The following is a 55967-nucleotide window of genomic DNA, read 5'->3' on the forward strand; positions in this document are numbered from 1 at the left end:
TCGAGGCCTGTCGCCTGGATGTGGCCGTTGGGCGAGGGACAGATCCACACTGACTCGTAGGCCGGCGGGATGCCGATCGACTTCATCCGCCGGATGACCGCGGCATCGGTGATGCGCTTGCCGTCCTTATCGTAGTAGCTGAACGTCGTTCCCGTCCGCTTGCGTGTGTAGCCGGGCGAGGAGTCGCTGACGTATCGCAGGCCCTCCTCTGCGATGGTGGCCGCCACCTCTGCGGTACGGGCGAGAACCTCTTCTTCTTTGATGGTCTGTCGAAGCATCTCCTCGTTTTCCCCGGACGCATTCTAGGATCAAGGTCGTCAGTTCATCGGCTCACTACTTCTTTTTTTTTGGGTACTTTTTTGCCTTTTTTGCGGGCCTTAGAAAGGCCGATCGCAATAGCCTGCTTCTGGCTTTTCACCTTGCCACCCTTTCCGCCGCGGCCGCTTTTGGCGGTCCCCTTCTTATAATGCCGTATCTCGCTCTTGACGTCTGAGCCCGAGCTCTTTGCAGATCGACGCTTCTTCGTAGCCTTTTTTGCCATATTTCTTCTCGTTTCCAAGGTCGGAGGACGATCGGATTGCCAGCTCGAATTGCTCGAGAGGTGTCTGGCTAAGCATTCGATGCATCGAACAATCTTGAAGCAGGCAAGTTCCAAATGCATGGGCGAGCTTCGGATAACTAACCGGATGAACGTAGCCGCCTATAGGAACGCTGCCGGATGTTTCACGATTAATAGCGCGGAGAACCGCCATCAATGCGTCGCGCCACCATCCGGCTACACACCAGGCTTACGACAGTTTTCGCCGAATTCGGCGGCCTAGCACGGAGGCAGGATGAAGGCATAGAGGACTGGATGGTCGCAGGGAGCGATTGGCCCGCAGCGGGGCCAATGAAGCCGCGAGTTCAGACGCAGCATTGCGCCCTGACTTTTATTTAGCCGATCGGTCGAAGCTGAACTCTGGACGCAAATGCAAATGTACATGCCTGTTCGTGAAGGGATATGATTGATGTCGATCGAGGATTTCAAGCATACGGTCCCGGCTTTCCTTCCCGAGGAATTCTTTGTCGGGCGGCTGGAGGGATGGGCGGTATTTGAGAGCTTGGTTGGCGGACTGCAGAAGCGCGCAAGCATCAGCGCTCACGGCACGCTCGACGTCGACACTGGCGCAGTGTTGTTCGTGGAGACGTACGAGCTCGACGATGGCCACTCCGACACCCTCCACTGGACCATTCGAAAACTGGGACCGGGCAGTTACAGCGGCCTGGAAAATCGGTTGGAGGGCGAAGCCCAGGGCGAGCAGGCCGGATGCGCCTTCCATTGGCGGTACACCCGCGACACACCGCAGGCCGATGGCTCGGCGACAAAATTGAACTACGACGATTGGTTCTATGCCATCGACGAACGAGCCTGCATGGTACGCGGAAGCGCCGGTCGCGCTGGGCTTCCGTTCGCCACGGCGCACGTCACCTACCGAAAGATCTGACAGCCAGCGCTATTGCGGCGGCTGACCGTTCGAGGCGGAGACGCCGCCGTCGATCGCAACGTCGGAGCCGGTTATGAAACTTGCGTCTTCGCTTGCGACGAACGCGATTACCGAGGCTATTTCGTCCGGCTCGCAAACCCGGCCCAAAGGTATCTGCTCGGCCAACTTGGCGAGAAGCTTCCCGTCGTTCATCACGTCCGCGGTCATTCCTGTCCGTGTCAGCGTCGGACAGACGGCGTTGACCCGGACGCCTTTCTTGCCAAGATCCATTGCGAGTGCTCGCGTCAGATTGACGACCGCGCCCTTCGCCGCGTTGTAGGGGCTCATGGACCAATCCCCGCCGGTGCCCGATACGGATGTGGTGTTCACGATCGAGCCCTTTGTCTTTGCAAGATGGGGCAGAGCTGCACGGCAGCCAAAGAACACCCCGTCGACGTCGGTGGCCATGACCTGGCGCCACTGCTCGTTCGTGATGCTTTGCGGCTCGCCACCCTCATGAACGCCCGCGTTGTTCACCAGGACATCGAGGCGTCCGAAGCGCTTCACGGTCGTCGCCACCATCGCATCCACGGCATCGGAATCTGAGACGTCCGCGACATGTGCCAAGACGCGGTCCGACGGCAGTTCTCTTGCGATATCGGCCAACGCCATCTCGTTGCGATCGACGAGGACTACGCTGCCGCCCTCGGAAGCGAACCGCCGCGCGGTCGATGCGCCGATCCCGGACGCTGCGCTCGTGACGATAACCACCTTGCTCTCGAATCTGTTCATGTCGGCCTCCCATTCACGGGTGTGTTAGCTGCCCCCCGCGCCGATTCGCGCGGAATGTAGCGGCGGAGGTTGCGGGCGCCACCCCGGCACAGCGGCTGCAGCCTTTCGTTGGACGGTGGCCTCAGAGGTGCAGCCCCATGATGAAACGAATAGCGAAGAAGGCTCCGCCGACCACGAAGGCCGTGGCACTAATCGCAAACACTACCCTCCAACCCTCGTCCATACTGCCTCGCACATAGGACGGCCCCCGCTTTGGGGAGATGCGCTACGCTTCTCCGCGCAGCAGGCCGACGTGGCGAGCCATTTGGACGATTGGGCAAGGTCCCCGGGGCTTCAGCCATCAAAATGATTCCGGCCAAGCCTCGGGGTTGGCTGCTGACGGAAGGATGGCGGGGATTGCCGTGGCGGCGCGCAAGAGCAGCATCACTGAGACCCCGATCTCTTCGCAAAGAGACCCCGTATGACACGCCGCCACCGGACGAACGTAGTTGCCCAAACTGACGTCGACCTTACGACAGAGGCGCTCTCACGTTCGGACCTAGGGTTTCAGCTCCAGTAGAGGGTAATCTGCTTCAGGAACCTGGTGACCAAGGCTCTAAAGCAATAGCGACCTCAGCTCTGGAACGGTATGAGCTGAGGTCGCTTACGCTTCGGAACGGAGGCGAGTCCAACCGACGCCCGTCAAGGATACACAAGCATCTGCTTTGTCGTGTGCGTACTTTTGAACATTGGCGTGCGTTGGTCGAGTACGTGCTTTACAGCGGGTGAATCTTGGCAGCCTTTCCGACGACGGCGGTCATACACTGCTGATTTTCGATAGTCGGGCGAACGGTAAGCAAAGATCAATGCTTCTTCGATTTGACCATCTTAGAACTGCCGTGCGAGTTGGCATCAGTACCTGGACCGCCTTGGCCGGAACCAGTGCCTCCACTGCCGGAGGCGCCGGCGCCAGCGCCGCTACTGCCAGCACCTGCGCCGCTACCGCCGGCGCCACCGGCACCGCCAGCGCCTCCCGCGCCTTGAGCGGAAGCTGCGGCGATGGAGCCGAGCAACAATGCTGCGGCCAAGACAATTTTTGTAGTTTTCATTGCGGTGTCTCCCTTAGTTTCGCCGTACGCTAACAGGTCGCGTTGAATAGGCGTTCCTATTCGCGCAACGCGAAATAAAGGAAGGAAGTCACTTGGAAAGAGGTCAAAGCGTCACCCGTTGATCTGCTTGTTTCTGCGATGCGCGACGCTTCTCCGATCAGCAGATAACAGTGGGAACAGCAGCGCCGCCCACACGCGCGGTTCCTCGCAGTCCTAGTTCCGTGACTTAACATTTGGTGAGGAAACCGGATCCTCTCCCTGCTAGTTGTCATTCATCACAGAGTGGACCGTGGCTTTTATCTGTGATGAGAACGCTGATAGCGCTCCCGCCCTCCAATGGAAAGGAGCGCACCATGTTCAAACGGCGACGTTTCAAACAACAGCTTACGCTTCAAGAGCGTCTCGCAGCTTGGTCTAAGCAGGTCCAAGACGAGGCCGCGAAGCTTCCACCTGGTCCCGACCGCGACGCGCTGATCAAGAAGGCGCGGCAGGCTGATGTGGCCAACCATCTGGACGATTGGGCGAGGTCCCCAGGACTTCAGCCGCCAAAATGATCCCGGCTGTTCCTCAGAAAGAGTGTTCGCTGATCTCCCTTGATCTAGCCAACAACCAAGCTGCGATCGATCTTGCAGAGAAGATTGCCGTAGAGACCGGTCGCACTGTTACGGTTCGGAATGAGGATGGTGTCGTCATTACCACTGTCACGGCACCGACGAAGAACTGACCCGTAAATTTCTCAATAGACAGTGAGACTGCCTCAGTTTGCGACCAATCGGTAGGAACGACTCTCTCTTGGCTAGGTTGGCAATTCGGTCTGTGGCGCGACACCTGCCGCCTTCAGTGCGCGCCATCCACCCGGAACGGCCCGCCGTCTAACGCGCGTATGGCGGCGGCCGGTTCTCGTTACGAAGCTTTGCAAAGCGAGCATTGAAGTCGCCAAGGTAACGCTGCCTGCCGCCCGAGGTGCAGCATGTATGCCGGCCTGATTTTTAAAGTTGCCATTGTCGGCATGTATGTCTGGGCGACGGTTTTGGCCTCCATGATGCTTTTGAATCTCTGATTGCATCAGACTGAACAGACTGAGCCTGCCGAACTCGATAGTCGCCCGTCTGCATCGCCGTCTGCCATTCTGCGGCGGCATGCCGCTACTTTGGCGCTGCGCGGAGAACCGCGAGGTTTGAGCCGAATACCCGGCCCGATCTGGCAAGGCCTTCCTCGTGCAGGCGCCAATGAGGTAAACTGCCCGCCGTCGGAGCGAACCCGAGGGCGGGTACTTTTGTGAGTTGTGTAGAGTGGCGAAGCGTATCAGACCGGCGATGCCGGGCTTCATCAAGCCCCAGCTCGCGACACTCAAGATGAAGGCTCCCGCAGGGGAGGACTGGATCCACGAGATCAAGTACGACGGTTATCGTATCCAGCTTCACATCGACGGCGACACACGAACGGCCTTCACCCGCAACGGTCACGACTGGATCAAGCGCTTCTCAACCATAGCAGGCGCCTTTGACCTTCCATGCCAGGCCATCATTGACGGGGAGGTGGTCGTCGTCCATGAGGGCCGTACTAACTTCTCCGAACTGCAGGCCGAGCTCGCGGGGGGCCGTCAGGATCGTTTGCAGTACTACGCCTTCGATCTGCTATGGCTCGACGGACAAGACCTTCGGAAAACCTCACAGCTCGCGCGCAAGGAGTTGCTGAAGGAGTTGTTCGATACCCACAGCGTTGGACCACCGGCGCTTTACAGCGAGCATGCGGAAGGCGATGGGCATGAACTGTTCGAGGCTGCCGCGCGTCTGAACTTCGAGGGTATCGTCTCGAAGCGTGTCGACGCTCCGTACCGATCGGAGCGAACCGAAGCCTGGTGGAAGGTAAAGACGGTCCAGCGCGAGGAATTTCCCGTGGTCGGCTTCGTCAAAGATCCTACCGGCGTTGCCGCGCTCTACCTCGGCAGGCAGGATGGTAAAGACCTGCGTTACATTGGGAAGGTCGGGACGGGCTGGACGAGGACGAAGTTGGCGGAGATCCGGAAGGCTCTCGACACAGTCGTTAGTCCGAAGACGAAGCTCACAAAGCCCATCAAGAAGCCAAAGGCGACCTGGGTCGAGCCTACGTTTTTCGCCGAAGTCGAATATCGAGACATCACGTCGGAGGGCCTGCTGCGCGCGAGCTCCTTTAAAGGCCTCACCCGCAAATAGGAACGAGGACCGCGGCAAGTGGTTTCCATGTCATGTTCATGGGTAGCGTCATTGAGGACTCTTTCAATATCGCCTGGGGCTTCCTTGAGAGGTCAGGCCAGCTCCGCGGCGCCGAACCGTCCACCGAATTCCTTATTCGATTTATTGAAGAACAGATCCGCTCCGGCGAACGCCGACCCATGATGATCGCCAATCGCGCGATCGACGCCTACCAATCGAAAGCTTCCCACCCGACCTCGGTTGAGCGTGGGCAGGTTGTCTGGATTGCTTGATACGGCTGCCGCCATGCGTATCTGTAAGCGGCACAGCCGGAGGCGCGCGGTATGCTTGCGATCTCTGGAGCAAGGCCCGCGCGCACTTATTCCGCGGGGGAAAGATGAATAACGACGATCGCGTGTCGCTGCTTTGTCTGGTCGACCTCGGAATAGCGCTGTCGCTCGCCGGTCTCATCGTTCGGATATTGATGTTCGTGGCAAGATCAATATGAGCCAAGTCAAGCGCCCTCTGTCGCGATCTAGGTCGGGCCTACAGCCGTAAGTCACTGGCGACGAGCTTCTAGTATGCTCGACTTCCGATTTGCGATCATTTCCCAGGACCCGAAAGCACTTCAGTTGTTCGGCAGCGCTTGCGAGTGCGGAACGGTAGCCGTGACGTCATCCACGTCTCTGCCGGCCGACTGGCGCCATGCTGCCACGCCGAAGCACACGGTTAATGTCAACGCAGTCGCTAGCAGTAGTACGGATAAAAACTGGCTCACGTCCGCACCTGTCAATTGAGAGGACGAGCCGCCACAACTAGCCGATTCGAGAGATGGAACGAAGGCATCGGAATGGCATCCGCCGGGCGACTGAAGCGCTAAACGACAAAGGCCGCAGCGAGTGAGTTCGCTGCGGCCGCGCCGTGTCAAAAATTCCGGGTGAAAAGATCTAAGTGAAATATGGGCCAGCCCCGGTGAACCGAGGCTACGACAGGCGCACGGTTCCCGCCAACACCTAGGTTAATTAACGATTAATCAGTTAGTTGAGGGAGAGCGCCGCCCAGGGGCTGGCGCGGGCGGGCTCTCGCCCCAAGCACAAGGCCGCCATGCCCCTCGCGGCCCCGTCCCAACACTAACCTTCGCAGATTCGTCGAATTAGCTGCGTTCAGAAGTACACGATCATTCGAGCTACTCCTGAATTGAGCGATGAGGTGTGTCCGCCGCCGCTAGCAAACGCAGTAAGGCCGCTCAGTTAGCAGGCCTGCTCCGCCGTCCGAGTGCGAAGCAGGCTTCAATCTAGTCTAGCGGTCGGGTTCTCCCTCCGAACCAGAGAGAGTGTGATATGCGCGCTCTGCTTGTTCCTTCGTCAAATTGGCTGCGAAATGGGTTCCGATTAGCGCCGGACCGCGGCGATGGCGGTCGTAGACCATCCAACCATCGCCTCCCATGCGAACAAGAAACCTGTTAGGGGGCTGCGCGCTTTCAATCATACTCCCCTCCTGGTTCCTAGGCAGAGCAAATTCGTCGTCTGCATTTGCATATGTGAAGCCAGTCGGGAAAAATAGGCAATCGAATTCCTGCCTAGTGCATGAAGTGACGGCCTTCGACCTTGGGAGATTTACGGTGAGTGCAAGCCATGCTTGCGGTCTGTTCCCCCCGGGGCCGCCGGGCTGCTTCCGACCCAGTGGCCTGTTCGATTTGCTTAGTGCCTGTTCTGCATTTAGGCGCATACAATAGCGTGCCAGAATCTCATCATCGTTCCTGTCGGTGCGGCGCTGTTTACAGCCGCACCGAGTCGATGGCGCCTAGTCGGCAGATCGCTAGCTTCGAGTGCTCTGTTTGCGATGCGACCATGGAGTCTTGGAATACCGCATGGGTTCCAACTTATCGGCTGATAGCCGGTCCGGTTAGACTTCCTCCGAGCGCAACTAACATTCGTTGATGACTTGCCGTTTGGGCCCGCTAATATCCGGCCTATGACGCGGTACTATTTCGACCTCTTAGATCAAGACGGCCGCGCGGTTGACGAGGAAGGCCTAGAGTTCTCCAGCATTGAAGCTGTGGAACGAGAGGCTGCGAAGGCCATGGCAGATGCCGCCGCGGATCGCTTCGAGCGCCTAGTCCAGCCGAGTGAATCCTCAATTGAGGTTCGTGACGATCAAGGCCTCGTCATGCGCGTTCGGTTCACCATCCAGATCGAGCGGCTTCGACAGCAGTAAGGCCGCCTCAGTTGGCGGCCTTCGGTCGGAAATCTACGGTCCTGCAGCCGGATATCCGACTCATTCGAGAACATCGTATTCAAACGCCACCCCCTCGGGGTCGTTTTCCTGAAACCATGTCTCGGCCGCGTCGACGCTCGCAAATACCTTGATGTGGTCCTTGTCGCCGATCTGCTTAGCGGTGTTCACGTATATGAAGACGGTCATAGATAGATACCTCTCAGCTTGCGCGGAACAACCCAACAGTTCTTGCATTTCGACACAGCCGATCGCTGTCGAGGAAGCCGCCGTGGAAGAACAAGCATCGCCGCCCGAAAAGGATAAGCGTCCACCCGATTGTCCGACCTGCGCCAACCCGGCGCGCCCGATGACCTCAGTATTGGATCTAAAGTACCAGCGGGTGATCCCAGTATTCTTCTGCGACACTTGCCGCAAGGAAGTCTGCGACTAGGCCGCTTTAGTTTGCCTCATTGCTGGTGCACTTTTCTGCATTGAGTCCGAGCCGCAATAGCTCCCTGACGGCTGCCGCTCGGCTCGGCAGGCGCTGCGCAAACCAAAAATCGTCGACGGCTTGATTTTCCTCCATCGATAGCTCGACCTGAAGGCGGACTGTGAGGCGGCGTTGTCTCATGTGCACGCAATGCGGAATAGGATTTCAAAGTTCCGGCAGAGCAAGGCCGCCTCAGTTGGCGGCCTTTCATTGTATCTCTTGAGCTGGGGCCCATCCCAATAACCTTTTAATTCGGGACTCGGGACTGACGCCCACCGGCTCTGAAGCACGAAAGCCGCAGGGAGGGCAAATATCTCAACGCCGATGGCACGCATCATGCTTGTTGCTGTTCGCCGCGCCGATTGTGCGGAACGTCGCGGCAGAGGGCCGCAGGCGCCTCCCTGGCTGGCACAGCGCCTGCGGCCATTTCGTTGGACGGTAGCGCCTCACAGATGCAGCCCCATGATGAAACGAATGGTGAAGAATGCTCCTCCGACCACGACGGCCGTGGCACTAATCGCAAATACTACTCTCCAACCCTCGTTCATGCAGCCTCGCACGTAACGGCCCCCGCTATGGGGCACAGCGAGGGCCGCGTTGGGATGCCTAAGGGCGGGGGGGGCCGGCCCTAAAGCAAGATAGCAACGTTAGGACGGTTGAGAGGTTCCTGCTTGCGCAGTCGGCTCCGATCCATCACCAAGCTCGACGACTTTACGCGCACTCGTGGTTCTTTGCGTGCAGCCTGGTCGCTTGTGAAGAAGCGAAGGGCCGCCGGTTCACGCTAGCGGGTCTATCGACCATCACAGAGTAGCGTCGAGTGGGATGACGCAAATGGCGGCGCCGCCATCATCGATTACAAAGACGGAGTACCCTTTGCCGACTAATTCGGGTCGGGTCTCGCGTAACGAACGAGCGAGTTTAATAGCCTCTATCTGTGCCTCGGTTTCGCTAGGCAAATCATGCGCGCCGAAGTCCGAAACGAAATGCGTATCAATGAGCTTGTAGGTAAAAAGAGGCATCGGGATTGCCCGCGACAATGCGAAAGGCAAAGCCCCCACTGGCATAGCCAAGCAGGGGCTCGCGGATGGATGGCGCGAGGCTCGCGGACGAGGTGTCGCTCCAAGGACCCGTATCACTGAAACAAACAACCGCTTTGGTGGGTCGACTAAATATTGTGCAAGCCGCGCAAATAAAAGGCCCGGCGCTCTTCGCGAGATCACCGGTCCCCGTTCGATCCGCCTAGGCTCGGCTCCACAATGGAATGACTTATCCAGAGTAAACGCCCTTCGCTCGCTGACGAGAGAGCCCTGATCTAAAACGAAAAGGGCCCCGGCTTAGTTGGGGTCACGGCGATCTGGGGCTCGAGTGCCCTTCGCACCGTTCACGCTGGCGGGCCTCGCATCACGATTATCGATAGGACGATGATCAAGCCGGCAACGGTGAGCGCCCAAGCCACGGCGTGCAAAATCCACGGCGGCATAAATCCCTCCGCGCCCAAATTTCTCCCCCGATAAAATTGCCCCGCCCCATACAGGGTGTCTTCGACGCCCACGGAATGGTTCAATCTCAGCAGAACAGGGCGTCGCCCGCCCGGTCTTCATCCCGCATGCTTCACGCTGTCCGCGATCGCACGCTCCACCTCGGCGGCGAGCACGGTTAGGTGATCCGCCAACCGGGTGAACAGTTCTCGCTTTTTGGGGTCGCTCGCCAGATCTCGGATCAGCGCGCATTCGGCCGCGTCTGTTCGGAGCTTTTCCAACTGAGCCTGCATGTCCTTCATCGCAGATACTCCGTTCCGAAACTGGAACTGTATAGCCGATGTTCAAAAGTGCACAGAGTGGATTGCCGAAATTTCCTATGCTGACGCTGCTTGGCGACCCCATTACCGCCAAGTGTCCTCAAACGGTCCCAGCACCAATGCCGGGGCTGTTTTTTTAGCTGATGCACATCATGGTGGGATTGCTATCGGCCCCCAGGGTGGCGCGCGGCTCACGGCCTCCGCACACAGCGCTCGTCGAAGCGCGGGACTGGCTCATCCGATGCTCGCAGATCCGGTGTGCAGCTTTGTCCGGTCGTCTGTCAGCTCCTCGACGTAGTCGTCGATTGCGCTCCGCAGCTTTTCAGCGTCGGCGCCGTGGACTCGGCGATTAGAGATCAGATACCGCCGTAGGCGGTCGAGACGGCAATATCCGCGGCGCGCGACGCTTCTGCGCGCAGCCGCTCGCGTTCCTGATGGTAGGCCTTCGCGGCCGCCCGGTTCTCCGCCTTTGTCACGGCTCCATCGAACCGCGGCGCCCGCGAGAGTCAAATCATCGATCACTGGTGGCTCAGGACGCATGGCGGTCAGCTGAAGCCTTCGCTGATTTCGGTCTCGCTCAGGTCGTTAACCGCCAGGCAAAAGGCAATACTGCTTCATCGCTCGCGCCGCGATTCTGAGACAAAAGAGAGGCGCGAGTAGAGCAGGGCGGCCACTTGCTTGGGCGCCGGCGGCCGGCGGTTTATCCCGGAACGGTGCGGCGCTCCCTCAAGGCCTCAATTCGAACCTGGGAAGGTCGGGTGCAAAGATTTGACGACCTCCGCGCTGCGTTCACCATCATGCAACTTTCGGAGCAAGGCCTCTTTTTCAGGCCCTGGCGGTAAACCGTCGGCTTGCTCCCGCAATTCTCGAATTCGCGCAGCCAACCTGTCTTCAAGTGACGTGGTTTGCTTGAAACGGCGTCGCGTCTTCATACTGATCCTCCACTCAGTATCAAAAAACGGACGGAAAACGCGGAGAACGCGTCTCGGTTCCCGGCGGTCCCTGATGACCGACAAGCGGAACCAAGTACAGGGAGCTCGTCGACCGGATCTCCGGTGGGCCGCGCCCCTATGGCCGTAGCGCGGCCACCTTGGTCAATACCGCTCGCACAACGTCATCCATTGACGGGCATCGAAAGACAGCGAACCGCGAGCGCGTCGTCTTTGTGAGACTGATTACCTGCGAGGCCATTTCCGCCAAGGGTAAGAGGAAATAGTCCGTAACCTCTCTGTTCGTCTTTTCGTCTAGTCTCAGTGCCAGAATAAATGCGGCTGGCTCGACGCGCCGTCGATGAACCAACCAAGCGGGCGCGCGGCACGGTGAAGGATAGTAGCGTGCCATGCGCAGCGAAATCGCGAACCTGGCGTCAATCAACATCACTTTGGTGTCGGCGTCGAAAACGGCGGCAGCGCCAAGCGCGCGGATACGGGTGGCAAGGTTGGCCGCCTGCCGCAACAATTCCGCATCTGACTCCTGGCGCGCGTCCAGATAATCGAAATCGCGCTCGGAATTGACATAGCCGACGTGGCGGAAAGCTTCCCGCAGGCTGCCAAACCTGTAGGCATACAAGGCGGGGCTTGGCATGTTGCCCACTGTCGCCATAATCGAGACGCTCAGCTTCCCGTTGACCGCGAGAGTTTCGCGCAGTTTCTTGAGCAATTGCTCGTCCGACAGTCGAACAAACTGCTCTTTGAGCTGCTGTTGGGCCTTCAGGAAGATGCTCTTATCGACGATCGGATCGTACAGCCCCGTTGTCCTGATCCAAAGCTCAGGCGGATTCTTCTTTATCACCTGTTTGAGTTTGAATGACTTGCGATTGTAGACGCTGTTGCCGATGTAGGCCTCGTTGTTGAGAATATTGCGGATCATGGCGTTCGACCATAGTGTTCCCCGGTGGTTGGGCACCTGTTCCCTGTTGAGCAGCCGCGCGATGGATGACTGGGATCGTCGATGGACCACGTACTCACGAAAGATTTGGGCAACTATTCGTTGCTCTTGCTCCGGTCCTGGCCGGACGAGCACCCGGTCCGTCTGAAGATGCTTGCGCTGGCCCTTGCCCAGAATGATGCCCCTCGATCGGCGATCCTCGTCAACGAGTTCACGCTGCAGCGCGTAGCCGACAGCGCCTCCCTGCTTGAAACCGAGACTCGCGACGCGACAGGCGCCCGCATGAACCTTGACCGAAAGCTCTCTTGAATACTCGGCAGCCATGACACGCTTGAGATTCTTCACGATGCTCGCGATGACGCTGCCGTCGTTGTCGAACTCTTCGGCGCAATAGCAGACCTTGATACCTGCCTGCCGGCAGGTGAATTCATAATAGGCACTCTCGTCAGGGTTCTGGAAGCGTCCCCAGCGGCTCACGTCATAGACCAGGATGTGATCAAAATCCGCGCGGGCGCTGCGCACATCCTCGATCAGCGCAATTAGCCCTTCGCGGTGTTCGATGTGAAGGCCGCTTCGGCCCTCGTCTCTGTAGGTGCGAACGATCACGAGGTCATGCTGCGCAGCATAAACCGCAATGGCGGCCGCCTGGTTCTCGGTCGAGTAGCGCTGATGTTCCGTCGACATCCGCACGTACTGGGCCGCGCGGCCGGCGCTTGTCGGTGTCAGCAAATCGGTCCGGGGGCGAATGATCAATGCGTTGGCCATCCGGTGCCTCCGCCATTACGCTGAGTAATCGCGCGCTTACCACGGCAACGCAAAGCCATGCCTGCTCAGCCATCCTAGCACGGCCGAGCAGGCGAGGGAAAACAAGCCGCCCCACAGCCAAGACCGACCGCGCGCGGCACTGATTGATCTCAGATACAGGAATGCCCCGAGCAGCGTCCCATAGTTCCTTTGGAACTCTCCGTTGAGCTTGGCGATCTTCGAGAGTTCTGATGCGGCTTCGGCTTGATCGGCCATGGGGCTGGCTCCATCGTGGTTGTTGCCAGCAGCCTATGAACCACTGTTTTGCCCGACGGAGCAAGTGAAATTTCGGCGTATCAGAAGTTTCTATGTCAAGCGCACAGTTGCCTGAACGCTATGAAAAGGACTGCTGTGCTGACACTCAAAGTTCACGCACGTTGGGAAACGTCGCGGATGTAACGCGTTGAAGATCGGGGCATCCACTGGAGGAATGCCTATGCGAACACCAGTTTTTGCAATTGCCTTGCTGGTCGGAAGCACGATTGCGATGCAAGCAACGGCGCAACAACAGGCCGCACCTAGTGAGCAAACCGGGAGCCAGATGCACAGTGACGTTGATGCGACGGTCAAAGGAAGCGAACCGAATGAGCAGATGCAACGGGATGCAGACAAAGGCATCAAGACCCGCAACTCCGGAGCCTCTGGCTACGTAGCAAATGAAGAGAAGCCTGGCGCGGCAACGCACCCGCCCGGCCAGCCCAACGCAGGCGGGGCCGCAAGCGCAACCAGCGGGCAGAATTCGGGCGCCGGTATCAGCGGTGCGCCGGGTGGCAAGAGCGGACCGTCCCGCGGACAAGGCACAGTCGGGTCAGCAGGTGACTCAACTGCGCAGCATCAGGATCCCGCCAACGTAAAAGGGCTGCCCGGAAACAAGAGCGGTCCACCTGCCAAACGTTGAGACGCAGCGGGTTCAACTCGCCCGAGAGCTTGGGCGGGGCTCCAGCGTGATTGTTGGAGCCCAGGCTCCGCGATTTAATCCCGTGAGCTTGGCACCGTAATATTGCGGGGGTGGCGTTCAAGCCACATTCATCACGGTCCGCCTAAGTCGCGCTTCGGGAGCGGCGCGTGCTTTATGGTGGAACCTCATGTCGAATTCACGGGACGGCTTCGATTCGCTGGCCGCTGTCGTAGACTGGCTCGATGCCTGTCGACGGGGCGATCTCAACTCGCTGCTCGATTTCTACGACGAACGCGCGGTCATGGAGTGCAACTGTGAGGGCGTGAGCATAACGGGCCGACATGCGATATCGGCCTACTGGGCGCCCAAGCTAGCAAGCAAGCACATCCGCGGCTTCAATCTTGATCACTTGGCCCTGACCGGTCACGGGGTGCAGATCGATTATCAGAACTATGAAGGCAAGCCGGTCCGGCTCTATTTCCGCTTCGGGGTTTCTGGCCAGATCATTTACGCGAGCTGCGGCCCGCTAGAGCCTCGCTTGCCGAAGTACTTTTCCCACTAACACGAACCTAGAGACACGAATGCCGCACCGACTATGATCGCTGCGGCGAGCGCCAACGTCGCGACGTCCTTCGAGGTACCCACAATGGACATGCCGTCACGAAGGGTTGGAGTGCTAAGAGCTCTTGAGACGGGCATTTCGCGCTGGCCACGGCGTCCCACATGACGCGATGGCTTGATAACGTTGAGCTGCGCGAGCTGATATATGCGCTTCCTAGTCCTAGGCCCTATCCGAAATTGCCAGTCTCCTGATTGCCGAAAATTGAACGCAGGACGGTTTTGATTGTTGTCCTGGCATCGCCGCTTTGAACCTAGCGTGGGCGCTGAGAGACATAACTGCGCTCTCGTCAATCAGAGGAGCGGACCCGATGTGCGAGAAGTGTTCAGAGATAGACGCCACCATCGCTCACTACCGTGGCCTCGCGCGGCAAATCACCGACCGGCAAGCTCTCGACGCTACCGCTCGGGTGACAAGAAACCTTGAAGCGCAGAAAGTTGCACTTCATCCCAAAAAGTGAAGTCGTTTCGTGGCGGCTCTTTGGGAGCTCGGTTCTTCACAAGCCTGCGCGATCACCGCTCTGGAGTCCGTCAAGGGCTGTTATCGGACTCCAGAAAGTGGACGGTCGGAAGGTCGGCTAAGGGCCACAAGCGGAAATCTCACTCGATGATCTTATCGGCTCGGGCCAGAACACTCTCGGGAATTGCTAGGCCGAGCGATCCGGCTGTCTTGACATTCAAGGCCAGTTCAAAAGCGACCGGCTGCTCGACAGGAAATTCCGCCGGGTTTGCACCGTTGAATATTTTGTCGGTATATTGCGCTGCCTTACGCCACATCTCCTTCAGGCTAGCGCCGTAGCTCGCCAGGCCGCCCATTTCGACATAGCTGGAAAATTGAAAGACCGCTGGTATATTTCTTTTCGCTGCCAGCGCTACGATGCTTGGCCTGATTGGGTCGGCGAGCACAAAAAGCGCGTCGCACATTTCCTGTTCCATCCTGTCAAAGGTCTTTTCAAGATCGGCGGGTGTGGGAGCAAGGACTGGAACGGTTGCCAGACCTAGGCGCTTGATGGCCACCTCCGTCAATTCGTACTGGTGCGGATGAGTAGGATTTGAAGACATCAGCACCGCAATACGCTTTGCATTTGGAAGAAGGGCATGAAGGAGTTCGACCGATTTCCCAATCGCATCGCCATACATATTCGCGATGCCGGTAATATTTCCTCCTGGATGGGCTAGGCTTTTGACAAAGCCAGAACCGATTGGATCGGTGGACGGACACATTACAATGGGAATGTTCGATGTAGCATGCTGGGCCGCAGCAATCGCGGGTGTCGCTACGGCAACAAATGCGTCTGGATGGAGTTCAACCAGATCATGCGCTAGCTGCGGTAATCGTTCTGATTTTCCTTCCGCTCCTCTGGTGTCGATCACCAGATTGTCGCCGTCGGTGTAGCCGAGCCGCTGCATCTCCGCGCGGAAGGCGTCGAATAGTTCGCGATCCGCGGGGTTGTCCAAGAAGCCCGGATGCAGGTAGGCAATGCGCCACACCTTGCTGGATGTTTGCCGCGCCCGCACTGCAAGTGGCCACGCCGTTACGCTCGCAATCAGGCACATGAACTCGCGCCGTCTCATTCTGTCCTCACGACTATCGCCCTCCTTAAAGTAGCATATGTTTGAAAGGCTATTAGGCATCGGCGATGACTGCTGTGGGTCAGAAGCGGACGTCGGCGGAGCAGGGGAGTGAAGCCTTGGAGTCCGCTAAGGGCTGTTATCGGACGCTAGGCTTCGGGCGGTCAGGAAGTCGGCTAAGGGTCAGAAGGCGAACTCCTGGTGACCATTGAACATTTCCTACGACACGGTCAGTGTCGCTGTCGTTTCGCGCAGGCATGCGCTTGGAGGTAGTGCGTGTTTGTTGTCGCCCGTGATCCAGCGTAGGAATGTGCCAGACAGGATTTGTCGGCCATGGCGCAAGAGCGGTCAGTTCGGATCGAGCGGAGGTTATCGGCGATACTCGCGGCCGACGTGTCCGGATATTCACGACTTATGCACGAAGATGAAGAGGCTACGCACGCCAAGCTGATGGCGCTTCTCGCCAGCGGCGTCGAGCCCGCAATCGAGGAACACGGCGGTCGCATCGTGAAAAACACCGGCGACGGGTTCTTGGCAGAGTTTCCAAGTGCCGTCGAAGCAGTTCGGGCTGCGATGCAATTCCAAGCTCGCGTTCGCGAACTTACCAATGCCGACCGGGAGGACAGCCGTATCGCTTTTCGGGTGGGCGTCAATATTGGTGATGTAATCGTCGAGCCCCACGACATCTTTGGGGATGGCGTCAATATCGCGGCACGGCTCGAGAGCGTCGCAACTCCCGGCGGCATCTGCATCTCCTCGGCTGTTTACGATCAAGTCCAAGGCAAGATCGGCGATAGGTTTGCCGATCTCGGCGAACAGGAATTTAAGAACATCGGCCGTCCGGTTCGAGTTTACGCCGTAATGGATCAATTCAGCCCAGCGACACCGTCTCAGCGCGTGGGTTCGCCACCTCGCCTTTCCATCGTTGTGCTGCCCTTCGTCAACCTCAGCGGCGATCCGGAGCAGGACTACTTTGTAGATGGTGTGACCGGGAGCCTCACCACAGATTTGTCGCGCATCAGTGGCTCATTTGTTATCGGCCAGCACACCGCGTTTAGCTACAAAGGCAAATTGGTCGATGCCCGGCAGATTGGTCGGGAATTGAATGTTCGCTACGCGCTTGAAGGTTCGGTGCAGCGTTGCGACAATCGTCTCCGGGTGAATGTTCAATTAATCGATGCCAAGACGGGCAATCACCTGTGGGCCGATCGCTTCGACAAGCCCATCGCCGATCTGCTCAACATGCAGGACGAAATTGTAGCTAGGATTGCTCGGACATTAGATAGCCAACTCATTGTTGCCGAGGCGCGTCGCGCGGCAAGAACGTTGAATCCCGATGCCATGGATCTCTATTTCCAGGGGCGCCACTCCTTCAACAAGGGGCTGACACTAGAATATCTGACAGAATCTCGCAATTCTCTTGAACTTGCTCTGGCAATCGATCCTAATAATGTCGATGCCCTGAGCTGGACGGCGACGGTCGAGGCAGCGCTTGGAGTGTTGTTCTTAACCGACCACCCCCAAGAGCACCTGAAAGCGGGAGAGACAATCGTGCTGAAGGCGCTGTGCCTTGCACCTGACCATGCCTGGGCTCATTTCACCCTTGCCCTTCTACTAGTCCATACGAATAGAGTGTCCCAAGGCGTGGCTGAGTGCGAGCGAGCCTTGAGCCTGGATCGTAATTTGGCGGACGCGCACGAATTAATGGGCATCGCCAAACACTATCTGGGCTGCGCCGCTGATACTGAATCCCACGTCAACGAAGCACTGCGGCTGTCCCCTCGCGATATCTCCGCCTTCCGATGGATGAACACGGCGGGCTTTGCCAAACTGCAGATCGAAGCAGACGCTGAAGCAGCCGCTTGGTTTGCTCGCGGAATCGAGGTCAACCGAAACTATCCGCTTCTGCATTTTGGGTACGCTGCAGCGCTTGCACTTCTTGGGAGGCCAGACGAGGCGCAAGTGGCCGCGAAAACGGGCCTTGTTCTTGATCCAAGGTTTACTATCCGTCGCTTCAGAAACATTCCATTGCGCGGGGACGCGAAGTTCGTCGCAGGGGCCAAGCGCATGGTCAAGGGATTGTACATCGCCGGAGTACCGGAGGGGTGATTTCCGATCAGGGTCATTCGCGGACTTGAACTGCGGACGACGGACGTGGTGCTGGGGTCCGTTAATGGATCTTATCGGACTTCGGTGCTTTTAAGTGAGAGGTTACTGCGCGCCGTCCTAGCGGGCCAATCCGCGCGACGGCCCCAAGCGCCTCCGGGCTGGAGAGGAGGAGAACGCCGGGGCCGCGAGCGCGCCACTCAGAATACGCTTAGCGCGCCGTCGACATCCTGAACTTCATTACCGATCCCGCGCCAACAAATGTGAGAGTTCCAGATTAAACTTTTGCAGTTGTGTTCTTGCGTGGCCCCCGAGCCGACCTTGTTCAAATGCCAAGCCAGGTCGATTTACGCGTCCTTCCGCAACTTTGACCGCAATTCGGCAATGGAAAGCATCACCCGTTCGAACGTCTCGGTTGCGCGCTGCCTGTCGCTCCCCCGCGACACAAGAAGGCTAATGTTCTTCAGCAGAATGCTTGCTTTCTCGATACGTGCAAGCTGCTGGGCATACCCGTCCTCCCCACTTAAAAGTACTGCTTTCAATTCCTCACTGAGCTCCGTTAGACGGAAAGCGCACTCCTCTGATGACAGGTCGTGAACGGGATATGGAAACAGCAGGATTTTGTCGCGTTCCATGTGGGCCTCCGCCACAGATACGATAGCGGAGCGGCTTTGGATCAGTGTGCCCTGCAGCATTATTCGTGAAAAATTGTAATGTGTCGCAACGACGGAGCTCGGTCTTCAGGAACATTCCCTGCGGTCCGACGTTTCGCTACCCCGCCATTGCGAGTTTCAATATATGAAAACAGGTGTCGCTGCGGGCTCTCCGAGCCTCGACCTGATGCTCAATGCCATCGTCGACTACGCCATCTTCATGCTTGACGCCGACGGCGTGGTGAGAAGCTGGAACAAGGGTGCTGAGCGCCTCAAAGGCTATGTCGCCGATGAGATCATAGGAAAGTCTTTCTCGACCTTTTACACGCCGGAAGATCGAGAAAAGGACTTACCGAAAAAGGCTTTGGCAACGGCTGCAGCGACTGGGCGCTTTGCTTCCGAGGGTTGGCGGGTCAGAAAAGATGGCAGCCGATTCTGGGCCCTCGTCGTGCTTGACGCGATACGTGCCGAAGACGGCGGGCTGATCGGGTTCGCGAAGGTCACGCGCGATATCACTGAACGGCAGCAGGCCCACAACGACCTCCTGGAAAGCGAACGACGCTATCGCCGGCTCGTCGAAGCCGTTGTCGATTACGCTATTTTCCAGCTGGACGCCTCAGGGCACGTGGCGACCTGGAACCCTGGTGCGGAGCGCATCAAAGGATATCGACCGGAAGAGATCATAGGCCGGCATTTCAGCACCTTCTACACGCCCGAGGATCTTGAAAAGCAAGTGCCGAAAACAGCGTTGGCGGAGGCCGCCGAAAGAGGCCGCTTCGAAGCAGAGGGCTGGCGCATGCGAAAGGACGGCACGCGCTTCTGGGCTTCAGTGATTATCGACCGCATTACCGACGAGAGCGGTGAGACCATCGGCTTTGCAAAGGTGACACGCGATCTCACCGAGCGAAAGCAGGCTCAGGACGAGCTTCAACGAGTCCAGGAACAACTAGCCGCGTCGCAAAAGCTTGAAGCGATCGGACAGCTGAGCGGCGGCATCGCTCATGACTTCAACAATCTGCTCATGATCGTTCTTGGCAATCTCGAGAACGCGGAGCGAAACAGCCGCAATATCGGCGGGCCGAATCTCCATCGTGCGCTGGCCAACGCAAAGCGTGGCGCTCAAAGGGCTACGGCGCTGACCAGCCGGTTGCTGGCCTTCTCCCGCCGCCAAGCGCTGGACCCGAAACCGATCAACCTCAACAGCTTCCTTGGTGGCATGCAGGAATTTCTGCAGCGCACGTTGGGCGAACGTATCGAAGTGCAAACCGTAGGCGGTGCCGGCCTGTGGCAGATCGAAGCGGACCTGAATCATCTGGAATCAACGATTGTCAATCTGGCGATCAATGCCCGCGATGCGATGCCTAATGGTGGAAAGCTCACAATAGAGGCAACGAACGTCTCTGCCGATGAAGACTATTCACGTGCTAACCCGGAGCTCATCGTCGGTCAGTATGTCGTCATCTGCGTGAGTGACACGGGATCTGGCATGACCCCGGAGATTCTAAATCATGTCTTCGAGCCATTCTTCACGACCAAGGAGCCGGGCCAGGGGACCGGCCTGGGACTGAGCCAAGTGTATGGCTTCGTGAAACAGTCAGGCGGTCATGTGAAGATCTACAGCGAGGTGGGGGAAGGTACGAGCATCAAGATGTATTTTCCCCGTTACACCGGCAGCGCGCAGCCTGATGCGGATGATACGGAAGAGTTCATATCGGAAGGCGCTTCCATCGAGACTATTCTCGTCGTTGAAGATGATGCCGATCTTAGGGGCTATCTTTCAGATGTGCTGCGCGATCTCAATTATCGGGTCCTATCTGCCGGCAGCGCGCAGGCGGCTTTGACAATTCTATTGCAGGAGAACCAGCAAGTTGATCTCCTTCTGACCGACGTGGTCATGCCGGGCATCAACGGACGCGAGTTGGGAAAACGCGCGCGGGCGATCAGACCACATCTCAGGATCCTTTACATGACGGGTTATTCGCGCAACGCAGTCGTTCACCATGGGAGACTCGATGAGGGCGTTGACCTTCTGGAAAAGCCGGTTACTCAAGCAAGATTAGCACTGAAGGTCCGTGAAATTTTGGATCGAAACCAGGATTAGCGGGGCAAAACTTGGATCAGTTGCCTAGAATCCGCTAGTCACGGAGTGGCGTCTACGCAGCGGCCCTTTGCAGGCCGCCGCGTTCCGGCAGTCCGTAAGCTCATCTTATGGCGCCAACGGCCCCGGATCGATTAGCCGGGCTCCGCTTGCGAGCAATAGAAACATCGCTTGATAGCCTCGGTATCTCGCGGCCATTCGGGTTCGTTCACGGCCCTTGTCCAGGACAGTGCCGGACTGGTCGCAAACTCGCCAGTCCCAACCACGGCGCCCCCGATCGATCAACATCAGTTCCAGCATTGAAGTTGAGCCACCCCGGATGATGCCCCATCGAGGGCAGGACGGTCGACAGGCAAGGAGAATGGGAAAGTCGTGGCCGATAACGCGTCAATCGCAATTTGCTCCTCCGAGAGTCGCTTCATCAAGAATTCGCGCTCGAGATCTGAGAGACGAGTGCTCAGCAGGCGGCGGTAACGGTGGACATTGTTGCGATGGGCGCGAAGCCGCGCCAGTTTTTCGTCCATTGTCATCTGAGGCTCCAACCTTTAGGCCGCGGCCGCACGATCGGTCGAACGAAGGCGGCAGGGCTTTCCACCAGGTGGGGTCCGAGGCCCTTCGTCCAGGGTGCACAGCGCGTCCAATATGTCGTCGATCGACACGGGCTTCTTGAGCCCGTCAGGTGCACGCATGGAAGGGCAAGATGCGATCCCAGATGCATCGGACGCCCATGAAGCCAGAATTGCGCGCTTCTCGGCCAACGTCAGGACCGGGTTATCCACGACGTCTTTAGGTGTCTCAAAGACCGTGCCGGGATGAAGCAGCGCGTCGAAGTCAAAAACGTTGTCGTCAGCGGTCGTCGGCCGCATGGTCCTCTCTCCCTTTCATTGACGAATGGATGGAGCCGCACGACCGGCCGCGCGGCTCCTCGGCACGCCTATTAGGCGGCGGCTTTGGTTTCCAGCCTCCGCACGCTCCCGCTTGGAGAATGGCCGATCGCAATCCGGCGCGGCTTCATCGCTTCCGGGATCTCGCGAACGAGCTCGATGGTCAGCAATCCGTTGTCGAAGGCAGCGCTTTTGACCTCGACATATTCGGCCAGGCTGAATTGGCGCTTGAAGCCGCGAGCCGGGATACCGCGGTAGAAGAAATCACGCTCGGTCTTGTCGGAATTTCTGCCTTCCACCGTCACCACGTTCTGTTCGGCGGTGATGACGATGTCTTCCGGTGAAAAGCCCGCAACCGCCAGCGAGATTTGATAACGGTCGTCGGCGAGACGCTCGATGTTGTAGGGCGGGTAATTGACGTCGCTGGCCCGCTGAGCGGTTTCCGCGAGGTCAAAAAGGCGGTCGAAACCAATGCTCGAGCGCCAGAGGGGGGCGAAATCGTAGGTGCGCATAGCCAAATCCTCCTAAGAGCAAGATGTCTACGAGCGGCACCGGACACAACCGGTGCCCGTCTCTTGGCCCAGGCCCGTGAGGCGCCCGGACGCCATCGTTGGATGGCGACACAAAAATTAGCAAAGCCGGTTTTTGTTTCAAGAGGGGCCGAAAAAATTTTGGATAGGTATCTGACGCGGGCTAAAGGCGAAGGTCTGGCGGCTAGCTCCACGAGCTGGGGCGCGGCGGTTTCAGGGTCAGCGTAGGGCCGGGCTCGGACATGTTTCATGCTGCAGCCTGGCTGTGCGAGGCGAGGACTTGTGATTCAACGGTATGGGATGGTGACGGCCTTGCCGCAGAAGCATCGTGCAAGCCCGTCCGGCCTCTGTGGATGGCAAGGCGAATGCCCACGGCAAAAGGCCAGATGGAAGCACGCTTGCAGCTGCACTGATCGTCGGACGACGGACATGGCGGGCGGCCACGATCTGCCCGCCGTGCTTCCGATGTGCTTCCGGCCCGCTTTTGCGGTGGAGCACGCTTCTCGCTAAGTATTTGATTTGAATGGTGCTGCCAGACAGGATTGAACTGTCGACCTCTCCATTACCAATGGAGTGCTCGATGCCTCGTCATATCGATGCAGATTTCTGACCACCGCTTGATCACCGAAACCCCGAACGCAGAGATCGCAGGTCTTGGGCAAACTATAATTCGCCTGTAACCAAATCGATTTGGATTGATCGGCAGGAGTGGGCCCGACCTTGCGCCGTGTTCGCGTACAATCTGCACTGGGGCGAAGCGCTTCCCTGTTTGGAAATGCTAGCTAAGCAATTGATATTGCTAGGGGCGAATTCGAACGTTTTTTCCAAATGCGCCCTGAAATCACTCACTAATCAAGCAGGTTTTGATTCCGCCATTCGGAGGTTCGATCCCTCCCGCCCCAGCCAGATTTTCCGCTTCGCCTGAAATATCGCGCGAAACCGGCTTGGTTGGGGAGCTCCTGCGAGCGTGCTCGGCCGGCCCGCCTCATTCCGAGGTGATCCATCTCCGCAAACCGCCCGCTGAGCGAAATCCGTCGGCAGAATAGCAGCGGATCGAGGGATAAGAGCCTTGCATCATCTCGGCCAGCGCGTGTCCCGGACCGAGGTCCAGCACGCGGTCGACGCCTTGCTCTGCAAGAGCCTCCAGCGTCGCCGCCCAGTCGATCGGGCATGCGACCTGGTCGGCGAGCTTTGCCGTCGCATCGGATGCGGAGAAGATGCGTTCGCCGCCATCACCGGCGAGGAGGAGCAGCTGATATGCGACGGGCGCGCGCGTGCTTGCCATGAGCGCCTGAAGCAGGGGGACGCAGGCCGGTTCGAGTCGCGAGGTGTGCGAGGCGATCCTGACGGCGAGAAGGCCGGCGCGCGCGGCGCCTTGTGTCGACGCCTCCTGGCAGAGATTGATGACATCCTGCTCCATGCCGCCGATTACATGGAGACGATCGGGGTTCCTGATAGCGATCTCGCAGCCGTGCTTGTCGAGCAACGGTTGCAGCATGGCCCGATCGAGGCCGCGGACATAGCCGAGGCGGCCGTCCTGACCTGCCACGCGATCCATCAACCGCGCGCGAATATCGGTCAGTCGCAGGGCTTCGGCGGCGGGCCATATTCCCGCAACACTCCAGGCTGCCATCTCGCCGACGCTGTAGCCCGTGACGGCGGTCTCTTCGGTCAGGAGGTCGGCAATGCAGGCGTGGATCGCGAGCGCCGATGTGACGGTCAGGATCTGGCTGATTTGGTTGACGGACAACTCGTCCGCGCCGCGCGTCCTGACGAATTCCCGCGGATCCTGGCCGAGACAAGCGGTTGCCGCGACGAAAACCGGCTCCGCGGCAGGCTGGTCCGCGACAAGATCGAAGATCTTGTCCGAGAGCGTACCTTGTCCGCCGCAGAGCAATGCAAGCATCAGTGTTCTATCCGGTCGATGAAGAGCGTCATGGCGAGCAGATCCGCCGAACCGCCGGGACTGAGATTGCGTGCGACGAAAGCCTGGTGGATTTGAGCTGCGCGGTCGCGCCAGTCCGGGCAACCAATTCCGCCCGAGGCCAGAAATCCGGACGCACTGGTTTGCGCAAAGCGCAATCCGTCGGTTCCGCCTCGGTGCAACAAATTGGTGTCGGCAACATCTGCGATCAGCGCCATGCAGGTCTGAACGCGAACCGCCTCTTCGTCGAGAGGTGCGAGCTTGCGCGCCGCGTACAGAGCGGGAAGAGCGATGTCATAGACGGAGGGGAAGCCGCAAGCGGCTTCCGCCCTCGCGCCGCCGGCGCCATAGCGGCGCGATGCCATCGCGCCATGACTGCGCAGTGAGATCGGGCCGTCGAGGATGGCCTCGCCCCAGCGTTGCGACACCAATTCGCCGACCGGCTTGCGGATGCCGAGCGCGCTGCGATAGCCGGCTGCAGCGCAGAGCAGACCCAGCCCGAAGATCGCTCCGCGATGCGTATTCGCACCGGAGGTCGCTGCCAGCATCGCGCGCTCGGCCGCAACCCCGATCGCGCGCAGCCGGTCCATGCCGGCACCCTCGGCGCCCGCGGCGGCGAGCTCGCCGAAAAACGGCGCCAGCGTGTCCGCGCTCAGGCACAGCAGGGCGGCGTCCATATCGCGATGCGCGCCGTTGTCGACATGACTGACCAGGCCCGGCTTCGGATAGGTCTCGACCTCGAGCTTCAGGCAGAGCGAGGCGAGATGACCGAGCTGCTCCGCTCGGAATGCGCGTTGCGGCAGCGCCTGCCATCTGAGCGCAAGGTTCATGACACTGCCCCCGCCAGAAACGCTGCGCGTGCCATGCTTGCGACGCCGGCTGGACTTTTCACAAGGACTTCGTCCTCGTCAGTGCCGGTCAGTTCGCGCCATTGCACGCCGCCGGCGGGGCCCGTGATCTCGCCGTCCAGCCGCATCGGCGCCTGCTTGGCAATTCCAGCGATCGCGGACGGCAGGGTTTTCGCTTGCGCCATTGATGACAGCGGCCAGAGCAGGTCGAGGTCCGAACTCTCAGTCAGATAGGGAAGGCCGGTGAGGTGTTGCCAGGCCAGACTGCCGAACGTGCGCGTCTCCGGCAGAAGTTGAAGCAGCAGGTCGATGGTCGTGCGCCAGTGCGCAGGCGCCGCCGCGGCGGCATCGGCCAACAAGGGAGGGGGAGCGGATGCAACGATATCGGCGGCGGCGAGCGAGACTGCGATGCGCCGTTTGCCGTGGCTTGGCGGCAGTGGCAGGCCGAGCGGAATCATGCCCGCAACGTCGCTGCAAGCCGGCCGGCGAACGATGAGGGGACGACCGGCGTGTGCCCAGCCTGCGACGATGGGCTCGCTGGCGAGCTCGGGATAACGGTTCATCACAGCGGTCCAGGCGGATGCGGCAGCCTTCACCATGCTGTGGCGCGCAAGAGCTTCAGCCATGTCGCGCCTCCTGACGTCGGGGCGCCGCAAGCGCGACAACGCGATCGGCGATCTCGGCCGCCTTGCGCCGGCCGCCACGCTCGGCGCCGAGCCGGCTGCGATCATCCTGTCCCTGCGGCTGTTGCAGCACGGCGGCAAGCTGCGGCGCCAGCGGTGCAGCTTCGTCCCAGACGGCATGAATGCCGCCTGTCAGCACGATGTTGTCGAGCCCGGGCGCGAACACCGGCGTTGCCTCGGCCTTGGCTTTCAACACATCGATCGGCAGCTTGGTGACCCGTGCCATCGAGGGCAGGTCCATCACCGCGGGATGAGCGCCGGGCAGCGCGACCAGCGTGCCGGTGGCGAGCGCCGTTGCGATGAACGCGCCGGCCGCGCTGCCGCCATAGAGCAGGCCGATGGTGCGGTGTCCTTCGGTCTCTGCCAACAACAGCGCCTTTGCGAGATGCGCGAGATACTCACTGAGGCCGAGCAACTCGTCGCGCTTGCTCATGCGCTGACTGGCGGAATCGACCAGGACCAGGATCGGCGCGCGATCGCCTGACTTGACGATCTCGATGACGCGCCGCGCGAGCACGATGGCTTCGTCCACGCCCAGCGGTTTGCCCTCGACGATGCCGAGCACGTGGACCAGTCCGCCGTCAGGCAGCACCGCTTGTCCCGAGATCATCGCGCCGTTGACTTCGATCTTGCGGCCGTTCGGGAACAGGCCGGCCAGGATGTCATCGAGCGTCATCGGCGTTCTCCCTGTTAGTAGCGGCGCGAAGGAACGCGCCGGTTGGAAGTGCGGGAACCTCGGTCGGATCGCCGATGCCGAGTGCCTGCCAGATCTCGACCGCGTCCTCGCTCTCGCCAAAGCGCTGCAACCGTCGCTCAAGACGCGCCTGTTCGGCTTCGAGAACAGTGACGTCGCATCGCGTGCCGAGGTCGAGTGCATCGATCGCGGCTTGCCGAAAAGCCAGTGCGTCGTCGTCGACGAATGTATCGGCGCCGCCGATGAGGTAGCGGTGCTTGCCGCCCATGGTGCGCCAGACCAGCGCGCGATCGCGCGAGTCGAATTCCTCGATGCCCTTGTTGGTCTCGATCACTTCGGGGCCGCTGACGCTGAGCCGGCCCTGCTCGGAGATGATCAGGCGCGAGCAAGTGCCGGCGATCAGGCTGCCGCCGCCATAGCAGCCGGCGCGCCCGCCGATCAGGCCGACGATTTTGACGCCGGCACGGCGCGCCTCGATCACGGCGCGCATGATCTCGGCGATCGCGAGCTCGCCGGCATTGGCTTCCTGAAGCCGCACGCCGCCGGTGTCGAACAGGATCAGCATGTCCTGCTTGAGCGCGCGGGCCGCGCGCAACAGGCCAGTGAGCTTGGCGCCGTGGATCTCGCCGAAGGCGCCGCCCATGAAGCGTCCCTCCTGCGCGGCGACGAAAACCGGCGCGCCATCCAGCTGGCCGCGTCCGATGACCATGCCGTCATCGAACTGCTCCGGCAGGTCGAAGATCGCCAGATGCGGGCTGATCTCGCGCAATTCGGGGCCGATGAATTCGGCAAAGCTGCCGGCATCGACCAGCGCGTCGATGCGCTGCCGGGCGCTCGCCTCGTACCAGCTCAGCGAAACATTGTTGGCTGCCACCTGTGTCATCGTTCCGGCTCCTCGATCTTGCGGACGCCTTGTGCCAGCCGCAGCGCAACCGTGTCGGGCCGGGCGCCGCCGTCATTGACGGAGATGTGCAAGCCGCCGGCCGAGCGGCGGGCGACGAAATCGCGAACGACGGCGTCCCACACCATGCCGAAGCCATGGGCCGCCGTTGCGATGTCGATGGTGCAGACATCCGGCGACGCGCTGCGCTCCAGCAGCACTTCGAGATTGCCGGAGGCGACGACGCCGACGATCGCCTGCGTGCGGGTGCCGCCGGCGCGCCTGGGGGCAGACAGTCTGAAGCTGAGCTTTTCCATGCAAACCTCACCAATTGCGGAAGCGGCTGGGCGGGCGGTAGAGGCCGCCGGAAGCCAGCATGAGATCCTTGATCGAACGGGCCGCGAGCAGATTGCGGTCGGCGTCGAGCGGGTCGATGCCGAGATCTTCGGGGCGCTGAATCACGCCGCGCTGCCGGAGCTGCTCGACCAGCCTCGCATCGCGCGCGCGGCCGATCTCGGTGTAGCCGGCAACGCCGCGGATGGCCTGCTCGCGCTCGTCCTTGCTGCGGCACATCAGGAGGTTGGCGATGCCTTCCTCGGTGACGATGTGGGTGACGTCGTCGGAGTAGACCATCACCGGCGCCAGATCGAGCTTGAGCTCGCGTGCCAGATCGAGCGCATCGAGCCGCTCGACGAACAGCGGAGCGTTGCGCTCGCCAAAGGTCTCGCCGATCTGCACCACCAGCTTGCGGCCGCGACGCAGCGCGGCGTTGGTATCGGGATCGGCCTCGGCGCCGGCCTTGAGCCAGGGCTCGCTCGGATGGCGGCGGCCACGCGGATCGGAGCCCATGTTGGGCGCACCGCCGAAGCCGGCGATGCGGCTGGTCGTTACCGTCGAGCTATGACCCTCCAGATCGATCTGAAGCGTCGATCCGATGAACATGTCGCAGGCATAGAGGCCCGCCGTCTGGCAGAACGCACGGTTCGAACGCAGCGAGCCGTCGGGGCCGGTGAAGAACACATCGGAGCGCGCCGCGACGTAATCCTCCATGCCGACTTCCGATCCGAAGCAGTGGATCTGCTCGACCCAGCCGGCTTCGATTGCCGGAATCATCGTGGGGTGCGGATTGAGCGCAAAGTGCGTGCAGACCTTGCCCTTGAGGCCGAGCTTCTCGCCATAAGTCGGCAGCAAGAGCTCGATCGCGGCGGTGTTGAAGCCGATGCCGTGATTGAGCCGGCGCACGCCGTAGGGCGCGTAGATGCCCTTGATGGCGAGCATCGCCGTCAGGATCTGGGTCTCGGTGATCGCGGCGGGATCGCGTGTGAACAGCGGCTCGACATAGAAGGGGCGGCCGGCCTCGACCACGAAATGCACGAGGTCGCCGGGGATGTCGACGCGCGGCACCTTGTCGACGATCTCGGTGACCTGGGCCACGACGAGACCGTTCTTGTAGCTGGTTGCCTCGACGACGGTCGGCGTGTCCTCGGTGTTCGGCCCGGTGTAGAGATTGCCGTCCTTGTCGGCGCTGACGGCCGCGATCAGCGCGACGTTCGGCGTGAGGTCGATGAAGTAGCGCGCGAACAGCTCGAGATAGGTATGGACGGCGCCTAGCTCGATCTTGCCGCCGAACAGCATGCGCGCGATGCGCGCCGCTTGCGGGCCCGAATAGGAGAAGTCGAGCCGCCGCGCGATGCCCTTCTCGAAGATGTCGAGATGCGCGGGCAGCACCACGCCCGACTGCACCATGTGCAAATCATGGACGTCCGCCGGCTCAAGGCTGGCGAGCGCCGAGGCGAGGATATCGGCCTGCTTCTGGTTGTCGCCCTCCAGGCACACCCGATCGCCCGACCGGACCACCGCCTTCAGGAACGCACCCAGGTTCGGGATCGGGACGACCTTGCCCTTGGCGTGCAGTCGGCCGGCCGCCAGGCGCTCGCAAAGTGCGGCCTTTTGCATACCCCAATCGCTCATTTCGGCTCCTTGGCATGCGGGAACTGGCTTTGATGTCGCTTAATGTATGCGTATTGCCTTCCGTTGTCAATTAATGTATACGCCAATTTATAAGCGATGGATATTCGCATACACAGGAGGAAATTTATGGTGCGAATGCATACAAAGCGCCCCTGCCGGGGGAACCGCACTTCGCGCACCGAGGGGAGGCGCCCGTGACCATTTCCGGCGTCGCGCTCCTCGCGATCTGCACGCTCTTGGGTAGCCTGCTTGGCGACCTGCTCGGCGTCGCCCTCGGCGTAAAGGCCAATGTCGGCGGCGTCGGCATTGCGATGATGTTCCTGATTGCGGCCCGGCTCTGGCTGGTGCGGCACGGCCTGCTCAGCCACGGTCTCAAGACCGGCGTCGAGTTCTGGGGCAGCTTCTACATTCCGATCGTGGTCGCCATGGCCGCGCAGCAGAACGTCGTTGCTGCGGCAAAGGGCGGTCCGATCGTCGTCATTGCCGGCGCCGGCGCGGTCGCGGTGTGTTTCGCGATGGTGGCTCTGATCGGAAAGCTCAGTGGCCCCGTCGAGACCATGGACGAGATCGAGGCCCGAGAGGCACTCGAGGCCAGCGTGCCTCACTTCAAGTCCGGGAGGGTTGCATGACCATGATATCTCACGTTCTCGCCGCCAATTCGCTGATCACCGCGTTCGCCGCCGTCGGGATCCTGATGTGGATTTCCGGAGCGATCTCGAAATACCTGACCTTCGGACGCATCTACGGCTCGGCGATCGCGATCATGTTGGGTCTGTTGCTGGCCTTTTTCGGCGGCGTCGCCACTGGCGGTGAAAAGGGCGTCGCCGACTGGCCTGCGCTGACCGGGATCGGCCTGATGGGCGGCGCGATGCTGCGGGACTTCGCCATCGTCGCCACCGCCTTCGAGGTCGATGTCGTCCATGCGCGCAAGGCGGGATTGATCGGTGCGGTCGCGCTCGGATTGGGGACGGTCGTTCCGTTCATTCTGGGCGTTCTCGTCGCCGCAGCGTTTGGCTACACTGATGCCGAATCGCTCACGACGATCGGCGCCGGCGCGGTCACCTACATCGTCGGTCCGGTCACGGGGGCAGCGATCGGCGCGTCATCACCGGTCATTGCTCTCTCGATCGCGACCGGTGTATTCAAGGCGGTGATCGTGATGATCGGGACGCCCTTCGTTGCCGGGATGATCGGCCTCAACAATCCGCGCAGCGCGATGGTGTTCGGCGGCTTGATGGGAACGGTCAGCGGCGTTTCCGGAGGACTTGCGGCGACCGATCGTCGCCTCGTGCCTTACGGCGCATTGACCGCGACGTTTCACACGGGCCTCGGATGCCTGGTCGCACCGTCCATCCTCTACTTCGCGGTGCGCGCAATCATAGGAAGCTGAATGGCAGGTCTGTTCAAAGTTGCAGCCGAAGCAGAAGAAGACGGCGGGCTTCTCTCCGATCGCATCCGCAATGCGCTCACGGACGAGATTGCGTCGGGTGCGCTCGTCGCCGGTTCGGCTCTGGAAGAGCAGCAGCTTGCCGATCGCTTTGGAGCTTCCCGCACGCCCGTGCGCGAGGCCCTGCGCCAGCTCGTCGTCAGCGGGCTGGTCGAGGTCCGGGGCCGTCGCGGGGTCGTGGTGGCGCGGATGACGCCCGAGCGCATCATGGACATGTTCGAGACCAGCGCCGAGGTGGAAGCCATGTGCGTGCGCCTCGCGACCTATCGCATGACGCCGCTCGAGCGCAGTCATTTGATCGAGCTTCACGAGAGCTCGCTGGCGATGGTCGAGGCCAATGACGTCGATGCCTATGACGCCTTCAACCGCACCTTCCATGAATGTATCTACAGCGCGACGCACAACTCGTTCATGGCCGAGCAGGCGCAGGATGTCCGTGCGCGGCTCAGCGCCTTCCGCCGCACCCAGTTGCGGCAGGGCGATCGCATTCGCAAGTCTCGCGACGAGCATGATGCCATCATGCAGGCGATCGCGGAGGGGGACGGTGACACTGCAGCGCGGCGCATGCGCGCTCACATGCTCAACGCGGCTGCCGCGCTCCGGCGCTATATCGATGATCGCCTGGGCACAGACGAGCCGATTGGTCCGACGGGTGGCTCAGCGCAGGGCTGATGAAGGCTCGTGTGTTTGAGGTCCCGGGAACGCAACGCTCCGTGGATGGCGCTCGGTCGTGAAGTTCCGAGCTTGACACTGTCGAACGAAAAGAACAGAAGTCGAACATGGCCGTCCATCACCCAGCGGCGAGCGGTGTCTGCGCCGCCCGCGCAAATCTGACCCAAGCGGGATCTCGCTGCGCCGCGCCGAGGGCTGCGCGCTGATGACGCTGCCCGTCCTGCCGCCGTACTACTACCACGACCATTTCACGGAGATGCTGAGCTTCGTTGGCGAGACCTACGGTCCGGTGCTGACCGACGAGCATCGGGCGTTTGTCGCTCGCTTCTCGTCGTTGTCGAAAGACGCCCAGTGCCTGTTCATCCGGATGGTCAACCGCAACGGCACGGTCTTCAATCCCTCCACGTTCAAGTACACGGAGATCGCCGACCCGGTTGGCGCATTGGGGGAGCTTGGTATCGCCGGTTATGTCCGGGGCCTGATCGAACAGGATTACGCGGCGTTCATGGCCTGCCTTGCAAAGCCGGTGCTGTTCGATGGCGCCAAGGCGGCCGGCGTGAGCGATGTCCGGGCCTCATGGCCCAAGGGCAAGCTGACGGAGTATTGGCTCGCCAATCTGTCGTTCGGCACCGCATTCCAGCGCTGCGGTGGTGAGGCCTTCATCGCGCTCGGTGATACCGAGCCGCTGGAGTTTCTGCTCTATCTCTATTTCGGCAAGACCGAGAACAACCTCAAGAATTTTGCGCTGCGCGACCTCGGCATCCTGCGCACCAACGATCAGGCGGATTTCAGCGCCCGGTTTGCCGACGCGGACGAGGCGAGGGCGTGCTTTCACTACGCCCGTCTGCTGCGTCACTTCGAAACCAAATCGGACGAAGCGTATCGCAATTCCGTGGCCGGCGTTCTCGGCGGTCCTGTCTGCCCGACGGACTACGCCTCGGATCTGCGGAGCCGCGCGGCCCACCGAGCGGGTCTGCACTTCGAGAAGAAGGGCGAGGCCGCGCTTGCGGTCCAGCTCTACCGCGCCGGCTCCTCCGCAGAATGTCACGAGCGCCTCGCCCGTCTGCTCTACGCGGAAGGCGACAAGGACGCAGCCGAGGAGCTGCTGCGTCGCATGATCGACGATCCCGCCAGCGACGACGAATTCGTCTTCGCGAGCGATTTCTATGCCCGCAAGTTCGACGGACGCAGGACGGGACTCTGCACCGAGCTGCTGCGAGCGGGGCGAACGCTCCGGGTCGACGATACCTGGCGCGGCAATCCGGAAGCAGGACTTGCGAGCGTCTTGCGCCGGCAAGGCGTTGAGGTCTTCCACGCCGAAAACACGCTCTGGCATTGCCTGTTCGGATTGCTGTTCTGGGACGAGCTGTTCGAATCCGGACAGCTGCACAGCGGCTTCGACTGGATGCCGCATTGCCTGAAGGACAGGACCTTCGCGCAGCTCTTTGCCGGTCAAATCGAGACCAGGCTCGCAGCCGTCGCGTCGCAAGCCGCGCTCCCCCAGATTCTGCGGATCGTCGCCGCAAAGTGGGGGAAGCCGAACGGCGTGTTCGCCTGGGACCATGTCGATATCGATGCGCTGCGCGCGCTGCTTGCAGGCGCGCGTGCAACGGGCCTCGCCACGATCCTTCGCCTGATGTGCGAGGATTATCGGGCGATGCGCGATGGCTTCCCCGATCTCATGCTCGTGGCCAGCGGCGCCGTCTCGTTCATGGAAGTGAAGGCCGAGGGTGACGTCATCAGGCGCAACCAGCTGACGCGGCTTCGCCAGCTCGGCAACGCCGGCATTCCCGCGGAGATCGGCCGCGCCGATTTCCGTTTCGATCCGGACCAGGACTATGTCGTCGTCGACATCGAGACCACCGGCGGCTGGACCGGCGGGGATCGCATCACCGAGATCGGCGCCGTCAGGATCCGCAATCATCAGGTCGTGGCGGAGTGGCATTCGCTGATCAATCCCCAGCGGTCGATCCCGGCCAAGATCGTCGCGTTGACCGGCATCACCAACGAGATGGTGCGGGACGCGCCGTTGTTCGCGGACGTCGCGGACAGTTTCATGCAGTTCATGGGCGATGGCGTCTTCGTCGCCCACAATGTCAATTTCGATTACGGCTTCATCGCCGCGGAATATGGACGCCTCGAACGCCGCTTCCGCTTTCCAAAGCTCTGCACCTGCGCGGCCATGCGCCGGCATTACCCCGGTCACAAGTCTTACGGGCTTGGCAAGCTCACGAGGGCGTTCAATATCGAGCTCAAGAACCATCATCGCGCGCTGTCTGATGCGCGCGCTGCGGCTCACCTCCTCAATTTGATCAATGCAAAGCGTGATGAGGCGGGAAGCAGGTCGGAAGAGATTGCGGCCTGATCCCGGACCGCGAGGGCCTTACTCACGGCTTCCCAATCGTTGTGCCCGCTCGATCAGTCTGCGAGCATTGCGATAGGTCGGTACTTCGACCCAAAGCCCGTCGCTCAGGGCGCGGTCTTCGCCGCGCTTGCGTGCGGCATCGAAGCCCGCGACGATCGCGCGCGCACGCGCAAGCTCCTCGGCGCCAGGGGTAAAGACTGCGTTCAACGCCGTCGCGTGCGCGGGACGCACCAGGGACTTGCTACGGTAGCCCAGGCGACGCGAGAGCGTCGCCTCGCGGACCGCGCCTTCGACGTCGCTGAACGTGTAGGGAGCATCGATCGGCTCGATGCCGGCGGCGCGCGCCTCCAAGATGAAGCGGCGGCGGGCGTAATCCAGTTCGACCGCGTCGGTGCTGCGTTCGGCGCACAGATCGTTGGCGAGGTCTTCCGCTCCCAGCAAGGCGCACCGGATGCGGGGGCTTGCCGCGGCGATCCCGCGGACCTCGACCACGCCGAGCGCCGTTTCGCAGACCGGCAGGATTTCGGTGCTGCCGGCCGTCATGCTGAGCTCTCGCTCCCAATGCGTGATCGCTGCATCGAGCGCGTGCATTTGCGCCGCCCCGTCGCTCATCGGATAAGCGATCACGTCGGGGCGCGCCTTCATGGCGGCGGCAAGATCGATCGTGCCGTCCGTCTCCAGTGCGTTGATCCTGATCGTTGCAATGCAGCCGCGGTTGCGACAATCCCCGACGAAACGCGCCAGCAGGTCGCGCGCGTCGCTGCGCCGTTCCGGCGGCGTAAAATCCTCGAGATCGACGATGAGGGCATCGGCCCCGGCATTCAGCATGCTCTCGTGGGCCGCGCGATCGGCGCCCGGGCCGAACAGCCATGTGCGGCGAAGGTCCGGATCAAGCATGGCATCCGCCTGTCGCGCAAACGCCGTCCTGCCCGGATTCCAGCGTCGTATCCGGCGGCAAGCCCTCGCAGACGAGCGCCATGATCTCGGCGCCGAGCTGCAAGTCCTGGATATGGCCAAACACATGCCGACGAAGCTGGCCGTCACGATCGAACAGCAACATCGTCGGTGTTCCCTGGAATCCGTAACTCCGCATGGTCCGCGGGAAATCGGTGCCGTCGGGCGCATCGACGGCAACGGGAAACCGGATCTGGTATTCGTGCAGGAAGACGCGCAGCGCGTTCGGCCCCATGGCATCGTGGTGCTCGAACACGCTGTGGAGGCCGATCACGGCGACATCCGACGATTTGAACGTCGCCGCGACGCGCTGAGCCTGCGGAAGGCTGTTGGCAACGCAACCCGGACAGAGCATCTGGAAGGCGGTCAGCATCACGATCCGGCCACGCAATGCGGCAAGCGACAGCGGCTCGGGCGTATTGAACCACTCCGTGGTCTGCCATTCCTTCGCCGGTTCGGCGCTCGCCATATGATCTGTCCTCGTCATCAGTCCCATATGTAGCACGATTTAGCTCGTATCAGATGCCGAAGGTCAGTTGCGGCTCCGCATCGTCGCCGAGCTGGAGGGACGACAGCGATACGCCGAGCAGCCTGACGCGCTTCGGCAGCGGCATCTCGACTTCGAGCAGGCCGCAGGCCAGCCGCTCCAGCTCGTCCCGGCCCGCGACCGGCGTAGGGGCGGACCTGCTGCGTGTGATGATCTCGAAGTCGGCGAACTTGATCTTCAAGGTGACGGTGCGGCCGCGGCTGCCGGTGGTCTCGCAATGGCGCCAGACCTTGTCGACGAGGGGCCGAAGCTCGGCGATCAGCACGTCGAATTCGCCGAGATCGGTCGAGAATGTGGTTTCCGCACCGATCGATTTGCGGATCCGGTTGGCGCGCACCGGCCGTTCGTCGACGCCGCGCGAGATCCAGTAATAATAGGCGCCCGACTTGCCGAAGTTCGCGTTCATGAACTCGAGCGTCTGGTTGCGGATGTCGAGACCGGTGAACAGGCCGAGTGCGTTCATCTTCGCACCTGTCGCCGGTCCGATCCCGTGGAACTTGCCGACCGGCAGCGTCTCGACGAAGGCGGGTCCCATCTCCGGCGAGATCACGAACTGACCGTTGGGCTTGCGGTGATCGGAGGCGAGCTTGGCCAGGAATTTGTTGTAGGAAATGCCCGCCGAAGCGTTGAGGCCGGTCTCGGCCTTGATCTTCTCGCGGATCCGCAGCGCGACGTCGCGTGCGAGCGGGATGCCCTGCAGGTTCTCCGTCACGTCGAGATAGGCCTCGTCGAGGGACAGGGGCTCGATGATCTCGGTGTGCTCGGCAAAAATCTCGCGGATCTGCCGGCTGATCGCCTTGTAGACCTCGAAGCGCGGCTTGACGAAGATCAGGTCGGGACATTGCCGCTTCGCGGTCACCGACGCCATTGCGGACCGAACGCCGAATTTGCGCGCTTCATAGCTCGCCGCGGCAACCACGCCGCGCTCGGCCGACCCACCGACGGCGACGGGCTTGCCGCGCAGCTCCGGATTGTCGCGCTGTTCCACCGATGCGTAGAAGGCATCCATGTCGATATGGATGATCTTGCGGACGCGCGTCGCGTCGCCTTCCACGGTGCCGGATTCTCTCATGCGCGGATGATACAATCGGCTCGAGAGAATCGCGAGGTGGCGTATGCTTCAGCTGTTGGTCTTCGTCGTTGCGGTTGTCGGAATCGGTTGGCTGATCGGCGCCACCAATCTCCCCGGTCCGTGGTATGCGGAACTGGCAAAGCCGTCCTTCGTGCCGCCGAATTGGGCGTTCCCGGTGGCCTGGACCATGCTCTACATCCTGATCGCCGTTGCGGGCTGGCGGACGTTCCGGCGGGAACCGCGGGGGAAGGCGATGGCGTTCTGGATCGCGCAGATCGCCCTCAACTTCGCCTGGTCTCCGGTCATGTTTACTTGGCATCAGATCGGCGCAGCGCTCGCGATCCTGTCCGGTCTCTTCGCAACGATCGTCGTCTATATCGGCCTCGAACTGCCACGCGACAGATTGGCGGCCGCGCTGTTTGTGCCTTACGCGGCCTGGGTCGCTTTCGCCGGCGTGCTCAACGCCGCAATCTGGCGTTTGAACTGAGGTGGCGGCTTACGCTCTCAGCTTCCCGTCATCACATCGCGAACGAGCGCGATGACCTCGTCGGCTTCCTGCTCGGTGCTGTCGAAGCGGGTCACGAAGCGGACGATATCCTGGCCCCGTCGCGCGAATGGCAGGCCGGTCGCGGCGAGCCGGTTGATGGCCGAGACGGGCAGGTTGATGAAAACCAGATTGGCTTCCACCGGTGCAACGAGCCGAACGCCGGGCAGCGCGGCGAGACCCACGCCAAGACGTGTGGCCACGGCATTGGCCTTGGTCGCGAGCCGCAGATAGAGGCCGTCCTCGACATAGGCGAGCAGCTGTGCAGACGCATAGCGCATCTTCGACCAGGTCTGGCCGGCGCGGCGAAGCCGATAGGACAGGGGTTCGACGAGGTCGCGGTCGAACACCACGATCGCATCCGACGACATGGCCCCGTTCTTGGTCGCGCCAAAGGACAGGATGTCGACGCCTGCGCGCCAGGTCATCTCCGCCGGGCTGCAGCCGAGCCGCGCCAGTCCGTTGGCGAAGCGGGCGCCATCCATGTGCACGGACAGATTCTTGTCACGGGCGATCGCACTGATCTCCGCGATCTCGGCGAGGGAGTAGACGGTGCCGAATTCGCTGGCCTGGGTGATCGACACTGCGTCGGGTTGCGAGCGATTGCGGACTCCCCAGGCCGTCCCGGCGAGCGCCTGGCGCAGGTGAGCGGGCTCGATCCGAAAGTTCGGGCCGGGCAGGGTGAGGAGCTTCGCGCCGCCCGTGAAGGCTTCGGTCGCGCCGCCTTCCGCAGTGTGAACATGTGCCTCTTCGTGGCAATAGATCGCGCCGTATGGTCGCGCGCACGCCGCGAGCGACAGGGCATTGGCAGCCGTGCCGGTCGCGACGGGGAAAACCGTAACTTCAGCCTCGAACAGCGCCGAGAAACGCTGGTTCAGCCATTTCGAATAATCGTCGTCACCGTAAGAGGCGGCCGGTCCGCGATTGACTTCAGTGATCGCCTGGAGAATTTCGGGCGCGACCGGTGCGACATTGTCGCTGCGAAAGTTTGGGAGCGTCCGGGGTGTGTCGTTCATGACGTCCTGTCCTGCCGTCATACGACGGTCGCTTCCTGCTTGTTGACGCGCCGGTTGATGAGAAGCAACGGGATCGCGGTGACGAGAATGAGGACCGCGGCTGCGGCGGCAGCCAGGCCTGCGCCGGTGCCTTCGATCGCATGGTACATCACAACGGTCGTGGTCGCCCAACGGCTCGAATAGAGCACGATGGTCGCGCTCAGCTCGGATGCGGCCGTGATCCAGACGAGGACGAGGCCGCCGACCAGACCGCTCGCCATCAGCGGCACCGTCAGGCGCGCGAATGTCTGGCTTGGCGACAAGCCGAGATTGATCGAGGCTTCCTCGAGCGAGGGATCGAGCTGGTGCACGATCGCCGAGGACGAGCGGATGGCGAAGGGCAGCTTGCGGACGACATAGGCGATCACCAGGATCAGCCAGCCGCCGGTCAGGACGAGCGGTCCGCTGTTGAAGGCAACGATCAGGCCGATCGCAAGGATCGTGCCCGAGACCGCGAACGGCACCATGCCGACGAAGTCGAGCAGCCCGGACAGGCGGGAGCGATGCCTAGCGACGACATAGCCGATCGGCGCACCGATCAGCATCGTCGCGACGGCGGCGATGCTCGCGAGCGTCAGCGTGTTGAGCAGCGGACGATAGGAGCCGGACAAGAGCGTGGCGTAATTGTCCAGGCCGAGCTCCCAGGTCAGGACGGGGCCGCGGAAGCGCAGCATCGAAACCATCAACACGGCCGCGAACGGCAGCAGCGAGACGACCACGATGCCCCAGCTCATGATCGCGGCAAGCAGCCGCAATCCCGGCGACAGCGCCAGCTTTGCGGGCGCGCTGCGCGCATTGGTCGAGAAGCGGCGCTTGCCGAGATAGTGCCGTTGAACGAGAAGCGCGAGCGCGGTGCAGGCGATCAACAGCACGCTGAGTGCGCCCGCAGCGGCGGGGTTGGCGTCGGACTCGCCGGCGAACAGCTTGAAGATGTCGACGGCGAGAAACGGCCGGTCTTCGGCCAGCACCGCCGGCACGCCAAAGTTCTCCAGCGCCTCGATGAAGACCAGGAGGCCGCCGGCGAGAATTGCCGGCATCACGATCGGCAGCAGGACGGTGCGGACCGCGTAAGACGGCGAGCCACCGAGATTGCGGGCGGCTTCCTCCATCGAGGCATCGACGGCCTGAAAGCCCGCCAGCACGGGCATCACCACATAGGGATAGAGCGTCAGCGTGAACACGATCACGATGCCGGGCATGCCGTAGATCGAGCCGATCGGGATGCCGATCCCGCGCAGGGCCGTGGTGATGACGCCGGCATGGCCGAACAAGAGCACCAAGGCGTAGGCGCTGACGAACGAGGGAAGCACCAGCGGCAGCGACGCCAGCGTCAGCAGCAGCGCGCGGCCCGGCACATCAACCCTTGCGAGGCAGAAGGCGAGCGGGATGCCGATCGCGCATGCAAGGCCTGTTGCGAGAGCCGCCGCGAGCAGAGAGTTGCCGATCGAGCCGAGGTAATAGCGGCTCTTCACGATCGCCGCGTAGTTGCCGAAGGTGAAGGCGCCGGTGCCGTCGATCCGGATGCTGGCATCGAGCACGAGCGCGAGCGGGTAAAGCAGGAACACCGCGAGCAGCACCAGGGCCACCAGGGCCACGATGGTGGCGAAGCGCTTCATGGCGCGGGGAACGCAATGATTTGGGCGGGGTCATAGGCAAGCACGAGCGATGCGCCGGGCGCAGCGTCGAACGTCGCGCCGCCGAGCGCCGCGACCCGAAGCTGGGTGCCGTCAGGCAGCGTGGCGTGAAGCCGCTGCACCGGCCCGAGAAACTCGCGCAGCGCCAGCCGGGCCTGAACGCGAGGACCGTCAGAGCTGTCCGCTAGTCGTAAAGCCTCCGGCCGGAGCGACAGCAAAACCTTTGCCCCCGGCTTCCCGACCTCGCCCCTGACCGAAAACTCCGTTCCGGCCGCGGCGACCTGGGTGTTGCGGCCGTCGAAGGCTTTTGCGACGCCCGGCACCATGTTGGTCGAGCCGAGGAATTCGGCCACGAAGGCGGTCTGGGGCATCCGATAGATGCGTTCGGGTGTGTCGACCTGCTCGACCTTGCCATGCCGCAAGACGGCGATACGGTCGGAGATGGCGAGCGCCTCCTCCTGATCATGCGTCACATAGATCGCGGTCAGGCCGAGCGCCTGCTGCAACTGGCGGATCTCGATGCGCATCTCGGTCCGCAGCTGCGCGTCGAGATTGGACAGCGGCTCGTCGAACAAGAGCACCGCGGGCTCGATCACGAGCGCACGCGCAATGGCCACGCGTTGCAGCTGGCCACCCGAGAGCTGGTGCGGCGAGCGCGGACCATAGCCGGCGAGGCGCACACGCTCGAGCGCCTTGTCGACGCGCGACTTGATGTCGGCCGCCGGAATCTTTCTCGCCTTCAGTCCGTAGGCGACGTTTTCGGCCACGGTATGGTTCGGAAAGATCGCGTAGTTCTGGAACACCATGCCGGTGTCGCGGCGATGCGCGGGCAGATTGTCGATGCGCCGGTCGCCGAAGGAAATCGATCCGGATTCGACGTCGACGAAGCCGGCGATCATGCGCAGCAACGTCGTCTTGCCGCAGCCCGAGGGCCCGAGCAACGTGAACAGCTCGCCATGCGCGATGGCGAGCGAGATGTCGTCCACCGCGCGCACCGCGCCGAAGGTGCGGGTCAGCCGTTCGATCCGGATCGCGGTCATGGAATTCAGCGCGTATCCTGGATCGTCGTCTTCAGCCGCGCGAGGGTGTCACGCCGCGCCGCTTCCCATTTGGCATCGTCGTAGGGCAGCACCTTGATCGCCGAGAAGGGCAGCATGCCGGGGGCGACGGCGCCGAGATCGATATCCTGACGCGCGGGCCGCCGGAACGTCGCCTTCAGCAGCATCTCCTGCACGTCCTTGCTGGCGAGATAATCGATCAGCTGCCTGGCCGCGTCGGTGTTCGGTCCGCCCTTCAGAATGCCGGCGCCCTCGACCACGGCATGCGTGCCTTCGGCCGGATAGACGACTTTGACCGGCGCGCCGTTGTGGGCCCACAGGAAGCCGGCATATTCCAGCGTAATGCCGAGCGGATATTCGCCGCTGCCGACGCCTTCAAAGACCTGCGTCGAACGATTGAGCACTTTTGCGTTCGCAAGCAGCTGGCCCATCTTGGTCCAGGCTGCATCTCCTTCGCCCCATTGCGACAGAAGCAGCGTGGCGGCCGCATATGAGAAGCCGGAATTGCTGGGGTCGGTGAAGGCGAGCTTGCCCTTCAATTTCGGATCGAGGAGGTCGGCCCACGATTTCGGCCCGGTGTCCTTGTCGATCGCCTTGGTGTTCTCTCCGATCACGACGACCTGGATGTTCGTGCCCAGCCAGAGGTCCTTTGGATCGCGAAACTGCGCCGGCACGGCTTCGCGGTCCTTGGCCGGGTAGGCCTGGAGATAAGGGCTCGCCAGCCGCAGGATCGTCGCGCTGACGCCCCAGATCACGTCGCCTTGCGGATTGGCAGCCTCGGATGTGATGCGGCGCACAAGCACGCCCGATCCCGTCGACACCACGTCGACCTTGATTCCGGTCGCCTTGGCGAAGCCGTCGGCGACCAACTTGTTCACGGTGTCGTCGTTGGCCGAATAGAGCACGACATGCTGCTCGGCCCAGGCCGATCCGGCCGCAAGGAGCGAGACCGCCAGCGCGACGCCGCGGGCGAGGATCGAGGCCGGAGTTCTCATCGGGGTCGCCTTTTCGGTTCTGTTGTTGCTTATTTGGTTTTGGCGAGATGTTCGGTCGCCGCCTTGAGCCCGGCGCCAGCTTCGACCGGGAGGCCGAGCTTGGTCAAGACGTCTTCGAGATGAAGCAGGTCTGTCAGGATGGTTGCGGCGCTGAATGCACCCATCGTGCCAAACCGGATGACGCGGCCGGAGAGGCGGTTGCGCGCCCCCGCGATCACCGTGCGATGATCCGCATAGAGCCGCCGCACGATCGTTCCGCCCTCGAGCCCGTCGGGCACCTTGAACACGACGACGGTGCTCGAGCGCGGTCCGCGCTCGCAAAAATCCGCAAGCCCGAGCGCCGCGCCGCCGGCGCGCAGCGCACCGGACAGCTGCTCATGGCGCGCGAGCACGTTCGGGAGGCCTTCCTCGTGCATCATCAGCAGGGACTCACGCAGGCCGTAGAGCAGGCTGACCGGCGCCGTGAACGGAGTCTCGTTCAGCTCGATAGACTTCAGCGCCCGGCGGAAATCCCAGAAGAAGACCGATCGCCGCTCGTCCTGCTCGATCACGCGCCACGCCTTCGGGCTCACGCTGGCAAGCGCGAGGCCCGGCGGACACATCAGGGCCTTCTGCGAGGCTGAGACGACGATGTCGACGCCCCATTCGTCCTGCCGCATCGCGATGCCGCCGAGGCCGCTGACGGAGTCCGCGATGAGCAGCGTCGGCCGGTCGCGCACCAGCGCGCCGAGGGCGGCAAGATCGGCCACCATTCCGGTCGAGCTCTCATTGTGCACGACGACGATGGCGCGATAGCTGCGCTCGCGCAGGCGCGCCTCCACCGCGGCAACGTCGACGGCCTGGCCCCACTCGTTCGCAACCGTGTCGACCGAGATGTTCATGGCCTTGGCGATCGAGGTGAAGCGCTCGCCGAACTGGCCATGCTCGATCACGAGGATCTGGCTGCCCGGGCCAACCACGTTGACGAGCGCGGCCTCCATGACGCCTGTGCCCGAGCTCGCAAAGAACATCACGCGGTTTGTCGTGCCGAGGACCGGGCGGATCATCTCCTCGGTCTCGCCGATCGCGGTTTTGCACTCCGGGCCGCGATGGTTGACGATCACCCGTGCTGCGGCCTGCCGCACCCGTTCGGGCACTTCAGTGGGGCCTGGAAGCCGGAGACGATATCCCGTCGCGGGAATGGCGGATGGCGTGTCTGTCGTCGTCATAGCCTGAAGTCACCGTTCTGACGCTTATTGGGAACAAGACCGCTGCCCTCAGGATCGTCGTGATGATCTGGGCCGTTCCGTTGCTTATTCTGTTGCGTCCATGTGGTTTCGGTCAACGTCCCGCAGCGTCCGTCGCATCATGCCATCGACGATCGCCGCCGACTCGCTTGGACGCAGATGGATCGTCGTGGACTTGAGCAGCCATGGCAATACCGCCTGCTCGAGCCGCTCCTCATAGGCGGGCCGCATCATGTCGAAGGCCTGCAGGCCGGGCCCTGCCAGGACGACATGGTGCGGGCGCAGCACGGATATCGTTGCCGCGACCGCCTCGGCGAGCGCGCGGCCGGCCTGCTGGAAGACGTGCTCGAGGCGAGGATCCCCGCTTCGTGCCCGCTCATGCAGCAGGCTCATCTGCGCCTCGGAGGGCTGCTGCGACGCCGCCGGTGGCAAGTCGAGGAAGGTGCGTGCGTCGCGGTAGAGCGCATAGTCGGCGAGATGGGCCTCGATGCAGCCGCGCTGACCGCAGCGGCATTGCGGTCCGTTCGATCCCAGCTTGGTATGGCCGATCTCGCTGCCGGCGCCGGCGCCCAAACGTGCTTCACCGTCGACCACGATGCCCATGCCGACGCCGTGACCGATCAGGATCAGGGCCATGAGGCCCTGGGCCAGTGACGGCTCGGCGGCCGCGAGCGCGAGCGCGACCGCGACGGCATCATTCGCCATCACGACTTCGGTGCCGAATGCCTGACGCACCGGCTTCGCCAGGTCGATGTCGGTGACGGACAGCGCAGGGCTCCACAGATGCCGGCCGGTGTCCGCGTTGACGATGCCCTGGAGGGCGATCCCTATTCCCAGCAGCCGATGGCGCGGTGTCGCCGTCGCCTCCAGCATCGCATTGATTTGCGTGATCACAAGGTCGCACAACGCGCCGGCGTCGAGTGCCCGGGTTGCGATTTCGAGGCGCGACTGCGCCAGGCTGAAGCCGCTGAAATCCGCGATCAGTGTCTCGATCAGATTCATGCGCAGCGAGACCGCGACGACGCGGCCGAACTCCGGGTTCAGGGTCAGCAGCACGGCCGGCCGGCCACGGCGGCGGGCATTCAGCCCATCCGGATCGTCTTCGTCGGGATCGTCCGACCATGGGGGTGCCGCCGTCTCGGTCTCGCACAGCAACTCTTCCGCGATCAGCCTGGAGGTCAGGCCGGAAACGGCCGGGAAGCTCAGTCCCGTGCTCCGGGCCAGCTCGACACGCGGCAGCGGTCCGTGACGTCGCAGCACTTCCACCAGGCGGCCCCTGTTCGAGCCGCGGGCCATGCCTGAAATTCGTCTCGGCAACTCAGTCTGGTCAGTCATGCTGTCCTATTTAATTCATCGCATGAATTTAATAAGCGCCCATCGCTGCGGTGTAACTAGAGAAACACAGCGCACGATGTGTAATGGCGAGGCATATTTACTAATACCATGCCTCATGTACTATTTCCGCTTGAAGAAGTGGCCAGTGCATCTTGATTTCGATGTTCTGCTCTGCAACATTTCTTCGCTACGTGAATAAAATAGAGCGCAAAAGCGCTGTAAGCCCCGCATCTGGGGTGCCCAAAGGGAGGTACACATGAACGGATCAATGAAGAAATTGCTCGTGCCGTTGCTCGCGACCGCTGCTGCGTTCGCGTTTGCGACCGGTCCGGCGCAGGCCCAGCAGAAGAAGACCATCGCGCTGGTGACCAATGCAGCGGCCGACTTCTGGGTCATCGCAGGCCGCGGGCTCGAGAAGGCTCAGAAGGAGCACCCGGAATACGATATCCAGTTGATCGTCACCAACGATGCGACCGCGGCGGGCCAGCGGCGCGAGCTGGACGATCTGCTGGTGCGCGGCGTCGCCGGCATCTCCATCTCGGTTGACGATGCGCCGCATGCGACCGAAGAGCTCAACAAGGTCGCGTCCCAGACCATCCTGATCACGACGGACAGCGACGCGCCGCAGAGCAAGCGTCTCGCCTATATCGGCACCGACAACGTCGCGGCCGGGCGGCAAGCAGGCGAGGAGTTCAAGAAGGCGTTGCCGAACGGCGGCAAGATCGCGCTGTTCGTCGGCACGATGGACGCGGACAATGCCCGCGAGCGGGTGCAGGGTATCAAGGAAGCGATCGCCGGCACCAAGATCGAGCTGGTCGACGTGTTCACCGACCAGGTGGACTCCGCCAAGGCCAAGGCGAACATGGAGAACGTGCTCGTCAAATATCCCGACATTGCGCTGCTGTCCGGCCTCTGGAGCTACGAGACGCCGTTGATCTATGATGCGGTCAAGGCGGCGGGCAAGGCCGGCAAGGTGAAGATCGTCGGCTTCGACGAGGATCAGCGCACGCTGCGGGGAATTTCCGACGGCACGATCGAGTCGACGGTGGTGCAGCAGCCTTTCGAATTCGGCTATCTCTCCGCCACCAACATCATCAAGACGCTGAACGGCGACAAGTCCTGGATTCCCGCTGACAGCAAGCTGATCGTGCCGACCCAGGTGATCAGCAAGACCAACGTCGCGGAGTTCACCGCTAAGATGAAGGATCTGCTGAAGAAGTGACTTTGAGTGCCTTTCGACACCTGGCGGCCATGACCAGCGAACTTGGCCGTCGGGTGTCGAGCAGGAGGAAGTGAATGGCGGAAATCCTGTTCGAACTCGCAGGGATCAGCAAGTCCTATCCCGGCGTCATGGCCCTCAACGATGTCAGCCTGCGCGTGCACCGCGGCGAGGTGTTGGGCCTGATCGGCGAGAATGGCGCCGGCAAGTCGACCTTGATGCGCGTCTTGGGCGGCGTGATTGAGCCCAGTGCGGGCGTGATCCGCATCGGCGGCACCGACCACGCCCACATGACGGTGAACGAGGCGACGCAGGCCGGCATCGCCTTCGTGCATCAGGAACTGAACCTGTTCGAGAATCTCGACGTTGCCGCGAACGTCTTCATCGGACGCGAGAAGCTCGTCGGCGGCCCGCTGAAGCTGGTGAATAGCGCGCAGATGCGCGCCCGCGTGACGCCGCTGCTGGAGCGGCTGGGTGCCGATTTCGGCCCCGACACGCTGGTCGACAATTTGTCGATCGCCGAACGTCAGATGGTGGAGATCGCCAAGGCGCTCTCGATCGACGCCCGCGTGATCATCATGGACGAGCCGACCTCGAGCCTGACGATTTCGGAGACCGAGCGGTTGCTGGAGGTGATTGCCGATCTGAAGGCGCACGGCATCGCGGTGATCTATATCTCCCACCGGCTCGGCGAGATCATGACCTGCGCCGACCGCGTCGTGGTGCTGCGCGACGGGCGCACGGTGGGAGAGCTGGCGCGAGACCAGCTCAGCCATGCCGCAATGATCCGGCTGATGATCGGTCGCGACCTGAAGACGCTGCATACGCCGCCGAAGCGGCCGCCACAGCCGGGCGGCTGCGACATCGCCGGTCTCGTGACGTCGGCCTTCCCCGACCGGCAGATCGATCTTTCCGTGCGGCATGGCGAGATCCTCGGACTGGCAGGACTGGTGGGCGCCGGTCGCACGTCGCTGGCCCGTGCGGCCTTCGGCATCGATCCGGTGCTGGGTGGCGAGATCAGGATCGACAACGCGAAGGTCCATGTCGGATCGCCCCGGGACGCGATCAGGCAAGGCATCTATCTGGTGCCGGAGGACCGCAAGAAAACCGGGCTCGTGCTGGAGCTGCCGATCTGCGAGAACGTGACGCTGGCGAGCCTGCTGAATTATGCGCGGATGTGGCTGATCAACGGCGCGTCCGAGCGCAATGTCGCGAAGGAGCAGGTGAGGCGGCTCTCCATCAAGGTGCCCAGCGTCGATATGGAGGCCGTGACCCTCTCCGGCGGCAACCAGCAGAAAGTCGTGCTCGGCAAGTGGCTCTCCATGCAGCCGCGCGTGATGTTCTTCGACGAGCCGACCCGCGGCATCGATGTCGGTGCCAAGAGCGAGATCTATGCGCTGATGCGCGAGCTCGCCGACCAGGGCGTCGCGATCGTGATGATCTCCTCGGACATGGAGGAGGTCATCGGCGTCTCCGACCGGGTCGCGGTGATGCATGAGGGACGAGTCAGCGGTGTGCTGGAGCGTTCGCAATTCAGCGAATACAACGTGCTGCGGCTTGCAATAGGCCAGGCGCTGGAACCCGTGGAAGCCGCTGCGCAATGAACAAGAAAGAACTCGGCCTCGGCCTGCTGCTCGTGGTGATTTCCGTCATCACGGGCATGATCAATCCGGCTTTCCTGTCGGTGGTGAACCTGTTGAACCTGGCCAATCTGATCGGCCTGTTCGGTGTGTTTGCGCTCGGGGAAGGGCTCGTGATCATCACCGGCGGCATCGACCTTTCGCTCGGCTCGATGTTCGCGCTGCTCGGCGTCGTCTTCGTCGATCTTCTGACGACGTACCAGGTTCCCTGGCCCTTGGCGCTGCTGGCTGTGTTGCTGGGCGGACTGGTGCTGGGGGCCATTCAGGGCGTCCTGATCACGCGGCTGAAGATGCAGCCCTTCATCGTGACGCTGTGCGGGTTGCTGATCTATCGCGGCGCCGCCCGTTATTATACGACCGACTCGACACGCGGCTTCGGCTACGGCGACGAGGCCGCGACCCTGAGCAACCTTGCCTCCGGCCATGCAGTGGCGGGCATCCCGAACACCTTCATCCTCCTGATCATCCTTGCAATCGTCCTCGGCGTGGTGCTGCACCGTTCGGTCTACGGGCGCTGGCTTTATGCCGTCGGCAAGAACGAGGAGGCGGCGCGCTTCTCCGGCATCAACACGAATATGGTGATCGCGACCGCCTATATCATCAGCGGTGGGCTCGCCGGCGTTGCGACGGTGTTGTTCGTGTTCTACACCAACTCGGTATCTCCGAGCTCCTTCGGCAATTTCTATGAGCTCTACGCGATTGCTGCGGCCGTGCTGGGCGGGTGCAGCCTGCGCGGCGGCGAGGGTTCTATTCTCGGTATCGTGCTGGGGACTGCGCTGCTGCAGGTGCTGCAGAACCTCGTGAACATCCTGGGCATCCCCAATTCCCTGAACTTCGCGGTGATGGGAACGGTGATTTTGATCGGCGTGTTGGCGGATCAGCAATTGCAGGCCCGACGCAAACGCAAGCTGGCGCTGGCCGGCCTCGCCCGCACGGCACCGAAGTCGACGCTACCGCGTGGCGTGGAAGCGGTGCCGGCGAGAACAGGCGACCAGACCTGACGAATCCAGGCTTGGGCTGACGCAAGGCCGCCTCTGCAACCGGCTTGCTCGAGCGCCGTTCGAACGAGAGCCCGAACGAGGTGACCCCCGTCACAGCAACTCCTGATGCGCGCCAACATGTTGCCCGTGATTGCGGGATCAGCTCGCAGCATCAACAGGAGACATGACGATGACGGTTTCGACCAAGCCTGACTTTGCGAATTGCGAGCTCTCCATCGACGAGCTCGAGGCCGTCGCCGGCGGCGGCCTGTGGGGCTGGATCAAGCACGAAGCGTCCGACGCCTTGCACTGGGTCGAGAAGAACGCGGGGAGCGTGGCGTCGGTCATTGAGAAGGTTCTGGGCGGGCCGGTCTACAACTCCCATCCGCCGCACAAGATGTCCTGACGACCTGCTGGTTCCAACGCTTGTCGCACTTGTTGTTCCCGGGCCTTAGGCCCGGGACAGTCGTTTGATGGCCGAAATCCCGTCGCGCGTTCCGATGCGTGTCCCTCTGTGACTGGCCTCACAGCTTCGACGCATGCCGGATCCTATACCTGTGAGCACTGACCGAGAGGGGCAGTCCCTCCCAAGGAAAACAGGAGATGGCAATGAGCGAATTCAAGACGTCCGCAAACGAACAATCTGCGGTTCTGCTCGATGATGCGGTGCTGGAGAACGTGGTGGGCGGTAGTGCCGACAGCGACTTCCAGAGCTTTCTGGATGCGCACTCGGTCGGGGGCTGGACGATGCGAGACGTCTTCGCCAAGCCGGTGCTGGGACGTTACACCCCGCGATAATCCCGAGCCGGGCCGGGCAGCATTCCGGAAAGTGCGGAAAGGTCATCCGTTCGGATGACCTCTTTCGATCCATCGCCCGGTAAGCTGCGAAGACGATGTGCCGGTGAGGCTGCAAGCGCTTGTCCGGACATCGCAACCGTCGATCAATCCCCTCAAAGTCGAGAGCGAATAGAACTCAAAATTCCTGTCGTCGCGTCGACGACTTGCAGAGCCTGCTGGGCCTTGGCCAGGGCGAGAGGCGACCTCGCGCATTGATCGGGCAGTTGGGCGATCTTCTTGCGCTGGCTGGTCAGGATATTGGTAGACTGCTCGACGGCAAATTTCACGACGTCGCGGGTCGGGTCATTCTCACCGACATTGGTCAGCTCTTTCTCGATCGTGATCAGATATTCGAAACTGGACAGCTCTTGAGAAATCTCGACAAGATTTTGAATCGTGGACTTCACGCAATCGGCGTCGACGGCGGAGATGTCGGGCCTCTTCGACGTCTGCACGAGATCGCCCATCAGGCCCGCGAACATCGGCTTGAGATCCTCGAGCCTCTTCAGATCGGCCTGGCTCAGCACACCGGCAATGCACACATTCGTGGCGACCAGCAAGGCAAGGCATGGCCACGCCAGCCGGGCGATGAGAGCGCGAGCCGTTGCAGTGAGCGTGATGCGATCCGCTTGCCAATTCATCTGATGGGTCCGATGTCCTCTGCCTTGACAATTGCAGCTGGTTCTCGTTGCGAGCTTAGCTCCGCTCACAATTTCGCTCAATCCCATTCTCGGCGTCGTCCGCGCGGACGATGGCGCTGCAAGTTTTCGCGCGGGAGCGAAGCGTGACCGAGGGCACTGACAAAATCTTTCGCGCCAGCGCGCTGCAGCGTGCGGCCTCGCCGGAGGAGCTCGATCATCTCGTCGCGATCACCAAGCCGGCCGACTGGATCCTTACCGCGATCGTGACGGTCGCGCTTGTCGCTGCGCTCGTCTGGGGCATTTACGGCCGGATCCCGTCGCGCGTGTCGGGGCAGGGGATTCTGGTCGGCAGCGGCCGCGTCGTCGATGCGGTCTCGGCCGCCGAAGGCAGGCTCGCCTCGCTCGGTGTCTCCGTCGGCGATCATGTCGAGCGCGGACAGGTGATCGCCCAGATCTCGCAGACCGAGATCGAGCAGAAGTACGGCAACGCCGTGGAAACCTACCGGGAGCGTCAGCGCGAGCACGACGACATGGCCGCGAAAGTCACCGCGGAGCTCGCGATCAAGGCCTCCAACTTCGACAAGCTCGAAGCCGCCTTCAACAAGGTCATCGAGGCGACCGGGCAGCGCGTCCAGTCCCTGGATGTCGACGTGAAGAACCTCGAGCAGCTGATGGCGAAGGGGCTGACGACACGAAAGACGCTCGAGGACCGCCGTCTCGAATTGACCGAGGCGCAGCAGCGCCGCACGGATTCGCAAAACGAGATTCTCAAGCTTCATGCCCAAAAGACCGATCTCGAAACCCAGCGTGAGCGCGAGCTGCAGCAGGCCGAGTTCGCCTCGAACAATGCACGCCGCGAGATGCAGGCGCTGGCGGGAACGCTGGGGCGTAATTCGCAGGTGTTGAGCCCAATCGCCGGGCGCGTGCTGGAGATCAAGACGTCGTCCGGCTCGGTTCTCGGCGTGGGCACCCCGGTCGTCCTCATCGAAGACGAGGGCGCCCGGCTGGAAGCGGTGGTCTACATCCCCGCCGAACAGGGCAAGAGCGTCAAGCCGGGCTACCAGGTGCGCGTCGCCCCCAGCACCGTCAAGCGCGAGGAGTTCGGCACGATGATCGGCGTGGTGTCGAGCGTCTCGGAATTTCCGGTGACGCCGCAGGGCATGACCGCCGTGCTGCATAACGATCAGCTCGTGAAGGTGTTTTCCCATGACGGCGCGCCCTATGCGGTGGCGGTGTCGCTGAACCAGGACGCGTCGACCGCAAGCGGCTATCGCTGGGCGGTGGGTAAGGGACCGCAGATTCATCTCACCAGCGGTACACTGGCGCAGGCCGAAATCACCACGCGAAGCCGGCGCCCGATCGATCTCGTTGTGCCCCTGCTCAGGAAGTGGACGGGGATCGATGGATAGTCCCGCTTCGCCCGCTGCAGGCATCAAGCACACGCCGACCATTTTGCAGATGGAGGCGGCGGAGTGCGGCGCGGCGTGTCTTGCCATGGTGCTCGCGCATTATGGCGCGTGGGTGCCGCTGGAGCAGCTTCGCGTCGAATGCGGCGTCTCCCGCGACGGCAGCAAGGCCAGCAACATCGTCAAGGCGGCGAAGCGCTTCGGGTTGTCGGCGAAGGGATTTCGGCTGGACCTCGCAACGCTGGGCTCGGCGCCGACACCTTGCATCATCCACTGGAACTTCAATCATTTCGTCGTTCTGGAAGGCATCAAGGGCAAATCCGCATCGATCAACGATCCCGCCTTCGGACGCCGGCAGATCGGCATCGATGAGCTCGACCGCAGTTTTACCGGCGTCGTCCTCACCATGCAGCCGGAGCCCGGGTTCGCGCCGACCGGCGGCAAGCCGGCCGGATTGAAACTGCTGCTGCGGGAATTGCGCGGCTCCAAGGCCGCGGTTGGACTGCTCATCCTGCTCAGCTTCGTCATGGTCGTCCCCGGCCTCGTGGCCGCGAGCTTCTCCAAGATCTTCATCGACGACATTCTGATTCAGCATCTGAACGGTTGGCTGCGCCCGCTGCTGGTCGGCATGGCCGCGACCGCGCTGATCCGCACCATCCTGACGCTGCTGCAACAATCGCTGCTGCTGCGGCTGCAGACAAAACTCTCGGTGGTAATGATCAGCCGCTTTCTCTGGCGGGTGATGGCCTTGCCGATCGAGTTCTTCACCCAGCGTCACGCCGGCGACATCGCGGCGCGCGTGGGAGCCAATGATCAGATTGCGCGGCTGCTGGCGGGCGGCATTGCGGCGAACGCGCTCAGCCTCACCTCGGTGGCGTTCTTCGCGTTCGCGATGATCGTCTACGATCACTGGCTGGCCGCGGTCTGCATCGGCCTGTCGCTGCTCAATGTTCTCACCTTGCGGCTGTCGATGCGACGCCGGGAGGATCTCAGCCGCGGGCTCTCGCTGGAGCGCGGCAAGCTGCTCGGTGCCGTCGTCAGCATCGTCAGGTCGATCGAGACGATCAAGGCGAGCGGGCTCGAGCACGAGGCGTTCGGGCAATGGTCCGGCATCCAGGCCAAGGTGCTGAATGCCGAGCGCGATCTGGCGTCGTCGTCGATCATCCTCGACATGATCCCGACCCTGATCGCCGGCATGACCGTGACCGCGATCCTGATCCTCGGCGGCTTGCGGGTGATCGAGGGCTCACTCACGCTCGGCAGTCTCGTCGCCTTCCAGGCTCTGATGGCGAGCTTCTCCGAGCCGGTGGCGACGCTGGTCAATCAGGCGGGCTCCTTTCAACTGATCAAGGGCGCGCTCGACCGCCTCGAGGACGTCTACAATTATCCGCTCAGTGAGCCCGCGCGCGCATCGGACAAGACCTTCCCAGCGCGGCTCGACGGACGGATCGAATTCAGGGACGTGCAGTTCGGCTATTCGCTGCTCGAGCCGCCGCTCATCTCCGATCTCTCGATGACCGTGGTTCCAGGCTCGCGCGTGGCGCTGGTCGGCGCTTCCGGCAGCGGCAAGTCCACCCTCGGCCGCCTGGTCTGCGGGCTCTACAAGCCCTGGGCCGGCGAGATCCTGATCGACGGGACCAGGCTTCAGGATGTTCCGCCCGACATCCTCGCCAACTCGATCGCCTATGTCGACCAGGACATCTTCCTGTTCGAGGGCTCGGTCCGCGACAATCTCACGCTCTGGGACCGCACGACGCCCGACATCGATCTCACCCGGGCGCTCAAGGACGGCGAGATCCAGGACGATATCGCGATCCGGGCCGGCAATTACGATTCCTATGTCAGCGAAGGCGGCACCAATTTCAGCGGCGGCCAGCGCCAGCGTATCGAGATCGCCCGCGCGCTGGTCGGCCGTCCGTCCATCGTCGTGCTCGACGAGGCGACCGCGGCGCTCGACCCCGTCACGGAGAAGGCCATCGACGACAATCTGCGCCGTTGTGGCTGCACCTGCATCATCATCGCGCATCGCCTGAGCACGATCAGGGATTGCGACGAGATCGTGGTGTTGCGGCAGGGCAAGGTCGCCGAGCGCGGCACCCACGAGACCCTTCTCGCCCTGAACGGCGAATATGCCCGCCTGGTATCGCAGGAATGAGTGTTGGCATCGACAATATCGTGTCCGGGGCAGGCCTCGTCGCATCGCCGGGATTGCCGGGCGAAATGGCGCTCGATGGTCGCCGGCCCATCCTGCTCGATCACCATGGCCATGTGTTGGAGGTCGTTGCCGGTCACGCGGACATCTTTGCCGTCGACATCAGCGATGGCAGATCCGGCAGCCGGCATCATCTGTTCCGCATTGAACGCGGCGACATCATTCCCGATCTCCCGGGTTTTCCCGCGTCATCCCCGGATGGTCTGCGCTTCATCGCGGTGGGCGCACAGGACACGCTGGTGTCAGTCGTGCCGAGGGGCGGGCTGGCATCCGCGGATCAGGCGGTGCGCTGGATCGAGCGGCTCGCACGCTTCGTCGCGGGGCCGGCGCCGCTGTGGCAGATGACCGAATTGCCGGAGGGCGAGGTGGCGCTGACGGCGGGCGAACCGCGTCGCGGCCCGATGCGCGGCCTGCTCTGGCTGACCGTGGAGCGGGGTGCGCTGAGCCTGATCGGGATCGGGACGAGCTACACCGCGGGAAGCCCGCCGCTGCCGCTGACATCGGGCTTGTGGGTCGAGGCGGGCGCAGACGGCTGTGCCGCGCGCGCGACGGCACAGGCACCGGCGCACGATCTGATCTGGTCGGCGATCGATCAATTCCATCAAAGCTTCGTTCAATGTGTCCAGGGCATCCTGGTCCGCGACACGCAAGATGAGAGCGCGCGGCTGGCGAGCCGAACCGGGCTCGCTGCAACGCAGGCGGTGGAGGCCTTCGACCGCCTGTCCGGCATCATCGTGCGACGCTTCGATCACGATGCGGTCGATGCCTCCTGGTCCGACAGGTTGGTCGGCGCATGCCAGATCGTCGGCAACGCGATGCGGGCGCCGATCGCGATCTCCAGCCGCGGCGAAGGCAGCGCGCAGGATTTTGCCGGGCTCACCCAGATCGCGCAGGCCGCGCGCCTGCGGCTGCGCGAGGTTCTGCTGCGCCAGGACTGGTGGAGACTGGATGCAGGCCCGATGGTCGGCTGGTATGGCGAAACGCGCGTCCCGGTCGCGCTCGTCTACGAGCCTCGTCGCGGATACCTGATGATCGACCCGCTCACGAAAGTGCGCCGGCCGGTCGATCGGACCATCGCGGCGCAAATCGCGCCGGAAGCGGCCAATTTCTATCCGCCGCTGCCGTCGCGGGCGCTGACATTCAAGGATCTTCTGCGATTCTCGCTGCGCTATGCCCGTGGCAGCGGGCTGCGCATCGCGCTGTCGGTGGTCATGATCGGCCTGTTGTCGCTGGTGACGCCGTTCGTCACCAATCTCTTGATCAGCTCGATCATCCCGCGATCGGAGCTGGACCAGCTTGCCTTCTGCGCGCTCGCGCTGATTTTGGCGGGCCTGTCGGTGGCCGGCGTCCAGGTCATGCAGGCCTTCGTCATGCTGCGGATGGAGGCTTCGATCGACTGGCGGCTGCAATCGGCGTTGATCGATCGGCTGCTCCGGTTGCCGACTGCCGTTTTCCGCGAGTTCACCGCCGGCGAGCTGGTCGACCGCGCCATGGGCATCGATGCGGCGCGGCGGGCCCTGACCGGTCACGCCCTGCGCGGCATGATCGCCGGCCTGTTCTGTGTCTTCAGCCTCGGCTTGATGCTCTATTACAGCCCCAAGCTGGCGCTGGTCGCGACTGCGCTGACCTTCGTCCGTGCGGTGGCGATCATCGGCACCAACCTGGTGCGGCTGCATTTCGAGAGCAAGCACTTCAACCAGCAGGGCAAGGTCTCGGGCTTCGTGCTTCAGCTCCTGACCGGCGTCGGCAAATTGCGCGTCTCGGCGGCGACGTCCCGCGCGCTCGCGATCTGGTCGAAGCAGTTCGCGACCCAGAAGCAGTACTTCGTGTCGTCGCAGGTGGCGGGCAACGGCCTCGGCGCATTCGAGACGGCGTTTCCCACCATCGCGACGCTGATCATCTACGCCTACGCGTCCTATTCGAGCAGCGGCTTGCTCACCGACATCGGCACGTTCTTCGCGTTCTTTTCCGCGTTCGGTCAATCCATGGGCTCGGTCGGCTCCTGGGCAGCGGGTGTGAGCGAGGCGCTGATTGCCATCCCGCCGCTGCTGCGGCTGCGCCCACTGATCGCGAGTCCGACGGAAATCCCCGACGACCGGCAGCCGCCGGGGGAGCTGTCCGGGTCGGTCGAGCTCGCGCGCGTGTCGTTCCGGTATCTGGCGAACGGGCCGCTGGTGCTCGACAACGTCACCTTGAAGATCACGCCCGGCGAATATGTCGCGGTGGTCGGGCCGTCCGGCAGCGGGAAATCGTCGCTGTTCCGGCTGCTGCTGGGGTTCGAGCGCGCGGAATCGGGCGCGGTGTTCTACGACGGCAAGTCGATCGAAACGCTGGATGCGAGCGCGCTGCGGCGCCAGCTCGGCGTGGTCCTGCAGAACGCCAAGCTCGCCAACGGAAATCTCTACGAGAACATCTGCGGTGGAATCCGGCTGCCGCTCGACCAGGCCTGGGAGGCCGCGCGCCTCGCCGGCATCGAGGACGACATCAGGGCGATGCCGATGGGGATGCTGACCCAGGTGTCCGAAGGCGTCAGCACGCTGTCCGGCGGCCAGCGCCAGCGCATCATGATCGCGCGGGCGATCGCGCGGCGTCCGCGCATTCTCTTGTTCGATGAGGCGACGAGCTCGCTGGACAATCAATCCCAGGCCATCGTCAGCGACGCGCTGGAAAATCTCAACGTCACCCGCATCGTGATCGCACACCGGCTCAGCACCGTGCAGCGCGCCGACCGGATCATCGTGCTGGTCGACGGCAAGATCGTCGAGACCGGGACGTTCGCCGAGCTGAACGCCGCCTCCGGCATGTTCGCCTCGTTCGCGCGCCGCCAGATGCTCTGAGCGCTTCGTCCGTCCGGTCATCCCAAACGAAAACTCCCGGACCTCTTTGTCCGGGAGCTTCCTGATTGAGCTGTCAACTCGGCGGCTGAGAGGCCGCCCTGCGGGCTGGCCTTAGTTCAGCCTCTGGGGCGGGTTGCCGCCGCCGGCGCCGGTGACGATACCGCCGACCACGATGATGCCGGCGGCGATCCCAGCCACGACCGGGTTGGTGAAGAACGA

Annotated in this window: 53 protein-coding genes and 1 pseudogene (2 of these 54 running past the window's edge); 22 read left to right on the top strand and 32 right to left on the bottom strand. The window is 62.2% G+C overall.

Annotation, left to right across the window (positions count from 1 at the left end; genetic code table 11):
• Both NLM32_RS15070 and NLM32_RS15075 read right to left on the bottom strand, forming a co-directional pair.
• A protein-coding gene (locus NLM32_RS15070) for a DNA topoisomerase IB (RefSeq protein ID WP_254129734.1) crosses the window boundary here: on the bottom strand, positions 1-278 show its 5' portion. 826 nt of this gene lie to the left of the window's left edge; only the first 278 of its 1104 coding nucleotides appear in the window; its start codon is at positions 276-278; its stop codon lies beyond the left edge, outside the window.
• A gap of 65 nt (positions 279-343) precedes the next feature.
• A pseudogene (locus NLM32_RS15075) lies at positions 344-541 on the bottom strand (DUF6496 domain-containing protein); the annotation flags it as partial.
• 466 nt (positions 542-1007) lie between these two features.
• On the opposite strand from NLM32_RS15075, the gene NLM32_RS15080 reads away from it, so the two are divergent.
• Entirely contained in the window at positions 1008-1484 is a 477-nt protein-coding gene (locus tag NLM32_RS15080; protein ID WP_254129736.1) for a DUF3833 family protein, read from the top strand.
• A gap of 9 nt (positions 1485-1493) precedes the next feature.
• On the opposite strand, the gene NLM32_RS15085 is transcribed toward NLM32_RS15080, so the two are convergent.
• Positions 1494-2255, bottom strand: coding sequence for an SDR family NAD(P)-dependent oxidoreductase (locus tag NLM32_RS15085; RefSeq protein ID WP_254129737.1), 762 nt, complete (start codon positions 2253-2255; stop codon positions 1494-1496).
• 1441 nt (positions 2256-3696) lie between these two features.
• On the opposite strand from NLM32_RS15085, the gene NLM32_RS15090 reads away from it, so the two are divergent.
• The 4 genes from NLM32_RS15090 to NLM32_RS15105 all read left to right on the top strand — a co-directional run bounded on the left by NLM32_RS15090 (position 3697) and on the right by NLM32_RS15105 (position 7734).
• On the top strand, positions 3697-3897 hold the full coding sequence (locus tag NLM32_RS15090) for a hypothetical protein (RefSeq protein ID WP_254129738.1): 201 nt from the start codon (positions 3697-3699) through the stop codon (positions 3895-3897).
• A 738-nt stretch (positions 3898-4635) separates the two neighbouring features.
• Positions 4636-5538 (top strand): non-homologous end-joining DNA ligase, encoded by a 903-nt coding sequence (gene ligD / locus NLM32_RS15095; protein ID WP_254129739.1) that lies wholly within the window; start codon positions 4636-4638, stop codon positions 5536-5538.
• A gap of 32 nt (positions 5539-5570) precedes the next feature.
• Positions 5571-5810: a hypothetical protein gene (locus NLM32_RS15100; protein WP_254129740.1), complete on the top strand. Its 240-nt coding sequence runs from the start codon at positions 5571-5573 to the stop codon at positions 5808-5810.
• A 1681-nt stretch (positions 5811-7491) separates the two neighbouring features.
• Positions 7492-7734 carry a DUF6894 family protein gene (locus NLM32_RS15105; RefSeq protein WP_254129741.1) on the top strand — a complete coding sequence of 81 codons (243 nt, stop codon included), beginning with the start codon at positions 7492-7494 and terminating at the stop codon, positions 7732-7734.
• Between the two features lie 60 nt (positions 7735-7794).
• Here NLM32_RS15105 and NLM32_RS15110 read toward each other — a convergent pair whose 3' ends face one another.
• From NLM32_RS15110 to NLM32_RS15135, 6 genes are all read right to left on the bottom strand, one after another.
• Positions 7795-8169: a hypothetical protein gene (locus NLM32_RS15110; protein WP_254129742.1), complete on the bottom strand. Its 375-nt coding sequence runs from the start codon at positions 8167-8169 to the stop codon at positions 7795-7797.
• An 855-nt stretch (positions 8170-9024) separates the two neighbouring features.
• Positions 9025-9288 (bottom strand): hypothetical protein, encoded by a 264-nt coding sequence (locus tag NLM32_RS15115; RefSeq protein ID WP_375143640.1) that lies wholly within the window; start codon positions 9286-9288, stop codon positions 9025-9027.
• A 533-nt stretch (positions 9289-9821) separates the two neighbouring features.
• The gene (locus NLM32_RS15120) at positions 9822-10004 is read right to left on the bottom strand and encodes a hypothetical protein (protein ID WP_254129744.1); all 183 of its coding nucleotides are present in this window, start codon (positions 10002-10004) and stop codon (positions 9822-9824) included.
• A 752-nt stretch (positions 10005-10756) separates the two neighbouring features.
• A complete protein-coding gene (locus NLM32_RS15125; protein WP_254129745.1) occupies positions 10757-10954 on the bottom strand; it encodes a hypothetical protein in 198 nt (65 codons plus the stop codon).
• Positions 10955-11090: 136 nt separating this feature from the next.
• A complete protein-coding gene (locus NLM32_RS15130) occupies positions 11091-12674 on the bottom strand; it encodes a recombinase family protein (RefSeq protein WP_254129746.1) in 1584 nt (527 codons plus the stop codon).
• 36 nt (positions 12675-12710) lie between these two features.
• Entirely contained in the window at positions 12711-12929 is a 219-nt protein-coding gene (locus tag NLM32_RS15135) for a hypothetical protein (protein WP_254129747.1), read from the bottom strand.
• A gap of 220 nt (positions 12930-13149) precedes the next feature.
• On the opposite strand from NLM32_RS15135, the gene NLM32_RS15140 reads away from it, so the two are divergent.
• Positions 13150-13611, top strand: a complete 462-nt coding sequence (locus NLM32_RS15140) for a hypothetical protein (RefSeq protein WP_254135572.1) — start codon at positions 13150-13152, stop codon at positions 13609-13611.
• 187 nt (positions 13612-13798) lie between these two features.
• Positions 13799-14173, top strand: coding sequence for a nuclear transport factor 2 family protein (locus NLM32_RS15145; protein ID WP_254129748.1), 375 nt, complete (start codon positions 13799-13801; stop codon positions 14171-14173).
• Between the two features lie 656 nt (positions 14174-14829).
• On the opposite strand, the gene NLM32_RS15150 is transcribed toward NLM32_RS15145, so the two are convergent.
• Complete coding sequence (locus NLM32_RS15150) at positions 14830-15804, bottom strand: ABC transporter substrate-binding protein (RefSeq protein ID WP_254129749.1); 975 nt, start codon at positions 15802-15804, stop codon at positions 14830-14832.
• A 330-nt stretch (positions 15805-16134) separates the two neighbouring features.
• Between NLM32_RS15150 and NLM32_RS15155 the strand changes: the two genes are divergently transcribed.
• Positions 16135-17910, top strand: a complete 1776-nt coding sequence (locus tag NLM32_RS15155) for an adenylate/guanylate cyclase domain-containing protein (RefSeq protein ID WP_254129750.1) — start codon at positions 16135-16137, stop codon at positions 17908-17910.
• A 344-nt stretch (positions 17911-18254) separates the two neighbouring features.
• On the opposite strand, the gene NLM32_RS15160 is transcribed toward NLM32_RS15155, so the two are convergent.
• Entirely contained in the window at positions 18255-18542 is a 288-nt protein-coding gene (locus tag NLM32_RS15160; RefSeq protein ID WP_254129751.1) for a hypothetical protein, read from the bottom strand.
• Between the two features lie 163 nt (positions 18543-18705).
• On the opposite strand from NLM32_RS15160, the gene NLM32_RS15165 reads away from it, so the two are divergent.
• Entirely contained in the window at positions 18706-20661 is a 1956-nt protein-coding gene (locus NLM32_RS15165; RefSeq protein WP_254129752.1) for a PAS domain-containing sensor histidine kinase, read from the top strand.
• 284 nt (positions 20662-20945) lie between these two features.
• Here the strand turns inward: NLM32_RS15165 and NLM32_RS15170 are convergent, their stop codons facing one another.
• From NLM32_RS15170 to mdcA, 10 genes are all read right to left on the bottom strand, one after another.
• Positions 20946-21188, bottom strand: coding sequence for a hypothetical protein (locus NLM32_RS15170; protein WP_254129753.1), 243 nt, complete (start codon positions 21186-21188; stop codon positions 20946-20948).
• 15 nt (positions 21189-21203) lie between these two features.
• Complete coding sequence (locus NLM32_RS15175; RefSeq protein WP_254129754.1) at positions 21204-21524, bottom strand: hypothetical protein; 321 nt, start codon at positions 21522-21524, stop codon at positions 21204-21206.
• Between the two features lie 71 nt (positions 21525-21595).
• Positions 21596-22054 carry an Hsp20 family protein gene (locus NLM32_RS15180; RefSeq protein WP_254129755.1) on the bottom strand — a complete coding sequence of 153 codons (459 nt, stop codon included), beginning with the start codon at positions 22052-22054 and terminating at the stop codon, positions 21596-21598.
• Between the two features lie 1003 nt (positions 22055-23057).
• Entirely contained in the window at positions 23058-23978 is a 921-nt protein-coding gene (locus NLM32_RS15185) for an acyltransferase domain-containing protein (protein ID WP_254129756.1), read from the bottom strand.
• A complete protein-coding gene (mdcB, locus tag NLM32_RS15190) occupies positions 23978-24826 on the bottom strand; it encodes a triphosphoribosyl-dephospho-CoA synthase MdcB (protein WP_254129757.1) in 849 nt (282 codons plus the stop codon). Before mdcB ends, NLM32_RS15185 begins: the two co-directional genes overlap by 1 nt.
• Positions 24823-25470: a malonate decarboxylase holo-[acyl-carrier-protein] synthase gene (gene mdcG, locus NLM32_RS15195; protein ID WP_254129758.1), complete on the bottom strand. Its 648-nt coding sequence runs from the start codon at positions 25468-25470 to the stop codon at positions 24823-24825. The genes mdcB and mdcG overlap by 4 nt, the downstream gene beginning before the upstream one ends.
• Entirely contained in the window at positions 25463-26203 is a 741-nt protein-coding gene (gene mdcE, locus NLM32_RS15200) for a biotin-independent malonate decarboxylase subunit gamma (RefSeq protein ID WP_254129759.1), read from the bottom strand. The genes mdcG and mdcE overlap by 8 nt, the downstream gene beginning before the upstream one ends.
• Entirely contained in the window at positions 26190-27104 is a 915-nt protein-coding gene (locus NLM32_RS15205; RefSeq protein ID WP_254129760.1) for a biotin-independent malonate decarboxylase subunit beta, read from the bottom strand. Before NLM32_RS15205 ends, mdcE begins: the two co-directional genes overlap by 14 nt.
• Complete coding sequence (gene mdcC, locus NLM32_RS15210; RefSeq protein ID WP_254129761.1) at positions 27101-27418, bottom strand: malonate decarboxylase acyl carrier protein; 318 nt, start codon at positions 27416-27418, stop codon at positions 27101-27103. Before mdcC ends, NLM32_RS15205 begins: the two co-directional genes overlap by 4 nt.
• A 7-nt stretch (positions 27419-27425) precedes the next feature.
• Positions 27426-29072, bottom strand: coding sequence for a malonate decarboxylase subunit alpha (gene mdcA / locus NLM32_RS15215; RefSeq protein WP_254129762.1), 1647 nt, complete (start codon positions 29070-29072; stop codon positions 27426-27428).
• A gap of 194 nt (positions 29073-29266) precedes the next feature.
• Between mdcA and madL the strand changes: the two genes are divergently transcribed.
• The 4 genes from madL to NLM32_RS15235 all read left to right on the top strand — a co-directional run bounded on the left by madL (position 29267) and on the right by NLM32_RS15235 (position 33556).
• On the top strand, positions 29267-29701 hold the full coding sequence (madL, locus tag NLM32_RS15220) for a malonate transporter subunit MadL (RefSeq protein WP_254129763.1): 435 nt from the start codon (positions 29267-29269) through the stop codon (positions 29699-29701).
• Entirely contained in the window at positions 29698-30462 is a 765-nt protein-coding gene (madM, locus tag NLM32_RS15225) for a malonate transporter subunit MadM (RefSeq protein WP_254129764.1), read from the top strand. Before madL ends, madM begins: the two co-directional genes overlap by 4 nt.
• Positions 30463-31191 (top strand): GntR family transcriptional regulator, encoded by a 729-nt coding sequence (locus NLM32_RS15230; RefSeq protein WP_254129765.1) that lies wholly within the window; start codon positions 30463-30465, stop codon positions 31189-31191.
• A 205-nt stretch (positions 31192-31396) separates the two neighbouring features.
• Entirely contained in the window at positions 31397-33556 is a 2160-nt protein-coding gene (locus NLM32_RS15235) for an exonuclease domain-containing protein (RefSeq protein ID WP_254129766.1), read from the top strand.
• Between the two features lie 18 nt (positions 33557-33574).
• Here the strand turns inward: NLM32_RS15235 and NLM32_RS15240 are convergent, their stop codons facing one another.
• From NLM32_RS15240 to dinB, 3 genes are read right to left on the bottom strand one after another with little or no spacing between them, the layout of a single operon-like run.
• Complete coding sequence (locus NLM32_RS15240) at positions 33575-34453, bottom strand: CoA ester lyase (protein ID WP_254129767.1); 879 nt, start codon at positions 34451-34453, stop codon at positions 33575-33577.
• Positions 34446-34979, bottom strand: coding sequence for a redoxin domain-containing protein (locus tag NLM32_RS15245; RefSeq protein WP_254129768.1), 534 nt, complete (start codon positions 34977-34979; stop codon positions 34446-34448). The genes NLM32_RS15240 and NLM32_RS15245 overlap by 8 nt, the downstream gene beginning before the upstream one ends.
• A gap of 49 nt (positions 34980-35028) precedes the next feature.
• Positions 35029-36129 carry a DNA polymerase IV gene (dinB, locus tag NLM32_RS15250; RefSeq protein ID WP_254129769.1) on the bottom strand — a complete coding sequence of 367 codons (1101 nt, stop codon included), beginning with the start codon at positions 36127-36129 and terminating at the stop codon, positions 35029-35031.
• Positions 36130-36172: 43 nt separating this feature from the next.
• Between dinB and NLM32_RS15255 the strand changes: the two genes are divergently transcribed.
• Positions 36173-36616, top strand: coding sequence for a TspO/MBR family protein (locus NLM32_RS15255; RefSeq protein ID WP_254129770.1), 444 nt, complete (start codon positions 36173-36175; stop codon positions 36614-36616).
• A gap of 17 nt (positions 36617-36633) precedes the next feature.
• Here NLM32_RS15255 and NLM32_RS15260 read toward each other — a convergent pair whose 3' ends face one another.
• The 6 genes from NLM32_RS15260 to NLM32_RS15285 form a co-directional block, all read right to left on the bottom strand.
• Positions 36634-37689 carry a low specificity L-threonine aldolase gene (locus NLM32_RS15260; protein WP_254129771.1) on the bottom strand — a complete coding sequence of 352 codons (1056 nt, stop codon included), beginning with the start codon at positions 37687-37689 and terminating at the stop codon, positions 36634-36636.
• Positions 37690-37706: 17 nt separating this feature from the next.
• Entirely contained in the window at positions 37707-39344 is a 1638-nt protein-coding gene (locus NLM32_RS15265; protein WP_254129772.1) for an iron ABC transporter permease, read from the bottom strand.
• Positions 39341-40402 (bottom strand): ABC transporter ATP-binding protein, encoded by a 1062-nt coding sequence (locus NLM32_RS15270; RefSeq protein WP_254129773.1) that lies wholly within the window; start codon positions 40400-40402, stop codon positions 39341-39343. The genes NLM32_RS15265 and NLM32_RS15270 overlap by 4 nt, the downstream gene beginning before the upstream one ends.
• A gap of 5 nt (positions 40403-40407) precedes the next feature.
• Complete coding sequence (locus tag NLM32_RS15275; protein WP_254129774.1) at positions 40408-41415, bottom strand: extracellular solute-binding protein; 1008 nt, start codon at positions 41413-41415, stop codon at positions 40408-40410.
• A 29-nt stretch (positions 41416-41444) separates the two neighbouring features.
• Positions 41445-42623, bottom strand: coding sequence for an alanine--glyoxylate aminotransferase family protein (locus NLM32_RS15280; RefSeq protein ID WP_254129775.1), 1179 nt, complete (start codon positions 42621-42623; stop codon positions 41445-41447).
• A gap of 84 nt (positions 42624-42707) precedes the next feature.
• The gene (locus tag NLM32_RS15285) at positions 42708-43976 is read right to left on the bottom strand and encodes an ROK family protein (RefSeq protein ID WP_254129776.1); all 1269 of its coding nucleotides are present in this window, start codon (positions 43974-43976) and stop codon (positions 42708-42710) included.
• Between the two features lie 256 nt (positions 43977-44232).
• On the opposite strand from NLM32_RS15285, the gene NLM32_RS15290 reads away from it, so the two are divergent.
• From NLM32_RS15290 to NLM32_RS15310, 5 genes are all read left to right on the top strand, one after another.
• Positions 44233-45198, top strand: coding sequence for a sugar-binding protein (locus NLM32_RS15290; RefSeq protein WP_254129777.1), 966 nt, complete (start codon positions 44233-44235; stop codon positions 45196-45198).
• A gap of 74 nt (positions 45199-45272) precedes the next feature.
• Positions 45273-46799 (top strand): sugar ABC transporter ATP-binding protein, encoded by a 1527-nt coding sequence (locus NLM32_RS15295; RefSeq protein WP_254129778.1) that lies wholly within the window; start codon positions 45273-45275, stop codon positions 46797-46799.
• The gene (locus NLM32_RS15300; protein ID WP_254129779.1) at positions 46796-47836 is read left to right on the top strand and encodes an ABC transporter permease; all 1041 of its coding nucleotides are present in this window, start codon (positions 46796-46798) and stop codon (positions 47834-47836) included. The genes NLM32_RS15295 and NLM32_RS15300 overlap by 4 nt, the downstream gene beginning before the upstream one ends.
• Positions 47837-48005: 169 nt before the next feature.
• Positions 48006-48221: a CCRG-2 family RiPP gene (locus NLM32_RS15305; RefSeq protein WP_254129780.1), complete on the top strand. Its 216-nt coding sequence runs from the start codon at positions 48006-48008 to the stop codon at positions 48219-48221.
• A gap of 203 nt (positions 48222-48424) precedes the next feature.
• Positions 48425-48613 (top strand): hypothetical protein, encoded by a 189-nt coding sequence (locus NLM32_RS15310; protein ID WP_254129781.1) that lies wholly within the window; start codon positions 48425-48427, stop codon positions 48611-48613.
• Between the two features lie 152 nt (positions 48614-48765).
• On the opposite strand, the gene NLM32_RS15315 is transcribed toward NLM32_RS15310, so the two are convergent.
• Complete coding sequence (locus tag NLM32_RS15315) at positions 48766-49374, bottom strand: hypothetical protein (protein WP_254129782.1); 609 nt, start codon at positions 49372-49374, stop codon at positions 48766-48768.
• A 62-nt stretch (positions 49375-49436) separates the two neighbouring features.
• On the opposite strand from NLM32_RS15315, the gene NLM32_RS15320 reads away from it, so the two are divergent.
• From NLM32_RS15320 to NLM32_RS15330, 3 genes are read left to right on the top strand one after another with little or no spacing between them, the layout of a single operon-like run.
• A complete protein-coding gene (locus tag NLM32_RS15320; RefSeq protein ID WP_254129783.1) occupies positions 49437-50702 on the top strand; it encodes an NHLP bacteriocin system secretion protein in 1266 nt (421 codons plus the stop codon).
• Positions 50695-52854 carry an NHLP family bacteriocin export ABC transporter peptidase/permease/ATPase subunit gene (locus tag NLM32_RS15325; protein ID WP_254129784.1) on the top strand — a complete coding sequence of 720 codons (2160 nt, stop codon included), beginning with the start codon at positions 50695-50697 and terminating at the stop codon, positions 52852-52854. The genes NLM32_RS15320 and NLM32_RS15325 overlap by 8 nt, the downstream gene beginning before the upstream one ends.
• The gene (locus NLM32_RS15330) at positions 52851-55748 is read left to right on the top strand and encodes an NHLP bacteriocin export ABC transporter permease/ATPase subunit (protein ID WP_254129785.1); all 2898 of its coding nucleotides are present in this window, start codon (positions 52851-52853) and stop codon (positions 55746-55748) included. The genes NLM32_RS15325 and NLM32_RS15330 overlap by 4 nt, the downstream gene beginning before the upstream one ends.
• Before the next feature lie 111 nt (positions 55749-55859).
• On the opposite strand, the gene NLM32_RS15335 is transcribed toward NLM32_RS15330, so the two are convergent.
• On the bottom strand, positions 55860-55967 hold the final stretch of the coding sequence (locus NLM32_RS15335; protein WP_254129786.1) for a hypothetical protein. 117 nt of this gene lie beyond the right edge of the window; 108 of the gene's 225 nt are visible here — the last part of the coding sequence; its start codon lies off the right edge, out of view — the gene reads right to left on this strand; its stop codon occupies positions 55860-55862.

This window comes from Bradyrhizobium sp. CCGUVB14, from assembly GCF_024199935.1.
Lineage (GTDB): Bacteria > Pseudomonadota > Alphaproteobacteria > Rhizobiales > Xanthobacteraceae > Bradyrhizobium.

Excerpts from the sequence above, each read along its gene's own strand:
- NLM32_RS15180 (WP_254129755.1), bottom strand. The coding sequence starts at position 22,054 with ATGCGCACCTACGATTTCGCCCCCCTCTGGCGCTCGAGCATTGGTTTC.
- NLM32_RS15295 (WP_254129778.1), top strand. The coding sequence starts at position 45,273 with ATGGCGGAAATCCTGTTCGAACTCGCAGGGATCAGCAAGTCCTATCCC.
- NLM32_RS15150 (WP_254129749.1), bottom strand. The coding sequence starts at position 15,804 with ATGAGACGGCGCGAGTTCATGTGCCTGATTGCGAGCGTAACGGCGTGG.
- NLM32_RS15120 (WP_254129744.1), bottom strand. The coding sequence starts at position 10,004 with ATGAAGGACATGCAGGCTCAGTTGGAAAAGCTCCGAACAGACGCGGCC.
- NLM32_RS15265 (WP_254129772.1), bottom strand. The coding sequence starts at position 39,344 with ATGAAGCGCTTCGCCACCATCGTGGCCCTGGTGGCCCTGGTGCTGCTC.
- NLM32_RS15125 (WP_254129745.1), bottom strand. The coding sequence starts at position 10,954 with ATGAAGACGCGACGCCGTTTCAAGCAAACCACGTCACTTGAAGACAGG.
- mdcG (WP_254129758.1), bottom strand. The coding sequence starts at position 25,470 with ATGGCTGAAGCTCTTGCGCGCCACAGCATGGTGAAGGCTGCCGCATCC.
- NLM32_RS15330 (WP_254129785.1), top strand. The coding sequence starts at position 52,851 with ATGAGTGTTGGCATCGACAATATCGTGTCCGGGGCAGGCCTCGTCGCA.
- NLM32_RS15305 (WP_254129780.1), top strand. The coding sequence starts at position 48,006 with ATGACGGTTTCGACCAAGCCTGACTTTGCGAATTGCGAGCTCTCCATC.
- NLM32_RS15260 (WP_254129771.1), bottom strand. The coding sequence starts at position 37,689 with ATGAACGACACACCCCGGACGCTCCCAAACTTTCGCAGCGACAATGTC.
- NLM32_RS15105 (WP_254129741.1), top strand. The coding sequence starts at position 7,492 with ATGACGCGGTACTATTTCGACCTCTTAGATCAAGACGGCCGCGCGGTT.
- NLM32_RS15080 (WP_254129736.1), top strand. The coding sequence starts at position 1,008 with ATGTCGATCGAGGATTTCAAGCATACGGTCCCGGCTTTCCTTCCCGAG.
- NLM32_RS15310 (WP_254129781.1), top strand. The coding sequence starts at position 48,425 with ATGAGCGAATTCAAGACGTCCGCAAACGAACAATCTGCGGTTCTGCTC.
- NLM32_RS15100 (WP_254129740.1), top strand. The coding sequence starts at position 5,571 with ATGTTCATGGGTAGCGTCATTGAGGACTCTTTCAATATCGCCTGGGGC.
- NLM32_RS15255 (WP_254129770.1), top strand. The coding sequence starts at position 36,173 with ATGCTTCAGCTGTTGGTCTTCGTCGTTGCGGTTGTCGGAATCGGTTGG.
- NLM32_RS15205 (WP_254129760.1), bottom strand. The coding sequence starts at position 27,104 with ATGACACAGGTGGCAGCCAACAATGTTTCGCTGAGCTGGTACGAGGCG.
- NLM32_RS15235 (WP_254129766.1), top strand. The coding sequence starts at position 31,397 with ATGACGCTGCCCGTCCTGCCGCCGTACTACTACCACGACCATTTCACG.
- NLM32_RS15085 (WP_254129737.1), bottom strand. The coding sequence starts at position 2,255 with ATGAACAGATTCGAGAGCAAGGTGGTTATCGTCACGAGCGCAGCGTCC.
- NLM32_RS15170 (WP_254129753.1), bottom strand. The coding sequence starts at position 21,188 with ATGACAATGGACGAAAAACTGGCGCGGCTTCGCGCCCATCGCAACAAT.
- NLM32_RS15325 (WP_254129784.1), top strand. The coding sequence starts at position 50,695 with ATGGATAGTCCCGCTTCGCCCGCTGCAGGCATCAAGCACACGCCGACC.
- NLM32_RS15240 (WP_254129767.1), bottom strand. The coding sequence starts at position 34,453 with ATGCTTGATCCGGACCTTCGCCGCACATGGCTGTTCGGCCCGGGCGCC.
- NLM32_RS15145 (WP_254129748.1), top strand. The coding sequence starts at position 13,799 with ATGTCGAATTCACGGGACGGCTTCGATTCGCTGGCCGCTGTCGTAGAC.
- mdcA (WP_254129762.1), bottom strand. The coding sequence starts at position 29,072 with ATGAGCGATTGGGGTATGCAAAAGGCCGCACTTTGCGAGCGCCTGGCG.
- NLM32_RS15090 (WP_254129738.1), top strand. The coding sequence starts at position 3,697 with ATGTTCAAACGGCGACGTTTCAAACAACAGCTTACGCTTCAAGAGCGT.
- NLM32_RS15140 (WP_254135572.1), top strand. The coding sequence starts at position 13,150 with ATGCGAACACCAGTTTTTGCAATTGCCTTGCTGGTCGGAAGCACGATT.
- NLM32_RS15290 (WP_254129777.1), top strand. The coding sequence starts at position 44,233 with ATGAACGGATCAATGAAGAAATTGCTCGTGCCGTTGCTCGCGACCGCT.
- NLM32_RS15300 (WP_254129779.1), top strand. The coding sequence starts at position 46,796 with ATGAACAAGAAAGAACTCGGCCTCGGCCTGCTGCTCGTGGTGATTTCC.
- NLM32_RS15175 (WP_254129754.1), bottom strand. The coding sequence starts at position 21,524 with ATGCGGCCGACGACCGCTGACGACAACGTTTTTGACTTCGACGCGCTG.
- madM (WP_254129764.1), top strand. The coding sequence starts at position 29,698 with ATGACCATGATATCTCACGTTCTCGCCGCCAATTCGCTGATCACCGCG.
- NLM32_RS15160 (WP_254129751.1), bottom strand. The coding sequence starts at position 18,542 with ATGGAACGCGACAAAATCCTGCTGTTTCCATATCCCGTTCACGACCTG.
- NLM32_RS15285 (WP_254129776.1), bottom strand. The coding sequence starts at position 43,976 with ATGACTGACCAGACTGAGTTGCCGAGACGAATTTCAGGCATGGCCCGC.
- dinB (WP_254129769.1), bottom strand. The coding sequence starts at position 36,129 with ATGAGAGAATCCGGCACCGTGGAAGGCGACGCGACGCGCGTCCGCAAG.
- NLM32_RS15130 (WP_254129746.1), bottom strand. The coding sequence starts at position 12,674 with ATGGCCAACGCATTGATCATTCGCCCCCGGACCGATTTGCTGACACCG.
- mdcC (WP_254129761.1), bottom strand. The coding sequence starts at position 27,418 with ATGGAAAAGCTCAGCTTCAGACTGTCTGCCCCCAGGCGCGCCGGCGGC.
- NLM32_RS15135 (WP_254129747.1), bottom strand. The coding sequence starts at position 12,929 with ATGGCCGATCAAGCCGAAGCCGCATCAGAACTCTCGAAGATCGCCAAG.
- NLM32_RS15280 (WP_254129775.1), bottom strand. The coding sequence starts at position 42,623 with ATGACGACGACAGACACGCCATCCGCCATTCCCGCGACGGGATATCGT.
- NLM32_RS15115 (WP_375143640.1), bottom strand. The coding sequence starts at position 9,288 with ATGCCAGTGGGGGCTTTGCCTTTCGCATTGTCGCGGGCAATCCCGATG.
- mdcB (WP_254129757.1), bottom strand. The coding sequence starts at position 24,826 with ATGAACCTTGCGCTCAGATGGCAGGCGCTGCCGCAACGCGCATTCCGA.
- mdcE (WP_254129759.1), bottom strand. The coding sequence starts at position 26,203 with ATGACGCTCGATGACATCCTGGCCGGCCTGTTCCCGAACGGCCGCAAG.
- NLM32_RS15275 (WP_254129774.1), bottom strand. The coding sequence starts at position 41,415 with ATGAGAACTCCGGCCTCGATCCTCGCCCGCGGCGTCGCGCTGGCGGTC.
- NLM32_RS15155 (WP_254129750.1), top strand. The coding sequence starts at position 16,135 with ATGGCGCAAGAGCGGTCAGTTCGGATCGAGCGGAGGTTATCGGCGATA.
- NLM32_RS15230 (WP_254129765.1), top strand. The coding sequence starts at position 30,463 with ATGGCAGGTCTGTTCAAAGTTGCAGCCGAAGCAGAAGAAGACGGCGGG.
- NLM32_RS15165 (WP_254129752.1), top strand. The coding sequence starts at position 18,706 with ATGAAAACAGGTGTCGCTGCGGGCTCTCCGAGCCTCGACCTGATGCTC.
- NLM32_RS15270 (WP_254129773.1), bottom strand. The coding sequence starts at position 40,402 with ATGACCGCGATCCGGATCGAACGGCTGACCCGCACCTTCGGCGCGGTG.
- NLM32_RS15245 (WP_254129768.1), bottom strand. The coding sequence starts at position 34,979 with ATGGCGAGCGCCGAACCGGCGAAGGAATGGCAGACCACGGAGTGGTTC.
- NLM32_RS15185 (WP_254129756.1), bottom strand. The coding sequence starts at position 23,978 with ATGCTTGCATTGCTCTGCGGCGGACAAGGTACGCTCTCGGACAAGATC.